Below are 54,597 nucleotides of genomic sequence, written 5' to 3'. Positions count from 1 at the left end.
ACCTCACTCTTGAGGATGACGGTTAAGTGTAGGGCTTAAATGGTGTCATTCCCAATAGTGCAATCGGGAATCTCTCGAATCTCGCAGCGAAGCGTTCTTGAGAGCGCAGCTCGTTCTCGATTCTCTGTTCTCTAACCTCAAAGAAGAAAGGGTTGACGCTTTCACGCCAACCCTCACAATTATTCGCTTCTCGCTTCTCGCTTCTCGCTTCTCGCTTCTCGCTTCTCGCTTCTCGCTTCTCGCTTCTCGCTTCTCGCTTCTCGCTTCTCGCTTCTCGCTTCTCGCTTCTCGCTATTCGCGCTCGTGAATTGGTGCAAACTCGCGTTGTGTTTGACCAGTGTAAAGCTGACGAGGGCGACCGATGCGGTTAGCAGGATCACTGTGCATTTCATTCCAGTGTGCGATCCAACCGATGGTACGAGACATCGCGAAGATAACCGTAAACATAGAAACAGGAATACCAATCGCTTTAAGAATGATGCCTGAGTAGAAATCTACGTTCGGGTAAAGTTTCTTCGATACAAAGTATTCATCAGACAGTGCAATTCGCTCAAGCTCCATCGCAACATCGAGCAGTGGATCTTGGATGTTTAGCTCTGTCAGTACTTCATGACACGCTTCACGCATTACTGTTGCACGAGGATCGTAGTTCTTGTAAACACGGTGACCAAAGCCCATCAGACGGAATGGGTCATCTTTGTCTTTCGCGCGTTCCACAAACTCAGGAATGTTATCGACACTGCCGATCTCTTCCAACATCTTCAAGCAAGCTTCGTTTGCGCCACCGTGAGCAGGGCCCCAGAGTGATGCGATACCCGCGGCAATACATGCAAATGGGTTAGCACCAGAAGAACCCGCTAGACGAACGGTCGAGGTGGATGCATTTTGCTCGTGGTCTGCGTGTAGGGTGAAAATTTTATCCATCGCACGTGCAACCACAGGGTTCACTTCGTACTCTTCACATGGGTTAGCAAACATCATGTGTAGGAAGTTTTCTGCGTAGTTAAGGTCATTACGCGGATAGATGAATGGCTGGCCGATTGAGTACTTGTAACACATCGCCGCCAATGTTGGCATTTTAGACAGTAGACGATATGCCGCAATTTCACGGTGAACGTCATTATTGATATCGAGTGAATCGTGGTAGAAGGCCGCAAGTGCACCAACCACACCACACATAACCGCCATTGGGTGTGCATCGCGTCGGAAACCATGGAAGAAGCTAGCGATCTGCTCATGTACCATAGTGTGACGAGTAACGGTTGTTTTGAATTGTTCGTATTGCTCACGAGTAGGGGCTTCACCGTAAAGAAGAATGTAACAAACTTCTAAGTAGTCAGCATTGTTTGCTAACTGATCGATAGGGAAACCGCGGTGCAGTAGGACACCCTTGCCGCCATCGATGTAGGTGATTTGGGATTCACAAGATGCAGTGGCAAGAAAACCTGGGTCAAAGGTAAAGTAGCCATTTGCTCCAAGTTTACGAACATCGATTACTTGAGGACCGATAGTCCCATCCATAATCGGCAGTTCGATTGGCGCAATGCCTTCGACATGAAGGGTCGCTTTCTTATCCGCCATAACAATCTCCTTTGTTTATTATTTAATCCATCCAGGATGTTTATGTGCCATTTTTGTACGTCTCTTCACGTACAAAGTCAATTTTTCTCCTCTGATGTGTGCACTTGTTATTATTTTTTACGCGCATTAAGTTAAAAATCTGGTCTGTGTAGCAAAAATTGTTACATCAATTGTATTAGAATGTTGCCAATCGTATAGTAACGATGTGAAATTTGAGAGAAACCTAATAAATTCAAGGTTCGAAAGTAATTATAGTTTGAAACTTGAGCGCTGTTGTTAACATTGTATTTACAATTAAAGGGTGCTATTTGGCGTTTGCTTGTTAATTTAATGTTAAGTTTTGTTCGGTTCAGCTCTTAATTTCTTTAATAACTATAAATGCTCTAGTGAGCTGAGTGAGCAAGCCCGTGAAAGAAAGAAAGTCAAGACCAGTAAACCTAGACTTGCAAACCATGCACTTTCCGATCACTGCTATCGCATCCATCGTCCATCGTGTGGCGGGTGTGATTACATTTGTAGCAGTCGGTATCCTGCTGTGGTTGCTGTCTCTATCTCTATCCTCTCCTGTAGGATTTATGCAAGCGGCTGACCTGATTGATGGTTGGTTCGTTACATTTATTCTGTGGGGAATCCTAACCGCTTTAGCTTACCACATCGTGGGTGGTGTTCGTCATTTGCTGATGGACATGGGCTATTTTGAAGAACTCGACACTGGCGCGTTAAGCGCGAAAGTCTCTTTTGCTGTGACTGGTGTGTTGTCGTTACTTGCGGGGATTTTGGTATGGTAAAACACGTTTCATCCTTCGGTCGTAATGGTGTACACGATTTCCTATTGATTCGTGTGACGGCCATTCTTATGACCTTATACACGATCTATTTGGTGAGCTTTTGTGCGTTCACCGATATCTCTTACGCTTCTTGGACCCAGTTTTTCGCGGGAACCTTCACCAAAGCCTTTACCATGGTGACGCTTACTTGCGTATTAATCCATGCGTGGATAGGCCTCTGGCAAGTTCTGACTGACTATATCAAATGCACCAAATTGCGTGGTGGATTGCAAGTTGGTGTTGTTGCGTTGCTATTAGGTTACTTCTTCTCTGGTCTGTTTATTTTGTGGGGTGCGTAAGTGTCTATTCCAGTTCGTGAATTCGATGCCGTAGTAATCGGCGCAGGTGGTGCGGGCATGCGTGCTGCACTGCAAATCTCTGAGCAGGGCCTTTCATGTGCGCTGCTGTCTAAAGTTTTCCCAACCCGTTCTCATACGGTATCTGCTCAAGGTGGTATTACGGTTGCGTTAGGTAATGCGCACGAAGACCATTGGGAACAGCATATGTACGATACCGTAAAAGGTTCTGATTATATCGGTGACCAAGACGCGATCGAATACATGTGTAAAAACGGTCCTGAATCGGTGATTGAACTTGAGAAGATGGGCCTACCTTTTTCTCGTTTTGATAACGGTACAATCTATCAACGTCCGTTTGGTGGTCAGTCGAAGAACTTTGGTGGTGAACAAGCCGCTCGAACCGCTGCGGCGGCTGACCGTACAGGTCATGCGTTATTGCATACTTTGTACCAACAAAATATCAAACATAAAACGACCGTATTTTCAGAATGGTATGCGCTCGATTTAGTCAAAAATGAAGACGGCGCCATTCTCGGTTGTACCGCACTTTGCATGGAAACGGGTGAAGTGTGCTATTTCAAATCTAAAGCAACGATTCTGGCCACAGGTGGTGCTGGGCGTATTTACGCATCAACCACTAATGCGCACATCAACACTGGTGATGGTGTTGGTATGGCAATTCGTGCTGGCGTACCGATGCAAGATATTGAAATGTGGCAGTTCCACCCAACCGGTATCGCTGGCGCAGGTGTACTAGTAACGGAAGGTTGTCGTGGTGAAGGTGGTTACCTTCTTAATAAAGACGGCGAACGTTTCATGGAGCGTTATGCACCTAATGCTAAAGACTTAGCTGGTCGTGACGTGGTTGCTCGTTCAATGATGATTGAAATTCGTGAAGGTCGTGGTTGTGATGGCCCATGGGGTCCACACATTAAACTGAAGCTGGATCACTTGGGTAAAGAAACATTGGAATCGCGTCTGCCTGGCGTATGTGAGTTGTCACGTACCTTCGCCCACGTTGATCCGGTGAAAGAACCAATTCCTGTGATACCAACTTGTCACTACATGATGGGCGGCGTGCCAACACAGGTGTCTGGTCAAGCGATTAAGCAAGACGATGCCGGTAATGACGTTGAAATCCCAGGTCTATTTGCTTGTGGTGAAATTGCTTCTGTATCGGTACACGGCGCTAACCGTTTAGGCGGCAACTCATTGCTTGACCTTGTGGTATTTGGTCGCGCGACGGGTCTACACCTTGGTGAAGTGCTGGATAAGCAAGCAGAGGCGAAACCTGCAACGGATGCGGATATTGAGCGTTCACTTGAGCGTTACAATCGTTGGGAAAACAGTACCGACGGTGAAGACCCTGCTCAAATTCGTAAAGACCTACAGCAGTGCATGCAAAACAACTTCTCGGTATTCCGTGAAGGCGATGCAATGGCCAAAGGTCTTGAAGAGCTAAAAGTGATCCGTGAGCGTCTGAAAAATGCACACCTTGCCGATAAGTCGACAGAATTTAACACTCAACGTATCGAGTGCCTTGAGTTGGAAAACTTAATGGAAACGGCTTACGCGACTGCGGTGGCTGCAAATTTCCGTACGGAAAGTCGTGGCGCTCATGCTCGCTTTGATTTCCCTGATAGGGATGATGAGCAATGGCTATGTCATTCGATTTACAACCCTGAGACAGAAGCAATGTCGAAGCGTGGTGTGAATATGGAGCCTGTTCATCGTGAAGCTTTCCCGCCGAAAGCTCGTACATACTAAGGGAGGATAGATGATGAAAATGAACTTCTCTTTGTATCGTTACAATCCAGATGTTGACGATAAGCCGTACATGAAAGACTACATTCTTGAGGTAGAAGAAGGCTCAGACATGATGCTTTTGGATGCGCTGATTCTACTCAAAGAACAAGATCCAACCATTTCGTTCCGTCGCTCATGTCGTGAAGGTGTGTGTGGTTCCGATGGTTTGAATATGAACGGAAAAAATGGTCTTGCTTGTATTACGCCATTATCTGCGCTTGCCGGAGATAAGATAGTGATTCGTCCGCTTCCTGGCCTACCTGTGGTTCGTGACCTGATTGTTGATATGACTCAGTTCTACGATAACTACGCGAAAGTTAAGCCATTCTTGCAGACCGAAGGGGCCCTACCACCATCGCGTGAGAATTTACAAACACCCGATGAGCGTGCCCATCTTGATGGTTTATATGAGTGCATCATGTGTGCATGTTGTACCACTTCGTGCCCATCTTTCTGGTGGAATCCGGATAAATTTATTGGCCCAGCTGGCTTATTAGCGGCGTACCGTTGGCTAATTGATAGTCGTGATACTGCAACAGATGAGAGATTGTCCGATCTCGACGACGCTTTTAGTGTTTTTCGTTGCCATGGCATAATGAATTGTGTAAGTGTTTGTCCTAAGGGATTAAATCCGACCAAAGCAATTGGCCATATCAAGACGATGCTGGTCAATCGCTCAGTGTAAATAGAGATAAGATTGCCGCTGTTCATTGTTGAACAGCGGCTTATTACAAGCTCGGGATAGACCGCAGCAAACGTGAAAACTACTGGTTAAGGGAAAATATGCACAACGGCGTGATGAAGGCATGGCTCGAGTCTTCACACTTGGCTGGCGCCAATGCAACGTATGTAGAGGATCTCTACGAACTGTATCTAAGTGATCCCGATCTGGTAAGTGAGGAGTGGATTCGTGTATTTGATGGGCTGCCTAAGCCTGATCAGGATGTAGTTGAACAACCGCATTCACGTGTCCGTGATTACTTCCGTCGACTCGCTCAAGAAACAAAGCATTACAATGTCCAAGTTAGTGACCCCGATGTCGATGCTAAACAAGTTAAAGTACTCCAGCTGATCAATGCGTACCGTTTCCGCGGCCATGAAGCAGCTGAACTCGATCCCCTCGGTCTATGGAACCGCCCTCCGGTGGTTGAACTAGATCCTTCGTTCCACAATCTCACCGAAGACGACTTAGAAGAAAGTTTCAACGTAGGTTCGTTCGCCATTGGTCAAGAGACCATGCGATTGAAAGATATTCTTGCTGCGTTGAAAAAAATCTACTGTGGTTCTATCGGTGCAGAATACATGCACATCATCGACACCGAACAGAAACGTTGGATCCAACAACGTCTTGAGCCGGTGGTTGGTGAGCCTCAATTTACCTCTGAGGAAATGCGAGACTTCTTGGACGAGCTAACTGCCGCTGAAGGTCTTGAGCGTTACTTAGGTGCCAAATTCCCAGGCGCGAAGCGTTTCTCATTGGAAGGTGGCGATGCCATGATCCCAATGATGAAAGAGCTGATCCGTCATGCGGGTAAAAGTGGCATGCGTGAGGTTGTGATTGGCATGGCTCACCGTGGTCGCCTTAATATGCTGGTCAACGTTTTGGGTAAAAAGCCTCAAGATTTGTTTGATGAGTTCGCGGGCAAGCATGGTGAATCGTGGGGTACTGGTGATGTGAAATATCACCAAGGTTTCTCGGCAGATTTTGCTACGCCGGGCGGCGATGTCCACTTAGCACTGGCATTTAACCCTTCTCACCTTGAGATCGTGAACCCAGTTGTTATGGGCTCGGTGCGCGCGCGTCAAGATCGTCTTGGCGATAAAGATGGCAGCACAGTATTACCGATTACCATTCACGGTGACTCAGCGATTGCGGGCCAAGGTGTTGTGGCAGAAACCTTCAATATGTCGCAAGCGCGCGGCTATCGAGTTGGTGGCACGGTACGAGTCGTGGTCAACAACCAAGTTGGTTTTACCACCTCTAACCCACGCGATATGCGTTCAACCATGTACTGTACTGACATTGCGAAAATGGTACAGGCACCGATCTTCCACGTTAATGCTGATGATCCTGAAGCGGTGGCGTTCGTGACTCGAATTGCGCTTGATTACCGTAATGAGTTTAAGCGTGACGTAGTGATTGATTTGGTTTGTTACCGTCGCCATGGTCACAACGAAGCGGATGAGCCAAATGCGACTCAGCCGTTGATGTACCAAAAAATTAAGAAGCACCCAACCCCACGTAAACTATACGCTGACGTGTTGATCGAACGCGGTGATTATGACATTGAAACGGCAACGCAAATGGTCAACGAGTACCGTGATGCGCTAGACCGCGGTGAAGTTGTAGTTAAAGAGTGGCGTCCGATGGCGTTGCACTCTGTCGATTGGTCTCCGTACCTTGGTCATGAGTGGGATACGCAGTGGGATAGTCAATATGGCAGAGAGCGTCTAGTTGAGCTTGGCCATCGCCTATGTCAGGTGCCAGAAAGTCATAAGTTACAGAGCCGCGTAAATAAGCTCTATAACGATCGTATTGCCATGATGAGTGGTGAGAAAGCAGTTGACTGGGGCATGGCTGAAACATTGGCTTACGCAACCCTTGTTGATGATGGCAAGCGTATTCGAATTTCGGGGCAAGATGCCGGCCGTGGCACCTTCTTCCACCGTCACTCGGTACTGCATAATCAAACCGATGCGAGCACCTATATCCCATTGGCTAACGTGCATGATAAACAAGGTCCATTCCAAGTAATCGACTCGGTGTTGTCAGAAGAAGCGGTATTGGCTTTTGAATATGGCTATGCGACAGCCGAACCAGGTGGTTTAACCATTTGGGAAGCGCAGTTTGGTGATTTCGCCAATGGTGCTCAGGTGGTGATTGACCAGTTTATCTCATCAGGTGAACAGAAATGGGCACGTTTATGTGGCCTTACTATGTTGTTACCACACGGCTATGAAGGTCAAGGTCCTGAACACTCATCGGCACGTTTAGAGCGCTATCTACAACTGTGTGCTGAACAAAATATGCAGGTGGTCGTTCCTTCGACTCCGGCTCAGGTTTATCACATGATTCGCCGCCAGGTTGTACGCCCAATGCGTCGTCCTCTGATTGTGATGTCGCCTAAGTCCTTGTTGCGTCACCCATTGTGTACCTCAAGCTTAGATGATTTATCGGAAGGTACCTTCTTGCCAGCCATCCCTGAAATTGATCAGATGGATGCGAGCAAAGTAAAACGCGTGGTGTTCTGTTCTGGTAAGGTTTATTTCGATCTACTTGAACAGCGTCGTAAGGATGAACAGCAAGATGTTGCGATTGTCCGTATTGAGCAGCTTTATCCATTCCCACTGGAAGAAGTGAAAGCGGCGATAGAAGCGTATACCAACGTAGAAGATTTTGTTTGGTGTCAGGAAGAGCCACAAAACCAAGGTGCTTGGTATTGTAGCCAACATAACTTCCGTGCGGCGATCCCGGCAGGAACTGACCTAAAATACGCAGGTCGTCCGGCTTCAGCATCACCAGCGGTCGGCTATATGTCGGTTCACTTGAAACAACAAAAAGCGTTGGTTGAAGATGCTCTGACTATTGGTGCAAACACCTCAGATTCTAAAACCTCGAATAAAGAACTAGAAGTATAAGGAAGATAGAAATGACAATTGAAATTCTGGTTCCAGATTTACCTGAATCAGTCGCTGACGCAACCGTTGCTACTTGGCACAAACAACCGGGCGATATCATTGCTCGTGATGACGTCTTAGTTGATATCGAAACGGATAAGGTTGTGCTTGAAGTCCCTGCACCAGAAGCGGGCATACTTGAAGCCATTATTGAAGTTGAAGGTGCAACGGTGCTGTCGAAGCAGTTAATTGCCAAGATCAAACCGGGTGCGGTAGCGGGAGAGCCAACAACCGATACCACTGAAGAATCGCAAGCGTCACCAGATAAGCGCCACAAAGCCTCTCTAACTGAAGAGAACAATGACGCACTAAGCCCTGCAGTTCGTCGCTTGTTAGCAGAACATGGTCTTGAAGCGAGCCAAGTAAAAGGCACGGGTGTGGGTGGTCGTATCACTCGTGAAGATGTTGATGCTCACCTTGCTAATGCAAAAGCGGCGCCTGCAACTCAAGCCGAGATTGCACCCGCTCCAGCGACGGCGCGTAGTCAAAAACGAGTGCCAATGACTCGTCTACGTAAGACGGTTGCAAACCGTCTGCTTGAAGCGAAAAACAGCACGGCAATGCTTACCACGTTTAACGAAGTGAACATGAAACCAATCATGGACTTGCGTGCACAATATAAAGATCAGTTCGAAAAACGTCATGGTATTCGATTGGGCTTTATGTCGTTCTATGTAAAAGCGGTAACGGAAGCGCTAAAACGCTACCCAGAAGTGAATGCATCGATCGATGGTGAAGATATCGTTTACCACAACTACTTCGATATCAGCATGGCAGTATCTACACCACGCGGCCTAGTGACACCAGTCCTTAAAGATTGTGACACATTAGGCTTTGCTGATGTTGAAAAAGGCATTAAAGAGCTCGCAATCAAAGGCCGTGACGGTAAGTTAACGGTTGATGAATTGATGGGTGGTAACTTCACCATCACCAATGGTGGTGTGTTTGGTTCACTGATGTCGACGCCAATCATCAACCCGCCACAATCGGCTATTTTGGGTATGCATAAGATCCAAGATCGTCCAATGGCCGTGGATGGTAAAGTTGAAATCTTGCCAATGATGTATTTGGCATTGTCTTATGACCACCGTTTAATCGATGGCCGTGAGTCAGTGGGTTTCCTTGTGACAATAAAAGAGTTACTTGAAGATCCAGCACGTCTCTTATTAGACGTTTAATATCGCTGAAACGTCGAGTTATCGCCGATAGCTCGACGCATAAAGTGGCAGAGGCTAGACTCGCTCAACGGTCCGGCCTTCATTTGAATCGTATTGCGATTGATTTGAGAAGACCCTACAGACGTAAAAGCAGTACTCAAACTGTGACGTTATGGAAATTATAAATCCCTTAAGGGAATAATAAACGGAATATCAAAATGAATTTGCATGAATACCAAGCCAAACAGCTGTTTGCAGAATTCGGTTTGCCTGTGCCAGAAGGCTATGCTTGTGATACCCCGCAAGAAGCATTCGAAGCGGCAGGCCGTATTAGTACTGAGAAGAAAGTCGTTAAATGTCAGGTTCACGCTGGTGGCCGCGGTAAAGCGGGTGGTGTTGAATTACATGATACGAAAGATGGCGTAAAAGAATTTGCGCAAAAGTGGCTAGGCAAAAACCTAGTAACTTACCAGACTGACGCCAATGGTCAGCCGGTATCGAAAATCCTAGTAGAAGAAGCCTCAAGCATTGCTAATGAGCTTTATCTAGGCGCGGTTGTTGACCGTTCGACTCAACGTATTGTATTCATGGCTTCAACTGAAGGTGGCGTGGAAATTGAAAAAGTAGCGGAAGAAACGCCGGAACTGATTCACAAAGCGGCTATCGATCCACTGGTTGGCCCTCAGGCATATCAAGGCCGTGAGCTGGCATTTAAACTGGGCCTTAAAGGCGACCAAATTAAGCAATTCGTGAAGATCTTCATTGGTCTTGGCGAGATGTTCGCGCAATACGATCTTGCGCTACTTGAGATTAACCCTCTGGTGATTACTGGCGACGACAACTTGTTGTGTCTCGATGGTAAAATCAATATTGATTCAAATGCACTCTACCGTCAGCCAAAACTGCGTGAAATGCACGATCCTTCGCAAGAAGATGAGCGTGAAGCACATGCGGCTCAATGGGAGCTAAACTACGTCGCACTGGATGGCAATATCGGCTGTATGGTGAATGGTGCAGGTCTTGCGATGGGAACGATGGACATCGTTAACTTGCACGGTGGTCAGCCAGCGAACTTCCTTGATGTTGGTGGCGGCGCAACAAAAGAGCGCGTAACAGAAGCTTTTAAGATCATCCTTTCTGACAGCAATGTGAAAGCGGTGTTCGTTAATATCTTTGGCGGTATTGTTCGTTGTGACCTAATTGCCGAAGGCATTATTGGCGCAGTTGAAGAAGTTGGTGTTGAAGTGCCAGTGGTTGTGCGCCTAGAAGGTAACAATGCACCACTTGGTTCGCAAAAATTGGCTGAAAGTGGCCTAAACATCATTGCTGCAAATTCTCTATCAGAAGCTGCAGAAAAAGTCGTAGCGGCAGCGGAGGGCAAATAATGTCAGTACTAATTAACAAAGATACCAAGGTTATTTGTCAAGGTTTCACGGGTGGTCAGGGGACTTTCCACTCTGAGCAAGCAATTGCTTACGGCACAAAAATGGTTGGCGGTGTGTCACCAGGTAAAGGTGGTCAAATGCACCTTGGCCTACCGGTATTCAATACTGTGCGTGATGCGGTTGAAGTAACGGGTGCAACCGCATCGGTTATCTATGTGCCAGCGCCATTTTGTAAAGATGCCATTCTTGAAGCTATCGATGCTGGTATTAAGCTGATTGTCACGATCACAGAAGGTATTCCAACGCTTGATCTGCTGGATGTAAAAGTACGTCTTGATGAAGCAGGTGTAGTGATGATCGGTCCAAACTGTCCGGGTGTGATCACGCCAGACGAATGTAAGATCGGCATTATGCCAGGTCACATTCATAAGAAAGGTAAAGTCGGTATCGTATCTCGTTCGGGTACCTTGACTTACGAAGCGGTTAAGCAAACCACAGACGAAGGCTTTGGCCAATCGACGTGTGTGGGTATTGGTGGTGACCCAATTCCAGGTTCAAACTTTATCGATATCTTGAAACTGTTCCAAGCAGACCCTGAAACTGAAGCGATCGTGATGATCGGTGAAATCGGTGGTACAGCGGAAGAAGAAGCGGCGGCATTTATCAAAGATAACGTCACTAAACCCGTTGTGTCATACATCGCAGGCGTGACAGCGCCTCCGGGTAAACGTATGGGCCATGCTGGAGCCATCATCTCTGGTGGTAAAGGTACGGCAGAAGATAAGTTTGCTGCGCTTGAAGAAGCGGGTGTTAAAACGGTGAAGTCGTTGGCTGATATCGGCAAAGCACTACGCGAGATTACCGGTTGGTAATAGGTGACGGTTAACCAAACGACAAAGGCTCAGCATTGCTGAGCCTTTCTTTTTTAAGACGGTAGAGAATTGAGAATTGAGAATTGAGAATTGAGAATTGAGAATTGAGAATTGAGAGGGAGGCCTTTCTTAACCTAACTTCGCTTCTAACTGGGCAAGCCGTTGCTGCAATTCGAGTACTTGTGCTTCTAATTGAGTGATGCGGTCCGATTCCGGTTTTTTCTCTGCGGCAACCTCAATTTTTGGCACGCGATTGCTGCTCTTCCAACTTTTTATTGTGCTGATGAGTGCAGGCATCGGCACTGATGTTTTAAGGCGTGCTTTAACCAATGCGACGGTCGGCTCTTTGCCTTCCGCAATTAAGGTCGTAATAATTTGCTCAAGTTCTAAGCTGACATCTTTGGTAAGCATGGCGTTTCCTTTTTAGCGCTCTAACATCATTGTTGGATTTATTGGCATCATACTAACTTGCGTTGAAATTGGCGAATGGAAAAATAGGAAATCGCCTGTGCGAGATCTCTCACAAGCATTGTAGGAAAAAGAACTGACTGCATGAAGATGTTAGGATATTAAAATAGTTAACCCTATGACTTATAAGGCTTTGCGTGTTTGTTGTTCAGTGTCGAATTCTGTAAGTGTGATTGGGTGCAATTGTTTCTGCTTAGGATTCGCGTAAATTAACCCTTGTCGAATGGAGTTTGGCAAGAAATAGAACCACTAAGGATGTGGTGATCTTCAGGATGAAGGTTTTAAGTTCGCACGGAGTGATGAACTTAGCATGGAGCAAGGACTGTAGAAGGATCTCACTGCGCTAAAGGTATAGCGTAGGCACGGAATGCATAGGACATCTCTAGGATAGAGAAAGGACAGCATTAGGATGATGCAAGGGACACCGCTCAGGGATCAAGTGAAGTGCGCTAACGGGGATTGGTTAGCTAATAGGAATTAAAGGACACCGCTAGGACAGCGATGAACGGATATTACTGAAGGATTCAGTAGCTATTAAGGATGATGCATGGAGCATCTATAGTGGCTGGATTGCTGCGAGTGAGACTATAGCCCCGATACTCACGTGTCGGGGCTTTTCTTATTACCAAAAATAAATCTAACAACGTCAATTCTAATCATAATAAGAACCCAACCTAGCTTCATGAAAGTGTACGGTATAGAGGTTCGGCTAAATAAATTCGGCTTAGGCTCTTTCTTTACGGATAGGGTATTTATTACAAAGATTGTTTATTAAGCAAGGAAGTGTTGTGACTATAGTAACTCGCCGAGTGTTATTAGTGCCTTATAACGAGTCGTTACAGTCGGATTTTCTGGTCCTAAATTGTTGTGCAAAAAATCGTGCACAAATGAATGGGCCACATACCGTTGCTACCGCTAAACTGCTATTCCAAAATATCCTCAATGATGAAACCTTATATGCCCGAGCGGTACTTGATGGTCGTACACGTGATTACGTGGGGCATATTTTTATCAGCCATCTCGATAGTAAGCCAGAGCTTGGGTATATTTTCGATAAAGCGTATTGGGGGCAAGGTATTGCCTATGAAGCGCTTAGAGCATTTTTTACCAAAGCGGTAAGAGATTTACGCTTACAGCAAATTAACGCGACCTCAAAGGTTGGTCACGTAGCCTCAATTCGCTTATTAGAAAAGTTAGGTTTTGAATTAATAGGCCAAAAATGCGATGACTTTGGCCCGTATAATCAGTACCGATTTATCTCGGATGACTTTCGTTCTGATGATTATCTAGCTGATGACGCTACATTCGGTGAGGGGGCAGATAAAATTTTGCGACCCGAAACCCTTGCATAATGAGTTCGCCTTGGTAGCAGTCATCACCCAGTGCTGAAAACTCAAATTGATAGATACTATGCCAACGCCAGACTCCGTCTGGCGTTTTGACTTTATGCGTTTTTAATGCAGTGCTGATTAGTTGTAATTCTAGCTGTTCACATTTACGTTGAATCGCGATTTTGGCTAATTCAGATTGGCGACGTTGCTGCCAGAAAAGCATACAGAGGAAGCATAACGCTAAAATGGCCAATAGATCAGAAATCATAGGTCTTCTCTTGCTTAAGCTTTGGTAGCTTGTTGCAGTTTTAACAGCGCATTAGCCAATTCTGGTGAAGGCGAAGAATGCAACAATGGCAAGAGCACCATACGCAGCTCAGGCAACATGACTAAATCTGCAAAAAGCTGATTGAAGAGTGCTTGGTTACCCGTTTGCGCTAAGCGGAGAAGAAATTGTTCGGCAGTCGTTGCATTGGCGAGTAAATGCCAGCAGCGGCCTGCAATGCCGATCAGAACTTCTTGGTGACTTAAACGTGGATGAGCCAGGATTGCGTCAATCAGTGGTGCAGAAATGGTGATGTCTGCTCCGGCAAGTGCGCGCGCATAAGCAGATAGCAAAAACAGATCGGGATTCTGACCGTCGATCTCAATGCGTGCAAGCTCAGCGATACGCGTAGCCAGTTTCTCTTTGATATCGACATGCTCAAGCGCCCCCAAGGTGGCATAGAGCGGTTCGTTGGGTAAGTGTTTGAGTGCCTTACGGAGCGATACGCCATTCTCTTCTTGGCCTAAACGGGCACACATATCTGTGATGCCTTGCAAACCGACAGTCTGCCATTTTTCCCAGCCGAGGCCGCCAGAGAAATAGTGTTGAGCATGTTCGTAGTATTGGCTGCATGGAAGATTTAATTCAGCACGAATCTGGCTGTGAAACACCGCCATTTTTTCTTCAGCAGGCTTAAACGTATAAGGATTATTCGCCAATTTTTGCTGTTGGTCTTCATTCATCTCTTGGTTTAAGCGTGTCCCCATTGCTTCTAATACATACTTAATGAAGTTGCCGACTTCTGTCTGCTTTAGCAAGCCGCGTTCATCGAGTTCAAACTTGAGAAACCAAATCCAAGGTTGCTTCGCTTCGTTCCAATAGGCAATCGCAAGGTGCGCTTTACGCTGTAAAGGATAAGGGTAGGGTTGCTGACCCTGTTCAATATCGGCAAAGGTTTGGTTTGAGATGGTTTTAATTCGACGTCCCAAATCAAAGATTTGGTAATTACAGCCGCTGTTTTTTAACAGTTCACTTAGAGTATGAATCGTATCCATGGAAGACTTTTCCTAACTTTCTTTCCCTTATAGATGGTACTCTATGCGCTATTTTCAAGGTTCTCGACAAAGATAAATGAAACAAGATATTCCTTTGCTCGCATTATTAGATGAGCTAGAGCTGCAAATGCGCACTCTAGGGTGTTGGCAACATGAAATGCCCTCCTCACAAGCATTGGCGAGTATAGAGCCTTTTGCGATTGATACTCTTGAGCCGCAGCAATGGTTGCAGTGGGTGTTTTTGCCGAAAATTCGCGCCATGATTAATGCTCAACAACCGCTGCCATCAGGATTCTCTATGGCCGCTTATTTTGAACAGAGCTGGCAGCAGCAGGCGCAATTCTCAGCGTTAATTGCGGTCATTCGCCGTATCGATCAAGAGGTCGCTTAGATGTTAGAAATCGTTTATCAGGACGAATATTTTATTGCGATTAATAAGCCAGCAGGCATGTTGGTGCATCGCAGTTGGCTCGATAAGCACGAAACGCAATTTGCTATGCAAACCTTGCGCGATCAAATTGGGCAGCATGTTTTTCCTTTACATCGACTAGATCGACCAACATCTGGTGTCTTAGTGTTTGGTTTATCGAGCGAGATTGCTGCGAAAATGATGCCCATCTTTGCCAACCATGAAATGAAGAAAACCTATCATGCGGTGGTACGCGGTTGGATAGAAGAGGGCGGGCGTCTTGATTACGCCTTGAAAGTCGATCTGGATAAAATTGCCGATAAATTCGCTAAGCAAGATCAAGAAGCGCAAGAAGCGATCACCGATTACCTTCCTTTGGCGAAAGTAGAAGTACCTCATTCCACGGGCAAGTTCCCAACGACGCGTTATAGCATGGTGGAATTGAGCCCTCTAACCGGACGTAAACACCAGCTACGTCGCCATATGGCTCATCTGCGTCACCCGATCGTCGGAGACACGACCCATGGTGAAGGTCGCCATAATCGCTTGTTCAATAATGTTTATGATTCGCATCGTTTGCTTTTGCATGCCTCATCGCTTGAATTTATTCATCCGTTTACGCAAGAGAAACTCACTATATCCGCCGGATTTGATCACACGTGGCACTCTTTGAGTGAGCAATTTAACTGGCCACTCCCACAGTAGTTTTGACTAGCCCAGCTTTGCTGGGTTTTTTTTGTTTATTTACCCCTTAGTGTTGCTCAATAGGTTGCAGTGCAAGCTATACACTGAAAAGTAATGACTAAGAAATATTTTGTTTCATTTTTGAGATGTTAATTCCTAATGCCATAAACAGTATGTATGAACGGTAAAAAACAATACTTCCAGTGAATAATTTCAACATAGAATTCGCACGCTATGAGATTTTGGCTATTTATCCTCGCCAAAATGAGTCGCGTATCTTCGGCCGAGATGCAGAAAATTCGATTTCTATTTGTTATCAATGATCCGTTGTGGAAGTTCTAATGATGAAAAAAACATTACTCTCTTGCTTGATTGGCGCCAGCATTGTCGGCTCTGTACCGAGTTTCGCTAATCAAGAAAATACATATTTTCAAAGCGTCTACCAAGATACCTACGAGCAAATTAATCAACGTATTGAAGCATTGCGACAACTGGCGATGAACGATGAAAATGTTATTGTTGAAGATGGTGTTCGCTACCTTGTCGTTAACGACTCTCGTTACAAGTTGAACAAAGACAACTATCTGCGATTTGAGGCAACATTCCCTAATTTTTATGATGAAACGACCTTCCGTAATGTATTTGATTTTCTAGATTCATCTTGGGAGTTAACTTGGTACGAAGGCGGTATGATCGCCGTTAATAAAACCTTCGGCAATTACGATTGGGATCAAGGCTGTCTTTTAGAATATGTCCCGAATGGATTTATTGGGAACTCTGGTGTCGAGCGAGTATTGATGGAAACCGATACTTGCTCATTAAACGATTTTAATAAAGAAGTCGCTTTCATTACGAAGCCTGAAAAGATCGAATTAACAGATTTTGAGCAAAATGGCTTTGAAGTGACGGCAGTGGATACTTATCAAAATCGCCTTTACGTGACACATTCAAAAGGTGGTGAAGGTACCGTTAGTATTTATGACCTTGCAAGCCAAGCGCTGCTAGGCACTATTGATGGTTATGAAAAAGACGGGGTACATCATGCTTATAACGTTATTACCGAGCTGAATGTCCATGATGATAAGCTGTATGTATCTTCACTCTCTGCAAACCGCGTCGATATCTTCGATTTAACCAATGACCATGCCCATGTAATGTCTTTGGGTACTGGTGAATGGAATGGCGAAAATGCGATTGTTCATGCGCAAGCTTCGGCGGCAAACCAAGACTACGTATTTGTTTCTGATGCGATGGGCATCAATGTCTACCGTCAGCAAGATGCGACACCTGAAAATCATGGTCAATTAGGACGCTATGCTTCACTGCGCTTTGGGAATGGCCAAGATACCTACCGCAAAGTGCAAATGCATGTGATTGGCGATTATTTGATTGCCAATGTGATGGGGCGAGAATATTACATCTATGATATTACGCAAATTGAAAACAGTGTTGCTACACCACTGGAGCCAGTTAAGGTAGTCAGTAGCGCGATTCAAAAAATGGCTCTACTTAACGATAGCTTAATGGTGAGTGAGCACTCGAAGTTACGCTTCCAAGCGGTCGATGATTTCATTGCTAATGATTTCCAGTTCAGCGAAACGGCGCAAACCATCGAGCAAATCAGCGGCACTTCGGTGGGCAACCATCGTGATATCGCCCTTACTGATCAGTACATGGTATTGGCAAATGATGAGGCTTTAAGTATTGCTCGTCATCAGAATAAGGCGATTCAATTTGTCGCGGACAAGAGTGTTGAAACCAGTAAAATTAGCTTCGACTCTATACCAGCAATGTCGGTCAGTAAAATTTTACAGAATGATGAAAGCTACGACACGTTAATCAATGAAGACCTTCGTTCAGTTCGCGTGAATTCATTGGTAAAAACAGAGCTGCTTGATCACGATATGATTAAGATCACCAGCTATGTGGCACAAGACCTCACTGACATTAATATTGAAATGCGTTTCAACGGATTAAATAAGTGGTTTACGTTAGGTAATTTCGATCGTATTCCAGCATTTACTCAGATCATTTTACCTTTGTCGGCGTTTGGCGATCAGTATCAATTCAATAGCGCTAATCGTGATGGCGTGTTCGATTTAAGTGAGTTTGTTGATAGTGGATTGGATATCAAAGCTGCGCTAACCACTCGTTTTTCGTCTGATACCGATAAGTTTGCTCAGGTATTGACCAGTTTAAAACCAAGTTGGAACCTTGTGTTCGCGCCGGACTGGGGGGGGAACTGGCGCTCGATTAACGGTCTGTATGCGCGTGAGTGGATTGTTATTATGACTAACTTCGCTTACATGATGTCGCAGGAAGAGTTCAAGCATTTGTGGTTTAACTTCAATACGGTGTTTGGCCACGATATGTCGGGCCCGAACAGCCAAGAAGATGTGTTTACCGCCGAAGAGTACCAACACTACTACGATGGTATGCTTGCACGTGACAAGATCCAGTTGGGCGTTGTGAACTATGGTGGTTTGGGGGGCTTATCGGGGTATGGCGTCTTTACTCCGACATTCTATTCACACTATTACGGTGAATGGGAAATCGTGCCGCACGAATTTGGCCATGGTTCAGACGGTAAAACCTTTTTCCCAGATGGTTCAAGTTTTGCTGCAAGTTGGTTTGGTTGGCAGCCGTTTATGCATGCGTTAGGTAACTACCATATTCGTAAAGGTGACTTACCGTATATGGACGACAAAATCAGCGGTTTCTTTAAAGAGGAAAATGCCGCTTATCGCTATGATCCGATTCAAGATTGGCGTCGTACCTACCGCGCAGATACGCACATGAACACTGTTGATACTTACTTCATGAGTTTCTCGACGATGCCGCAAGGATGGTTTGAAAATAATAGCACCTTTGATTTGAATCAATTGAGTAAGCAAGAACGTTTAATCTTGGCGCGCTTCAATGTGGAGGGCAACAGTGAGTATGCTTGTCGTTTCAATTTTGTTGATGGTGATGACAGTGTCGTACTTTATGGCCATGTGAAACAAGACGAGAATGGTGACCGTACCTGTATCGGTGGTGATGCGCTTTATTTCCAAAAATCAGATGGTAGTAAAGCTGAGATTGTCTCGCCTCTCAACCAATTTGATTGGTTATCCCTGCATAAGCCTGAGTCTCACGGCGAGCCTGTTGTGGATAGTCAAGGAGCGACATTGTGCAGCACTTATCATGCTGAATTTTACGGCATGGGCTATCAAACCGAATTGGGCCAATGTGTACAAGATGAACGCGTTCGTGTTCAAAATGGAAACCACTGGCTGCTAGGTTCTCACGTAAGTAGCTATTTCTATAACTAATTCTATAGAGTATAAAAAAGCCCTCGAGAGAGGGCTTTTTGAATTTGGCAGCTTAACGAAGGAATCGAGTCACTTGGCTTGGTTATTTCGCCAAATAGTCACGGATGGCTTGTTCAATACCTTGAGCATCTAAGCCAAGTTCTGCGTACAGTTCTTCTTGAGTACCTTGCGGCACAAAGTAGTCCGGCAAACCAAGGTTCAATACTGGTTTGAGGATCTTCTCGTGCATCATGTATTCAATCACACCTGCGCCAGCACCGCCAGCAATGGCATTTTCTTCGATCGTTACTAGTACGTCGTGATCGGCGGCAAGCTGTTTAATCAAATCATGATCGAGAGGCTTTGCAAAGCGCATATCTGCGACCGTAGCATTCAGTGCTTTGGCTGCTTCAAGTGCGTTTGGCATGAAAGTACCGAAGTTTAGAATCGCTACTTTTTCACCTTGACGAACCAAACGACCTTTACCTATTTCAAGTGCGGTAAACTCAGTTTCAATGTCGGTACCCATACCGCTACCACGTGGGTAACGTACCGCACTTGGACCAGTGTGAATATGACCGGTGTAGAGCATTTGACGACACTCATTTTCGTCACTTGGTGTCATGATCACCATATTAGGAATGCAGCGCATAAAGCTAATATCAAACGCACCTTGGTGAGTTTGACCATCAGCGCCAACCAAGCCCGCACGGTCAATGGCGAACATCACAGGCAAGTCCATGATCGCTACGTCGTGGATCAATTGATCATAACCGCGTTGTAAGAACGTTGAGTAAATAGCCACAATCGGGCGGTTGCCTGCAATCGCCATACCTGTTGCTAGTGTTACGGCATGTTGCTCAGCAATCGCTACGTCAAAATATTGCTCAGGGAACTCTTTAGAGAAGCGCACCATGCCTGAACCTTCACGCATTGCTGGCGTAATCGCCATCAACTTAGGATCTTGCGCGGCCATATCACACAGGAAATCGCCGAAAATCTTAGAGAAAGTCGGTTTGCTGCTGGTGCTCTTTGGCAAGCTCGAATGGCTTGGATCGAATTTTGGTACGCCATGATAACCAATCGGATCTTTCTCCGCTGGCTCATAGCCTTTACCTTTTTTGGTCATAATGTGCAGAAATTGCGGGCCTTTAAGTTCACGCATATTCTTGAGCGTTTTCACTAACTCAATCACATCATGGCCATCCACTGGGCCGATATAGTTAAAACCAAGCTCTTCAAATAAAGTGCCCGGGATCATCATGCCTTTTAGGTGTTCTTCTGTACGTCGTACCAACTCTTTGATTGGTGGTACTCCTGAAAGTACGCGTTTGCCACCTTCTCGAATTGAGGTATAAAAGTTACCCGATAGCAGTTGTGCAAGGTGGTTATTCAATGCACCGACGTTCTCAGAAATCGACATCTCGTTGTCGTTGAGGATCACCAACATATCTGGATGAATGTCACCGGCATGGTTCATCGCTTCAAAGGCCATACCTGCGGTAATTGCACCATCACCAATGACACTAACAACTTTACGATTCTGCGCTTCTTTGTGAGCACTGATCGCCATGCCAAGTGCTGCGCTAATCGATGTTGATGAGTGGCCGACAGAAAGCGTGTCGTATTCGCTTTCACCACGCCATGGGAACGGGTGCAGCCCGCCTTTTTGGCGAATGGTTGGCATCTGCTCACGGCGACCGGTCAGAATTTTGTGTGGGTATGCTTGGTGGCCTACGTCCCAAATAAGTTGATCAAACGGGGTTTTATAGACGTAGTGAAGCGCCACGGTTAATTCAACCGTGCCTAACCCTGATGCCAAGTGACCACTCGACTGGCTCACAGAGTTCAAAAGATAGGTGCGTAGCTCATCACATAGCTTGGGCAGCACATCTTTCGGTAGGCTGCGCAGCTCATCAGGCGTATTTGCCAGTGCCAGTGTTGGGTACTTTGATATATCAAGAGTCATAGTATTGCGCGCTTATAGTGTTAATTTTTGCGCTCGATGACGTATCGGGCGAACTCTTCTAGTAATCGGGTATTGTAGGGGATCGCTTGCAAAGCTTGAAGCGCTTCCTCTAATAGATTGTTAGCTTTATTTACAGCACCCTCTAATCCTAGCAAAGCCGGGTAGGTACTTTTATTTAATTCTTGGTCCGAGCCTTGTGGTTTACCAAGGGTTTCTGTGTCGCCGATGATATCTAAAATATCGTCTTGTACTTGGAATGCTAAACCGATGGCATCGGCGTATTTATCCAGTAAAGGCAATACTTCAACGCCTTTTTCACCAGCGGCGAGTGCGCCTAAACGAATCGCACATTTCATCAATGCGCCAGTCTTATTACGGTGAATTTCTTCCAACTCACTCAAGCTGACCAAACGATTTTCCGCTTGCAGGTCAAGCGACTGACCCATACACATGCCGGCTGCGCCAGAGGCTTGTGCCAGCACTTGTACCATTTTAATACGTTGTGCTTCGGCGATCGGATTAAGTTGACCTTCAGCCAAAATGGTAAAAGCCATCGTTTGCAGTGCATCGCCAGTTAAAATCGCGGTCGCTTCGTCAAATTTGATATGGCAAGTCATTTGGCCACGACGCAGTTCGTCGTCGTCCATCGCGGGCAAGTCATCGTGAATCAGCGAGTAAGCATGAATGCATTCAACGGCGGAGGCTGGCGTATCGAGATGCTCGACGTCACAACCTAGCATTTGCCCTGTGATATAGACTAAAAATGGACGTGCACGTTTTCCGCCTAGTAAAAGGCCGTAACGCATCGCTTCAATCAGCGTTTGATTTTGATGTGGATATTGCTCTAGCCACCATTCGAGTTGCTGGCTATTTCGTTGTTGAAACGATGTTAATGCTTCAAGCATACAGTAATCTTCTAACGGTATTATTCAGGCTGAGAGGAAAAATCAGATAACGGTGCGTCATCGTCATTTTGCAATAAGATGCTAACGCGCTGCTCGGCGTCATTCAGTTTGCTTTGGCCTGCACGAGCTAAAGAGATGCCACGCTCAAATTTCTTCAGCGCATCATCCAGCGCTAAATCTCCATTTTCTAAGTCTTCAACGATGGTATCTAACTCGTCAATGGTCGCCTCAAAGGTCATATTTTCAGGTTTCTTGCTCGCCATAATATTTCTAGATTAGGAAAGATGCACGAAAGTTACCTTAGCCGCTAATGATGGTCAAATTTAACCGCGGAAAATTGTGGTAAAAATCGAGCTTAAACAGGGTTAATGTCGCATTAAAAACGGCTTATGACTGTTGGTGTTGAGTATCAATTTGGTTACAGAACGCTACTCGCGCAACAAAAGTAACCATTCATTTGGGGAGAATGTGAGTGTGATACCAATAAAAAGCTAAAGATTCACAACCGCAGCCGATATAATTCCAGAGAAAGTTTAAAAGGTTAGCATGAGGAGTGCTTTGTGGATTTAGCAACGCTAATTGGACTCATTGGCGGTTTCGCATTCGTTATTATGGCGATGCTACTAGGCGGAAGCCTAGGGATGTTCGTCGATACTACGTCTATCTTAATCGTAATTGGCGGTTCTTCTTTTATTGTGTTGATGAAGTTCACCGCGGGGCAATTCTTTGGCGCAGCAAAAATTGCTGGCAAAGCATTCATGTTTAAAACCGATGAGCCAGAAGATCTGATTGCTAAGATTGTCGAAATGGCGGATGCCGCGCGTAAAGGTGGTTTCTTAGCACTTGAAGAGATGGAAATTACCAACAGCTTCATGCAAAAAGGCATCGACTTACTGGTTGATGGCCATGATGCTGACGTGGTGCGTTCGGCACTGCAAAAAGATATCGCGTTAACGGACGAGCGTCATGAGAAAGGCACTAGCGTATTTAAAGCCTATGGTGATGTTGCCCCCGCGATGGGGATGATCGGTACTTTGGTGGGTCTTGTTGCGATGCTTTCCAACATGGACGACCCGAAGTCGATTGGTCCAGCAATGGCGGTGGCACTTTTAACCACACTCTACGGTGCGGTATTGTCTAACATGGTGTTCTTCCCGATTGCCGATAAATTGTCACTGCGTCGTGAACAAGAAAAACTCAATCGTCGTTTGATCATGGATGGCGTGCTGGCAATTCAAGATGGCCAAAACCCACGCGTGATTGATAGCTACCTGAAAAATTACCTCAATGAAGGCAAACGAGCCATCGACGTGGACGGTTAGTAAGGAATCGCTATGGATGATGAGAACGACTGTAAATGTCCCCCACCGGGTGCCCCGTTATGGATGACGACATTTTCAGACTTAATGACGCTGCTAATGTGTTTCTTCGTACTGCTGTTGTCATTTTCAGAGATGGACGTACTGAAGTTTAAACAAATCGCGGGTTCGATGAAGTTCGCTTTCGGTGTACAGAATCGACTAGAAGTGAAAGATATTCCTAAAGGCACCAGCATTATCGCTCAGGAATTCCGCCCTGGTCGCCCAGAGCCGACGCCGATCGATGTGATTATGCAGCAGACCATCGACATTACTCAGCAGACGCTAGAGTTTCATGAAGGTGAGTCAGATCGTGCTGGTGGCACCCAACGTGAGAAAGGTAAATTGACCGGTGGCCAATCACCAGAAACGTCAACCAAAGACAATCAGAATACCGAATCAGATAAAGAACAATCGCAAGAATCTGAGATGTCGCAAGAGATGGAGACCTTGTCTGAAGCGCTGAAAAAAGCGTTAGAACGCGAGATCAAAGATGGTGCAATTGAAGTCGAAAACCTCGGTCAACAGATTGTGATTCGAATTCGTGAGAAAGGGGCATTCCCAGCCGGTTCTGCGTTCTTGCAACCTAAGTTCCGTCCGTTGGTGCGTCAAGTGGCTGAGTTGGTCAAGGATGTTCCGGGGATCGTTCGCGTTTCAGGTCATACCGACAATCAACGTTTGGATTCGGAACTGTATCGTTCAAATTGGGATCTCTCCGCGCAGCGTGCGGTGTCTGTCGCACAAGAGATGGAGAAGGTCCGTGGTTTTTCTCATCAGCGCTTACGCGTTCGTGGCATGGCCGATACGGAACCGTTAGGGCCTAATGATACTGAACTACAACGTTCGAAAAACCGTCGGGTTGAGATCAGTATTATGCAAGGTGAACCGCTCTATAGCGACGAAGTTCCCGCTATCGGTCACTAATAAATGACTAAACTAAAAAGACGAGCATCACGCTCGTCTTTTTTATGCTCTTTTCATCATGTATAATCCGCGCCCTTAGGATCTCTATACTGTGATGCTCGTGAATAAACGGCCGGTATATTGATGATGATTGCGAACAACTGTTAACCAGTGAAGTGAAGTATGAAATTTATTGTAAAACCTCATCCAGAAATTTTTGTAAAAAGTGAATCGGTGCGAAAACGCTTCACAAAGATTCTTGAAGGGAACATTCGCAACATTATCAGAAACCGTACTTCGGCTGTTGCGGTATTTAACCGTCGCGACCACATTGAAGTCACGTCAGAGAGCGATCAGTACTACAAAGAAGTACTAGAAATCCTGACACACACACCAGGCATTCATCATGTACTGGAAGTGAAGCAGTCAGAATTTACCGATTTACACAATATCTATGAGCAAGTGCTAGAACTTAGCGGCCCATTGGTAGAAAACAAAACGTTTGTGGTACGTGCTAAACGTCGTGGTCAACATGACTTTACCTCTATCGAACTAGAGCGTTATGTTGGTGGCGGTCTAAACCAAGCCGTTGCAACTGCAAAAGTGAAACTGAAATCGCCAGATGTGACGATTAAAGTAGAAGTAGACCACGATAAACTGAACCAGATCCTTGCGCGTCATAAAGGCCTAGGTGGTTTCCCTCTAGGGACACAAGAAGATCTATTGAGCCTGATTTCAGGTGGTTTCGACTCAGGCGTTTCGAGCTACCTGCACATTAAACGTGGTTCAAAAGTGCACTACTGTTTCTTCAATCTTGGTGGCCCTGCACACGAGATTGGTGTTAAACAAGTCGCGCATTACCTATGGAACAAATATGGCTCATCAGCCAAAGTGCGTTTCATCTCAGTGGACTTTGATCCTGTTGTTGCTGAAATCCTTGAAAAAGTCGATGACGGCCAAATGGGCGTTATCCTGAAGCGCATGTTTATGCGTGCGGCAGGTATGATTGCTGAGAAGTATGATATTCAAGCGCTTGTGACAGGTGAAGCTCTAGGCCAAGTATCAAGCCAAACGCTAACCAACCTCCGTCATATTGATAACGTGACAGATACCTTGATTCTACGTCCTCTTATCAACTGGGATAAAGAAGACATCATCAACGTTGCGCGTGATATTGGTACCGAAGATTTTGCAAAAACGATGCCTGAATACTGTGGTGTTATTTCTAAAAAGCCAACAGTGAAAGCGGTGAAATCGAAGCTAGAAGCTGAAGAAGCGAAATTTGACTTTGATATCCTAGAGCGTGTTGTTCTTGAAGCGCGCAGCATGGATATCCGTGAAATTGCGAAACAAACGGAAGAAGCGGTTCCTGAAGTTGAGCAAGTTCAAGCGGTTGAAGAGAATGCTGTTGTGCTTGATATTCGTAGCCCAGATGAAGAAGACGAGAGCCCACTTGAGATTGATGGTGTTGAAGTAAAACACCTACCGTTCTACAAGCTAGGCACTCAGTTTGGTGATCTTGACCAGAGTAAGACCTACCTTCTTTACTGTGAGCGCGGTGTAATGAGCCGTCTGCAAGCGCTTTACTTGCAAGAGCAAGGCTTTGCTAACGTGAAAGTTTACCGTCCATAGCCAGAGGCGAACGACGTTAGTGTTGGTGCATTGTTAGTGCATCCATGACTGAGAATAAAGGCGCAAATCGTTGATTCGGTTTGCGCTTTTTTGTTTTTGTGGGAATTGAGAAGAGAGAAAAGCGAGAGGTGAGAAAGCAAGAGGCGAGAGACGAGAAAAGAAAAGCGAGATTCCCTATCACGCTCGTGCCTCGCTGTAGGGAATGACGAGGCAAGGTTTTGTTAGGTTGTTAGCCAATAATATACGAATGTCGTCATTCCCTAGACTGACGAAGGAAGGAGTAGGGAATCTTTATGCTGAGAGGTATTGAGGAAAGTGGCGCGGGAGTCAAGGTTCAAGAAGCGAGAAAAGCGAGATCCCCTATCACGCTCGTGCCTCGCGGTAGGGAATGACGAGGTGGGGTTTTGTTTGGTTGTTAGCCAATAATATACGAACGTCGTCATTCCCTAGACTGACAAGGAAGGAGTAGGGAATCTTTATGCTGAATGAGAGATATAGAAGCGAGAATAAAGAGGCGAGAAGCGAGAATAGAGAGCCGAGAGTGAATTTTAGGCATAAAAAAACACCGCCTATAGGCGGTGCGAAAAAATTTGACAGACAGGTCAAAATAAATACAGGAAGTATACGTTTCGTCTCTGGGATTGATGAGACAAAACCATGGTAGAAATTCTACCCAACTCGAAATACGAGTTTGCAAACACAACATCGCAACAACAAAGCCAATTGATTTCAAAGAAACCAAGCCGTTCAGGCTTGTATTGCGAGACGAAATATAGAATTTCTCTGGTCGTCAGGCAATGGACATTTTATAATGTTTCAGATTAAAAAAACTAATCCAATTTATTGAAGGCGCCTATGTCCAGAAGATTACCCCCTTTGAACTCGTTGAAGGTATTTGAAGCCGCGGCTCGCCACTTGAGCTTTACTCGTGCGGCAGAGGAATTATTTGTGACGCAGGCAGCAGTTAGCCATCAAATCAAGGCGTTAGAAGAGTTTCTTAGCTTGAAGTTATTCCGCCGTCGTAACCGTTCATTGTTGTTGACGGAGGAAGGGCAAAGTTACTTTCTCGACATCAAAGACATTTTTACTTCATTAGCTGAAGCGACAGATAAAGTGCTTGAGCGCAGTGAAAAAGGCGCACTAACCATTAGTTTGCCGCCGAGTTTTGCGATTCAATGGTTGGTTCCTCGCTTAGCGGATTTTAATCAGCAAGAACCAGATATTGATGTACGCATTAAAGCCGTTGATATGGATGAAGGTTCATTAACTGATGATGTGGATGTGGCGATTTATTATGGACGAGGTAATTGGCCGGGATTACGAGCCGATAAACTTTACCAAGAGTTTCTTATCCCACTGTGTTCGCCGTCACTATTATTAGGCGCTAAGCCATTAGAAGAATTAGGTGATCTGAAAAACCATACCTTATTGCACGATACGTCACGTAAAGATTGGAAGCATTTTGCTAAATTTCATGGTGTTGAGGGCGTGAATTTAAATCATGGACCAATTTTTAGCCACTCAACCATGGTGCTACAGGCGGCGGCGCATGGCCAAGGTGTTGCGTTAGGCAATAACGTATTAGCGCAGCCTGAATTGGAAGCGGGTCGTTTGATTGCACCGTTTGATGAAGTATTGGTGTCAAAAAATGCATTTTATGTGGTCTGCAATGAGAAACAGGCTGATATGGGCCGAATTGCGACCTTCCGCGATTGGATGCTAGCGAAAGCACACAGCGAGCAAGAGGAATTATTGGAAGATGACGAATAAGGTAATTATTGATGGCGCTGAGAATGCGCCGCTGTTCATTTTTGCCCATGGCGCCGGAGCGGGAATGGATCATGCCTTCATGCAGCAAGTCGCTACGGGGCTGGTTGAAAAAGGCATTCGCGTAGTACGCTTTAATTTTCCTTATATGGTGCAACGCGCTGAACTCGGTACCAAACGCCCACCCGATCGTGCGCCTAAATTACTCGAAACCTTTGAGCAGATCATCGCACAATACACCGATAAACCGGTAGTGATTGGCGGTAAGTCGATGGGCGGGCGCATGGCGAGCTTATTGAGCGAGCATCCTTTGGTTGCGGGTATTGCTTGTTTAGGTTTCCCTTTCCACCCTCCGGGCAAACCTGAAAAATTTAAAGGTGAACACTTAGCGACGTTGAACAAGCCGTGTCTGATTCTCCAAGGTGAACGTGACACTTTTGGAACTCGTGATGAGCTTGAACAGTTTGATTTAGCCCCGAGTGTACGCAGTAGCTTTATTCCTGATGGCGATCATGGCTTCAAGCCGCGTAAACGATCGGGGTTTACTGAGCAGGGTAATATTGATTTAGCGGTTGAAAGATTGAGTCAGTATATTTTTGAACTCTACGATACGGCCGAGGAGTAGTATGAAAGCGAATAATGTGCTGGCGGCTGGGGGACTTTTAGCAGGCATTGGTGTTGCGTTAGGGGCATTTGCTTCGCACGGCTTAAAAGCAATGTTGTCACCCTATCTACTTGAAGTCTTTAATATTGGTGTCCAATATCAATTTATCCATGCATTGGCGATCATTGCTTGTGGCATCCTAATGACGAACAAAGTCAGTGCAAAAGCGCAAAAGTATTTTTTCATCGCCGCGATTTGCTTTATTATCGGCATCTTTTGTTTTAGCGGCAGCCTTTATGCCTTAGCGCTAAGTGGAATTAAATGGTTTGGACCAATTACTCCGCTAGGTGGCATGACCTTTATGTTAGGTTGGGCTTTGTTCGTCTATGCAGCACTACAGAACAACAGAGGTGAGTAAGTGAAACAACTAATGCTCTATTGCCGTCCTGGCTTTGAGAAAGAGTGTGCGGGTGAAATTCAAGATCGAGCGAGTTCGCTGGAAGTGTTCGGTTTTCCGCGCGTTCAAAAAAACTCTGGATTCGTGTTGTTTGAGTGTTACCAACAAGGTGATGCAGCTAAGCTAGTGAAGTCGTTAGATTTCAAATCGCTGATCTTTGCTCGCCAAATGTTTGCCGTTGCTGTTGAACTGACCGACTTGCCACGTGAAGACCGTATTTCGCCAATTCTGCAAGAACTGAGCGAAGCGGATGGCATGCCAATGTGTGGTGACCTACGCATTGAAACACCGGATACTAATGAAGCGAAAGAGCTGCTCAAGTTCTGCCGTAAGTTTACCGTGCCAATGCGCCAAGCATTGCGTGGTAAAGGTATCTTGTTTAATAAAGATAACCCGAAGAAACCGGTATTGCATATCTGTTTCGTTGAGCCGGGTCATTGCTATATTGGTTACTCACTGCCGATTAATAACTCACAGTTCTTCATGGGTATTCCTCGTCTGAAATTCCCAGCAGATGCGCCGAGTCGCTCAACGTTGAAACTGGAAGAAGCGTTTCACGTATTTATTCCTCGCGAAGAGTGGGATGAGCGTTTGGCTTCTGGTATGTGGGGTGTCGATCTGGGTGCATGCCCAGGCGGTTGGACTTACCAACTTGTGAAACGTTCAATGTTCGTTCACTCAGTGGACAATGGTCTGATGGCGCAAAGCCTGATGGATACTGGTCAAGTAAAACATCACCAAGAAGATGGCTTTAAGTTTGAGCCACCACGTAAGAACGTGACTTGGCTGGTATGTGACATGATTGAAAAACCATCACGCGTGGCGCAACTGATGGGTGAGTGGATCATTAGTGGCTGGGCAAAAGAGGCGATTTTTAACCTTAAACTGCCAATGAAAGGTCGTTACGACGAAGTACTGCAAGATATCGAAAACCTTAAAGTATTCCTAATTAAAAACGACGTGAAGTTTAAGCTGCAAGCGAAACATCTTTACCATGATCGTGAAGAAATCACCGTTCATGTACAGAGCTTGTCGAACATCTCGCCTTACTAAACCAAGCGCTATCGCAACGATGCGTTGACTATGTATGGTCAATTAAAAAGCTCCCAATGGGAGCTTTTTTGTTTTTCTGCTGGGTTTTGCGTTCGTGTTGTCGACGGCCTGCAGCAATCAGAGCAACAATCACAGTAACATCAAGTTATGCTTGATTCGGCCCTTCGTAGCGTAAATCTTGCAGGTTAAAACCTAACTCAATATCGGTTTTTAGCTGCGCAACTTGGCGGCAAGTTCGCGCCATTTCGATATGTTCATCAAACTTTTTACGGTACTTTTTCACCAGTTCGTCAGCGCTATAAGCCTGCTCAATGGTCTCAAATTGCGTTAAGATCTCTTTGGCTGCTTTTGGTCCGATACCAGGGATCCCCGGAACTTGGCTAGAACTGACGCCTGTTAATCCCCAATAATCGGCCAATTGACTTGGCTTCACGCCAAACTCTTTTTCTATAAAAGGTGCATCTAACCAGCGATGCTGGAAGTAGTCACGAATTTGCAGCGTTGGAGAAAGCAACTGACAGTAGCCTTTATCGGTGGATATGATGGTGACTTTCTCGTTGTGGCTTGCGACCTTAATCGCTAAGGTTGCCACTAAATCGTCAGCTTCATCACCATCAGAGAGCAGCGAATCAATGCCCATTTTCCACCATGCGTCTTGAATCGCGTCAAGCCCTTTGAGTAGCGGCTCTGGCATGGGTTTACGGTTTTGTTTGTATTCAGGCAGAATTTCCGCACGCCAACCGCGTTCTTGCAGGTGATGATCGAACACCGCGACGATGTGTGTCGGTTGCGCTTCATTGATAATACGGGTGAGGGTTCGCCCTGTGGTTTCTATCGTTCTTGCAATGTCGGTGGGATCGGGCTGTACAGAGTGTACGCGGCGAATCAGGTTTAGAGCATCGATAATGACAAGATGAATAGACATAAGCGTTTAAAAAGTAAGGGCCTCAAGGCCCTTATTGTAAATGAAGTGGGGGATAAAGCCAGCCAGAGACGGCGATATCCCAATGTATCAATGACTATTTTGAATCGGTTGAGATTCGATAGCATGGCTCGTAAGCGGTATTGCCAGGGAGTTTCATGCGGTGCTGGGTGACGAAGTCTTTTAGTAATAAGTCCATTTTCTTCATCAGTTCTCTATCGCCGTCTAAGATGAATGGCCCGTGACGTTCTATTTCACGGATACCTTCTGCTTTTACGTTACCGGCAACAATACCAGAGAAGGCTTGGCGCAGTGCCGCAGCCAAGTTTTCTGGGCGTTGATTGAGATGTAAATCAAGACTGGCCATGTTTTCATGGGTCGGATCGAACGGTAACTGGAATTCCGGTTCAATTTTTAGTGACCAGTTAAAGCTATAAGCATCGCCGGTATCTTTACGATGTTGACGGACTTGATCCATACTTTGCTTCATGATTTTGGCCACTTTAGCCGGATCATCAATTACGATTTGGTAATGTTTTTGCGCCGCTTCACCTAAAGTGTCACCAATAAATTGGTCGATTGAGCGGAAGTAAGCTTCGCTCTCTTTAGGGCCAGTGAGTACGATTGGCAGCGGTTGTTCTGCGTTCTCTGGGTGCATCATGATACCCAAGATATACAACAGTTCTTCTGCTGTGCCTGGGCCGCCAGGGAAGATCACAATACCATGTGCCATACGTACAAACGCTTCAAGGCGTTTTTCAATATCGGGCATGATCACCAATTCATTCACGATTGGGTTTGGCGGCTCTGCAGCAATAATTGAAGGTTCTGTTAAACCAAGATAGCGTTGCGAGGTATAACGTTGTTTGGCATGACCAATCGCGGCGCCTTTCATCGGCCCTTCCATCGCCCCCGGTCCACAACCGGTACAGATATTCAGTTCACGCAACCCCATTTCGTTACCCACTTCACGGGTGTACTGATATTCGGTAGGGTTAATGGAGTGGCCCCCCCAGCACACCACCATATTTGGCTCAAGGCCTGGGGTCAGGGTGCCTGCATTACGTAAAATACCAAACACCAAGTTGGTGATATGGGTGGCATTGGTTAAGTTTAAGCGTTGGTTGTCAGCCAAATGCATGTTGACGTAGACAATGTCACGTAGCACCGAGAACAGGTGTTCTTGGATGCCTTTGATAATTTGTCCATCGACGAAAGCATGCTCAGGTGGATTGGTTAATTCGAGCTTGATGCCACGCTCACGACGCATCACGTTAACATCAAACGATTTGTGCTTTTCGAGCAGCTCTTTTGAGTTGTCGGTGTGGCTGCCTGAGTTAAGCACGGCTAGCGTACAGTTGCGATAGAGTTGGTAAAGATCACTGGATGCCGTTTTTTTAAGGCGCTCAACTTCAAGTTGAGAAAGTAAATCCATACTACCCGCTGGGCTGATGTGGGTGATCATAGTGACCTCCTTGAAATAATGATCGATCGCTGCTTTGTGGCGAGCGAGTCCTTAGCAAGCCTGAGTGGCAAAATACGGTGGTGTATGCAGAGACTCGATAACATGACCGTATTTTTGAGCTTAGCACTGTTAGCGTAAGAATAAAGACTAACCAATTGATATCAATACATCTATCACGCTTAGCGTACGATAATTGACTTGGGAGAGAGTGTGAGAAATAAAAAAGCCGCTTGGTGATAACTCAAAGCGGCTTTATTGATTAACGGTTTTATTTGTCGCGGCTATTTCCACACCAATTGATTGGCGCCCACCTTTTTGCTTTCTTGCAACTGTACTCGCAGTCGTTCCAGAACTTCTTCCGGTGTGTCGGATTCTTTAAAGACGGTACTGACGGCTGTAAGCGTAATGCTTAAGCTTTGTTCGCGGAATTTGAAAGGCAAACGCGCCACTTGAGCTTGAATGGCTTTGACCAGTTCGAGATTCTCAGGATCGGCACGTTCTGGCATGATCACCAAGAACTCTTCACCAGAATAGCGCGCGATAATATCGGCATCGGTTAACTCGGCTTTGATACATCGGGCAATGATCTTCAGTGCTTTATCACCGGCGGTATAGCCAAAACTGTCGTTAACTGATTTGAAGCCATCAATATCGAAGTGCACTAAACGCAGATTATGTTGATTGCGGATCCAGCGACGATATTCAATTTCCATTTTCTCATTGAACGCAGAGCGATTCAGCACGCGAGTCAGTGGGTCTTGTTGGATACGTTCCGCTTGATCTTCCAAGCGACGACGGTGGTCTTGGGCGGTTTCTGATAACGACTCCAATTGACCATGACCAAACTTCATACGCTCAAGCAGTGCTTTTTCGCGACTTTCAGCATGCTTCAAACGCTCAGAAAGTGAAGATAGCTGATCCAACAATGGGGATAAATTTTGCTGCGCGGCCTCAAGTGATTGAGCCCCTTGTAAAACGGAGTAGCTGTTTGTAATCAAGGATTGCAATTCTTTACCATGCTCAACACGCTGATCAAAATAACTGATGCTTTGGTCGGTAATTTGCGCGGAGCTTTTTAAAGAACTGGAGATGGATTCGTTAACTTGATTGAGAAACTGCTGCGAGGTTTTACGTTCAAAATCGGTGCCTTGAATGACCAACTTTAGTATGTGTAAGGTTTCTTCAAGTAGTACTTGAGTGTTGACACCCAGTAGTAATTTGGCACGAATATCATTCAGTAACTCACCTGACTCCCCAGTAAAATCTAGCTCCGTAATCAGATTTTGTAGCTCTTCGTTGAGTTTGTTGAGTAACTCTTTTTCGCCATCACTACTCGGTAAAGAGGCTGTGCTATCAGGGTTCGAGGTGAGGATTTTGAGCGAGCGTTCATAGATAGTAAGCAACTTGATTGCTTGCTCTGAACGAGAGGTTGGGTTACTGGCACAGAAGCTCAATAAATCACGCAGATCTCGTTTGATTTTCGATGGGATACCAGCGACCCGTAATAGGGTTTCACCAGCATGTTTCACTTGTGAATCAAGCTGTTTTTTCTGTTTATCCATAACCACTGTGTGTTGTTTTATTAAACGTTCTAATATCACCAATTTAGGAATTAGCGAGCTAATATCTTTCTGTTTTTCAATCGCCACTTTTAGCTCGAGCAAGCTCGTGAGTAATCGTGGATCGTTGGTGCAACAGGCGTCACTCAAAGAGGTGACGACACGCTGTAAAACCTGCTGCTCTCGTTTAAACTTGAACGAGCTATCTCTTTGTGTCAATCGAACTTGTTCCAATTGAGACTTCAGATTGTGTAACTGCGACTGAATATCTTGTTCGAGTGCACCCATGTAGATCTAAACTTTATGATTACGTGATCTAAAAAGATCTTATTAATTAATTTATTGATAATAACAAATTAATTTCGTTCGTCACGGCTTGTCACCGCGGAACGGCACGGTTTTACTCATCTTTTAATATTTTTTTGAGGCTCTCCTCATTATTGTAAGAAGAGTGTACCTTTATTAACCCTTGGTTAATTGCGTGCTTACAGGCTTTGCGTACGTTACCGGTTGCTAGACTGGCTGCAGGGGCATTTTCAATCGCTTTCAAATAAACCCATTGGCTCGTCTGTTCTTGCATGCTGATCGTGCGTGCAGCTCCAGTTGCCATTAACAAGATATCTAGCAACTCTTTGTCGTTCAGTGCGGTATAGGCGCGAGGAAGAAATGGGTAATCCACCATTCCGACACGGACCACTCGGTTAAGAGATCGCTCTGGTTGGAACTGATCGACCCATTGTTGAATCTTATCAACTAATTCTGTTGGGTCACTGTTGCGATTAGTGTTGGGCTCGATATAAAGCAAATTAGCATCTGAAAAATGGTAGATGCGTGCTGGAGACGTGATCTCTTTACGCAGGTAACGGCCAAACTCTTTTTCCAATTTTAAGCCTTCACTGTAGCCGTGTTGCATGTGTAGATTACGTAGAAAGGGAACGTCGATCATCACAAAACGTAGACGGTCATTAAGTGGCTCGTGGATCAGTTCGCCGATATGCCATTTTTCAAATTGACCGCTGCTGGCTTCCAAAGAAGCGGCTAACTTAGCATTTAGCATACGTAAGTTGCGTAACCCTGAGCGGGAGTGGGTGAATAGGTTTTGATTTAACTTGTCGATCTCCGCTTTTTGCAGCTTGAGGATATGGCCTCTACGCAAAAGGAAGGTAAATAGAATTGAGCTGATAATAAACAACCCAAAAGCGATTTTCTGGAATTTTCGATACTCAGTTTCAGCGTGATCGAGCTCTTGCTGTTGACCACTCATGTGAATCGAACGTTCAACAAAATCCTTTTGCTGACGGAAAGCATCCTCACTGATGATGTCGAGCTCTCTTTGTTCAATAGTGGCAAACTTATTGTATTGTTTGAAGTATTTCAACGCCGTTTGATATTGTTTGTTGAGCTCGTAGCCATGATAAATCAAGCTGTAGGCGTTTTTCTGTAGTGCAACATTATTGAGCTGAGTACCAATTTCTAACGCTTTTTTGGCATTGTCGATGGTTTGTTGACCTAGTCCTTGGTGCGAGGCTAAGCCCGATTTTAGTAAGTAAGCGTAAGCTTGCAGCTTAGGTGCATGGGTGCCAATCAATAACTCTTCCGCACGCTCTAAATATTGTTCTGCTAGGGTGAAGTTAACCAACTTTAGGTAGGTCGCAGCTAATGAAATACGAATATCGATCTCATTGATAACGTTGTTCTGCGTACGTTCATGATCCATCGCATTGAAGAGTTGGACCAGTGCGAGGTTGTACTTACCTTGCTGGTAATAGATGTCACCCATCATTTTCAATACTGATGGCAGTACCGGCGAGTTTTGGTAGTTATCGTAAAAATCGGCGGCTTGTGATAGATGGACAATGGCTTTATCCAATACACGGCGATCATAAAACAGCGCACCTAAGCGATAGTTTACTTTGCCCAGTTGTGCGCTTGAATCTTCTTCAATCGCTTTCCAGTAGGCAATTAAAAACTCTGATAGCGCTTTATTGTATTGCTTGTGGGCAAGGTAATGCTCGCCGACAGTAATGTGGTAGTTAATCAGCGTATAGGTCGATTTTATCTGATTGACATACGGTGTTAGCTGAGCAAAAAGTTGATTCGCTAACTCGACTTCCCCTTCTTTAGAGGCGATCTCTGCCTTGAGCATGACGTGCTGATATTTTAGCCCTTTTGCTAATTGCTCCGGGCTTTTGATCGACTTATAGATGTCGCTGATTTGATGCAGTTGTTCACGTGCTTTAATGCCATCACCGGAATATAACCAAGCTAAACGGATCTGTTGCAGTTCGACATCAAGGCCAAGATAGGGCAGGTGATAGAGTTTGGCTAACGCTTTGGCTTCATCAAGATGAGCCAATGCGAGTTTTGGGTTGCCAAGATTGAATTCGGCGTCAGCTAAAATTTTCAGGGCGTCGATGGAAGCCCCTGGGCTGCGGACGCGGTTATCGGCTTCATCACGTGAAATAGCGGAAGGGCTTTTTTCTGCGTTATTAGTCAGTGTGCGCTGGGTGAGAAAGTCCAAAGCGAGTTGCCGAGCTTGCTTTGGAACAATATCAATCAGGCTATTGGCTTCATTTAATATCGGCGAAGTGTACACCGGTGTCGCAAAGCTCATCGGTGACAATAATAAAAGCAATAAGCAGAGCCAACGCTCCCAGCGCAAAGTATGCATCCTAAAAACTATCCTTATTGACGAGCCATACGCTGATTATGGTTAGGCTGTGCTTGCTCTGTCGAACGGTAAGGGTTGATATCTAAACCACCTCGACGAGTGTAACGCGCGTAAACAGTCAACTTTTCTGGCTGACAATAGGTCATGATGTCAGTAAAGATGCGTTCAACACACTGCTCGTGAAACTCGTTATGCTCACGAAACGAAACGATGTATCGTAACAGAGCTTCACGGTTAATTTTTTGACCGTGATATTGAATTTCGACACTGCCCCAGTCCGGTTGGTTGGTAATTAGGCAATTTGATTTCAATAAATGGCTATGCAGTGATTCGGTGACGACTTCTTCTTCCGCAGCACCTTCAAGTAAGCTTGCGTCAAACTCATAATGCGTGATTTCTATATCTTGATGATCAATGCACTCACCTGCCATCGTGACGATAACCGTGTCGGTGTAATCTTCGACTGAGCGCAATGTTACGCTGACGGTTTCACCAGCGCAGTGAGAGAGATCTTTGATCAATGTCGCTTCGACATCATCCCAGCAAGTAAAGCGCGTTTGGTTCAAGCTATTAAGGTAAAGTTTAAAGGACTTTGATTCGATCAAGTTTGCGCTAGTGGCGGGAATGCTCACATCACCCACCGCAACTTGAGGTAATCCTTTGTCGTTCAACCAAGAGAGTTCATACAAGGTCCAAATGTCGCAACCATGAAAAGGGAGCGTGTCACCCAGTTCAAGATCATCACGGTTTAGGCTACGTGGTACAGGCTGAAGTAGCGATGGGTTGTAGAGACTTGCGTACTCAGTCTTTTGGCCTAGTGTTAACCCGGCGAGCTCTTTAGCGTTGGAATATTTACTCATACTTTGGATCGATTTGGATTAGAATGACGGGAATTTTACGCAATCTCGCACCCAGTGTCATTAAATTGGAGAACCGAATGGCTGACAACGTTTTGCAAGCCTTACGCACATTCAGTGAAAAATACCGCTCAGCCTTCCAAGAGCAACACGGCTCATTGCCAATCAGTGAAGAATTGGCCGACCTCGTTTCCCCTTGTGTTGAACAAAAACGCGCGGATAGCGTTGAGTGGCAAGCGTTTTCTCGTGATGAGTTTGCTGATTTCACTAACGTGGAACAAGGCATTGAATTGACATTGCATGACGATATTAAACATTTTTATGGCAGCCAATACAGTGCCGACATGGATGCAAGCTGGAATGGTAACGGTTTGTCACTGCTGCAAGTTTGGAATGATGAAGATTTTGTTCGCCTACAAGAGAACATTCTTGGCCACTTGGTGACGCAGCGTCGTTTAAAACTTAAGCCAACGGTATTTATTGCGGCGACAGACGCGGAGCTTGATGTGATCTCCATTTGTAACCTCACCGGCAATGTCGTGCTTGAGCGCCTAGGCACCGATAAGCGTGATGTCTTGGCCGAGAATGTGGCTGAATTCTTAAATCACTTAGAGCCTGCGGTGTAACCATGTACGTTGTTGAACTTCAATTTGAGTGTTTTGATAACACCACCATTAGTGCCGTAGACAAAGCCATCAATGGTTTGATGGATGCGTTGCGTTACAACGGCCAAGTGCTCGGTCGCGAATTCCCGATTGTGATGGGGGATGGCGAGTTTTATGTGCGTGTGGTCTGTCCTGAAAAACAGAGCTTACATCCTAATAACCATTCTGACTTTGTTAAAGTGTGCATCAACCGTTTAGCGGAGGCGAGCTTACTGGCACCAAAAATGCGTATGCTGGGGCGTGACTTAAATTCAGAAGAAGCAGCAGAAGAAGAGACGCCAAGTTGGCAAGTGCTCTACACCACTTACGTTCATACGTGCTCACCACTGCGCAGCGGTGAAACCTTGTTGCCAATCCCTCTGTACCGTAATGGACCAACTTTAAATGGCGATCATAAAGCGGTAGTGAAATGGCAAACAGAGTGGCAAGCGTGTGATGAATTGCAAATGGCGGGCGGTTGCCGTGCTGAACATGCCGCGCTGCATGAGATTTGCGACACCGACAGCGTATTATTCCGCCGTGGTTGGGATTTGCGTGGTCGGATTGAGTTTTTGACCACCATTCCGACGTATTACTATCAATACCGCGTTGGTGGTGCGAGCTTGGCGGAAGAAAAGAGCCGTAAGTGTCCGAAATGTGGTGGGGAGTGGCTGTTGGACGCGCCGTTACACGATATTTTCTACTTCAAGTGCGATGATTGCCGAATCGTTTCTAATATCTCGTGGGATCACATTAAGTAGCGCATATTAAGTTGCGAGTGAGCAACGATAAGCAAGTTATCGTTTAGATGAAATAAAAGACCCGCCGGACGAGCCCATAGTTGGAGTATTAGTCTTTAGGCGGGTTTTTGCTTTCAGGCTGTTCTTCTTGATGTGACGACGTTTTGTGATCGGCGGGGTCGCGCTTTTTCATCTGGCCCATCTTCATATTGGCGGTATATTTTAAGGCGGCGATATTACCAATGATGACGCATAAAACGATGGTAATGATGACCCACGGATTAGTTAGTAAATCCATCATACTTCTCCACAAATATTGGTAATAAACTGAGTGTAGATGTAATCAAGCTGGCTTAACACCTCTTCCATCGCCAAGATGGGATCAAGACGCAATTGTTGCTCAAGTATCGCTGGAGAGAATTGCGCTAAACAATCGTGCGCGGTGTGCTTATGGCTAATATGCCAAGGCTCTGGGGCCACGCCACCAAGATCGTCGGCATAGGGAAAGAAAAAACCAAATTGAGCGAGATTGTCTTTTAACCATTGATAAAATGGCGTTTGATGACCTTGTAAATACTCCCATGGCTCCAGCTTTAACTGTACGCCTTGTGGTAACAAATCGCGGTCAAACAGATCAAATTCACACCCCCAATGATGACGACTTCCGCCGGGCAGTGCCGACCAGCGTAAAATTGCCATCACTTTCTCTAACTCGCTCAGTGTTGTGTCATCAATGGGTTGGCTATCACTATCGAGAATAGCGCTGTGACCTAAAATCTTATTGTTCCAAATGGTTTTCTGTCGTTCAAAGTCGCGAAAGCCACTGGCGATATTGAGATTAAACCCCGCCTGAGTCGCCGCTTGCTTGAGGCGTAGCAAATCATTGCCAACCTCAAGATGAACTAAGAAGGCTTTCTGACCAATCACCACCTCAGAGAGGTGGCTTTGGCTTTGGCCTGTGAGCTGCTCAGGCGTCATGATCACGCGAGGATATTCTCCAGTACTTTTTGATACATATCGGTCAGTTTTTCTAGGTCGGCAATACTGACACACTCATTCACTTTGTGAATGGTGGCATTCACAGGACCGAGCTCAACCACTTGTGTCCCCATTTGTGCAATAAAGCGCCCATCAGAGGTGCCACCGGTGGTCAGTAGCTGTGGCTCTTTATGGTTTACGTCGGCGACGCCTTTCACCACCGCACTGAGTAATGTCCCTGTATCGGTTAAAAATGGCTGGCCGCTTAGCGTCCACTTTAGATCGTAGTCTAAACCATGGGCATCGAGGGTTGAGTGTACACGGCGTTTGATTTCACTATCCGTTAGCTCGGTACTAAAACGGAAGTTGAACTGCACGTCGAACTCGCCAGGAATAACATTTGAGGCACCAGTGCCTGCGGCTAGATTCGGGATCTGGAAGCTGGTGGGTGGGAAGTAGTCGTTGCCATTATCCCATTGCGTTGCAGCAAGTTCAGCTAAGGCCGGCAGTGCTTGATGAATCGGGTTGTTGGCTAGGTGAGGATAGGCGACATGGCCTTGGGTTCCCTTCACTCGTAGATCACCGGTAATTGAACCGCGACGGCCATTTTTAACCACATCACCGACGGCATGCGTACTTGATGGCTCGCCAACAATACACATATCGATGATTTCATCACGCGCCATTAAGGTATCAACGACGCGAGTCGTGCCATTAATAAACGGGCCTTCTTCATCGGAAGTGATCAAAAAGGCAATCGAACCTGTATGGGCGGGATTCTCTTCGATGAAACGTTCGACAGCCACAACCATACAGGCGAGTGAGCCTTTCATGTCTGCTGCGCCGCGGCCATGTAAGTAGCCGTCAATCACTGTTGGCTCAAAGGGCGGGGTACGCCATTGTTCTACTGGGCCAGCAGGCACAACATCAGTATGACCGGCAAACGCAAATAGGGGCGCTTCCGCACCACGGCGAGCCCAGAAGTTGGTGGTGTCTTCAAACACCATCACTTCAATCTCAAATCCGAGTGATTTGAGACGATCTATCATCACTTGTTGGCAACCCGCATCTTCAGGGGTTACTGATTGTCGGCCAATTAAATCTTTTGCCAGAGCCAATACAGGGCTATCGCTCATCCTTGAAATCCTTTTAATAAAATATTGCTATGCAAAAACTGCTGCGTATTGATCGGCTTTAAAACCAAGGTGATATTGCCCATCAACCAGTAAAATTGGTCGCTTGATCATTGCTGGCTGCTCAACCAACAGTGAAATTGCGCTTTGCTCGTTTAAGCCGTCTTTTTGTTCCTGGCTTAGCTGACGAAAAGTGGTGCCACGCTTATTGACGACATTTTCCCAACCGAGTGCTTGGCAAAACTGAGTAATCATTTCGGAATCAACACCTTGCTTACGGTAATCGTGAAAGTCAAATTCCACGTTTTGCTCGCTGAGCCATTTCTTCGCTTTTTTTATCGTATCGCAGTTTGGAATACCATACATGGTGACTTTCATTTTTCTCTCCTAAGAGGCATTTATTGTTATTTATGAATCCTATCAGGAAGTTGGTAATGAGACAAAAGTGTGACGGATATATTTTGATGAGTAAAAAATACCCCCTAAAGGGGTAGGGGAATGGCGAGTTATTGATCAAACGCAACAAACGGATTGGATAAAAGGAAATAATGTCCTTTGAAGTTTATAGGAGGTATCAATGGAACTGAGTCCTGTGTTTGCAAGGCGTTTGTATTTAGCTCTGCTAGTTGAAAGTCTAGAGAGACCAAATGTTCCTAAATTAATTGAGCAGACTGGCTGGCCACGTCGCACAATTCAAGATGTAATTAAAGCTTTGCCGGGTATCGGTATTGAACTTGCTTTTGTTCAAGATGGTCGACGTCATAATGATGGCTATTATCAGCTATCGGATTGGGGCCCTTTTGATAGTCAGTGGGTGACAGACCGTGAACCGGATATTGCTGCGAGCTTAGGTTTCCGAGCTTAATCTTTGCAATAGCGTTTTACAGCATCGTGTTTGGAACTTATGTTTTTGCAATAGAGATTTTTGAAACATAGAGTTTGAGCTGAAATCACAAGTAAATGAATAACTCCCGTATTCTGGCCGTCGTTTCTATTTCGTTATGATCCCATGACATTGATATGCATTGCCAACGACGGTGAACGAGGTTGCAAAATCTTGTGGGGTGATCATGTACACCGTGTCCGCGCCAAGTTGATTGGCGCGGTTTTTTATGTCGTGCAATGCGCCCTGAATCAGCACATCATTGGCAAAGAATAAGTAAGAGTACCAGTGACCTTCACTGCCCGTAACTTCCCCTAACCACAAACAATCGCCCGCATTAAAACCACTGTCCATTCTTAAATGAACCGTTTCGGCATGCTTGTCCATTATCGTTGTGGGTGTCGTGCAGCCCAATATGCTGATTGAGAATAGTGCAACGACAACCGATTTACATAGCCTGTGAAACATAAACAAAAAATCCTATCCAGCTGACGGCAAGTAGCATCCAAGGCAGTATAGATCTTTTTGTGTTTGTTGAAGTTGATGTTGTTTCAGGCTGTTGAGTCTCATCACTCTTTTCGTTGTCAATGCGTTTACTTCGCTGAATTTTTTTCTTCGCTTTGTCTGCTTGGCGTGCTTTTTCTTTTTGCTGTTTTTTATATTGTGCGATGCCTTTCTCAATCCCTTGCGCGATCAGTTTGGTCTGCTCTTTCGTTTGCCCTTGTTTTTGCGTCGCCTTGGCGATGCTGGTGGCTTCTTGTTGTGTTTGTTGCGATGGGATTATTTTGTTTTTCATCTGAGGTATTTACTACTGGATCAAAGATAAGCTCATCCTAGCACGATATAATCTGTAATTAATCGCACAATCTAGCAAGAGGCACATTTGATGAAGAAAATGATTCTCGCCAGTATTCTGGTTTCGGTGCCTCTGTTTGTTTGGCTGAGAGGTTCGCCTCCGCCTAATGCGTTGTTAGAGCAAAGTGCGTTTAGCCATCAACAGCAAATGAGCGATTTGCAAACCCAGTTAAAGGCAGATCCTAATCAAGCTGATTTATGGTTTCAGCTAGGTCATGGTTACTTAAATCAACAAGAGTTTACGGCTGCGCTTACTTGCTTTGACTATGCGATGCGGCTCAGTGATACACCTAGCGCCAGCCAATTATCGGCTAAGGCGAGCGCCCTGTACTATCAAAATAAGCAGCAAATGAGTGCTGAAGTGAAAGGGTTACTTAACCAGTCATTGGCATTAGAGGCGGATAATTTAACCGCATTGACTTTGCTCGCGAGTGATCACTTCATTAGTTTTCGCTATCAGCCCGCCATAGAGATCTGGACACAGATTTTAGACTCGCAGCATCCAGATGTGGATCGCATCACGATCATTCAACTGCTCAATCAAGCCAAGCAAATGCAAGCGGGGCAGTAAACCTATTTCCGTTGACTTACCCTGACGATTATTACCTCTAGTGAGCAATTCGCAATGAGAGCAAGTGATTAAAACAAGCGAGACAAAAAAGCCGGCAATCAGTGCCGGCTTTGTGTTTAGAGGGATTGTTTAATCAGGCATTAATATTGCGCTTCGCGTTTTTCTGCCTTTTCTTCCCATTGTGGAACCACGGTGTCTAAGAAGTGCTTCTTCTCGCTGTTCATCTTGTCCATATCCATACCAAGGGCCTGTTGTGCTTTGGCTTTGGTTGAAATGTCAGGCATTTCAATTGGATCGGTGATGCCTTTTTTCGCCAGCAAACGAACCAACTTGGTACGTGCATCAGCGGCTTTATCTACCGCAGTGCCGAGTACTTCTAGCGCGACTTCCGGTGCGTGCATGTGCACCCCGTGAGAAGCAATCGCGTAATCCCAGCGCCACTGAGCATGGCGAATGTCTTGGAGGATCTCGGCCATTTCGGCGTCGGTCGCGCCTGCTTCCCATGCTGCGCCCGCTTCAAAGTGTGCGGCAACAATTTGTTTTTCAGCGGTCAACTTCATATTGAGGACTTGTGCTTTACGAGTGTTTACAATCTCCAGCATTTGATCTTTTGATTGAGTATGGCAGTTGGCACAGGTGTCTTCGAAGCGGTCAAATGGATTACCGACTTTATGATCGGTATAAACAGTGCCATCTTCTTTGGTGACCTTTGGCATATGACAATCGACACAAGCCACTTTGTTTTTGCCGTGAATCCCATCTCGCCATGTTTCATAACCCGGGTGCTGCGCTTTTAGCATTGGTGCTTTTGATACTTTGTGCGTCCAATCCTTGAAGCCGATTTCATCGTAGTACTCTTCCATTGCGCCAACAGTGGTGCCTTTATCCCAAGGGAATTTGACCGCTTTGGTTGGGCCGGTGAAGTAATATTCCACATGACATTGGCCACACACAGAGGCTTGCTGATCAAGTCGAGACTGCTGGTCGAATGGTTTGTCGATCGCTGTAAATGCGCGTTCTACATAAGGTTTGGCAAGTGCAAGGGCGGGTTCACCATTTTTGAAGCCTTCACTGCGGGTATCGTGACAGTCAGCACAGCCAATTGGGTTGACGATTTGCTCGCCTCCGCGCGCCCACTTACCAGAGAAGTAGCCGTCTTCACCTTGCTCGTCGATTACGCGCCCCACATCCGGGCTTTTACAACTCCAACAAGCCATTGGCATTGGCCCTGAGTTTTCATCGGTTGGTCCACCGGTGCGCAGAGTTTGACGTACATCATCTAGGGCGTAAAAGTGGCCGCGGGCTTTGTTGTAGTCTTTGGCAAAGCCATAACCTGCCCACAAAATAACCATGTTAGGGTCGTCCGCCAAAGCATCATCAATGCCATCACTTTCTGATGTTGCTCGCCATGAATGATATTGGTCGGGGTGTTGTTGCTCGTAAGCGTCGTTACGAGGATCGATTAACGCTTTGTCTTCAGACGCAGCAACGCTAGTAGCCGTCATGATTGAACTTGCCACTATCACTATTGCTGCAGCGGAACGTTTTATCCATTGCAATTTATTCACAGTGCTATCTCCATATTCTGTTTTTATTAGCAGCGTTGTGATCTGGCTATATTCCAAACTAAGAATTGGAGTTGCTAAGAGTGAGTTTAAAGAATTGTAAATATTTATGTTCTGGTCATTTATTGTTCATTGTTTGAGATCAATTTAAGTAGGTGACCGAGTTCAAAAATGGCCATTTATACCACTAAAGGGGTAGTTGCTCTTATTTGTTTGGTAATGATTTTCAATTGCATTACTTGTTTTTATTCAGTGGGTTAGCGTGAGCGTTGTGACTGGTAAAGGGTGATCAGTATCGAGTTTTTAAGCTTGTTAGGTGCGGGATAAAGTCAACAGGGGTAGTATATCCATAGAAGCGTTGTGGCTTTATCCAAAATAGGAATTGATTTCATTTGATACAAAGTGTGTATCAAAGGATTTTAATTTTTACTCATTTCTATGTCAGTTGTCTTTAGAACTGTGGAATAGAATGAGAACAAGGAAAGGATAATATGGGCAATATAAAGTTGGCCATAGTCATAATGCTGAAGTTATTCCTCTCATTATGCCTCTATGGTTATTCTCTTCATGCCGTTGCCGACACAATAGCGGTTGAGTCTCCAACCTCCTCTGCACGACATGAAGTCACTCTGATCCGTGATAAAGACTACAAATGTATTCAATGTCATAAGGATTCCAAACAAACCTTATCTGGTTCGCATGGTGAAACGGCGCATCAAGCGCTCGGACGAGATGTCAATTGCGTTGATTGCCATAGCAGTATTGGCCCAGATCACCGTGAAGGCGCACCTAAAGTCATTAAATACTCGAGTGCACAATCGCAAGCGGGCAGTGATAAAGTGTTTCTTGATCCCGACACGATTCTTAAAGCCAATAGCCAATGTGTTGACTGCCACCAACCTAGTGATTTACGTGAATCAAGTTGGACGCATGATGTACACGCCAAAAACTTAACCTGTTCAAATTGCCACGATGTTCATGCGACCAAAGCCAAAGTGTTGGAGTTTGAGCATAAGCAGCGCGTTAAGCTCTGTGTTGATTGCCACGCGGATTTCACCCAATTGAATAAGGAGAAGTAGCATGAAATGTTCTCGACGAAACTTCTTAACGAGTGCCGGTGCTGGCGCGGTGATCTTTACCACTGGCGGGTTGGGTGTGGCGGCTCTACAAAATGCTCAGGCAAGCAGTGATGAACAGAAGCCCCCTAAGCGCTATGGCATGGTGCATGACGAAACTGCTTGTATTGGCTGTACCGCTTGTATGGATGCGTGCCGCGAGGTGAATAAAGTGCCAGCTGGCGTTTCTCGCCTTGAGATCTTGCGTAGTGAGCCGCAAGGTGAATTTCCTGATGTTGATTACCGTTTTACCCGAAAATCTTGCCAACATTGTGAAAATCCACCGTGTGTTTACGTTTGCCCTACGGGCGCTGCTTATAAGGATGAAGAGACCGGTATTGTTGATGTACACAAAGAGAAGTGTGTCGGCTGTGGTTATTGTTTAGCCGCTTGTCCTTACCAAGTGCGCTTTTTTAATCCGGAAGATCACGCGGCGGATAAATGTAATTTCTGCCGAGATACTAATTTGGCACAGGGCAAGCAACCAGCCTGTGTTGAGTCTTGTCCCACTCAGGCGCTCACTTTTGGTGATCTCAATGATCCGAATAGTGACGTCAATAATATTATCGACAATAAGGTGGTTTATCGCGATAAGGCCCATTTAGGCACCAAGCCTAAATTGTATAAAGTGCCTCATCAAAAAGGGGAGATCTCATCATGATAGGATTCGACAGTGCGTTCCAATTTGATTCGTTGGTTTGGGACTGGATTATTGCGGTGTATCTCTTCTTGGCTGGTATGTCTGCGGGCGCTGTAATGATTGCGCTTTATCTTAAGCGCCGTGTTATTGAGGGCGACCCTGCTAATAATGGCATTATCAAAGCCATGGCGTGGCTGGCGCCGTTTGGCATCATCTCTGGTTTAACCATACTTATTTTCCACCTGACGAAGCCGCTTTCGTTTTGGAAGATCATGATCTTCTTCAACCCTAATTCAGTAATGTCGATGGGGGTGATTTTATTCCAAGTCTATATGGTGGTTCTGTTTATCTGGATAGGTATGCTGTTTAGAGCGCCAATCATGAATTGGTTTGATGGAAAACTGCCCGATAAACTGCTCAATTTTGCCGATGGCCTGTTGCTGAAAAGTGGCCGATGGAGCAATGGTATTGAGCTGTTCCTTGGTTTTCTGGCGATTGTGCTAGCCGCTTATACTGGCTTTTTACTATCGGCATTGAAAACCTATCCAATGCTCAATAACCCTGTTTTACCTTTGCTGTTTTTGTTCTCAAGTCTGTCATCGGGAGTCGCAGCGTGTTTGATGTTTGGTATCTTGCTGTTTAAAGAGCCTGTGAGCAGCCCAAGTGTGGCTTGGGTGCACTACATTGAAAAACCGATTGTGATGTTCGAGCTGTTTATTTTGGTCACTTTCTTTACCGGTTTGATTTTCAGCGGCGGGCAAAACGAAGTGTCTGCTTGGAATGCAATCGGTGGTGGTTTCTGGTCAAACTGGTTCTGGTTTGGTGTGGTCTTGATGGGGATGTTACTGCCATTAACACTGAATAGCGTGACGTCGAAACGTATTCAGCATCAAGGTGGTTATATCTTTGTTGTCACCATGCTGAGTTTAGTTGGGGTACTGATGCTACGTACCTTTATCCTTTATGCTGGTCAAATGACGGTGGTGTAATCGATGATTGGAGAGGTAGGACATTTTGCTTTAATTTGGCTGGCAGTCTCGAGCTTAATGAGTACGGTTTGCTATGCATGGCAAAAGTGGCAACTAAAGCGAGTACCTACTTCTTTATCGTTTATTGTCGGTCTTAATGGCGTGGTCGCAACGTTAAGTTTATTGATGTTGGCGCTACTGTTTGTTCAAGACCAATTTCAATATGATTACGTGGCTTCTCATTCCAATTCGGCTTTACCTGTCTATTTTAAGGTGGCCGCAGTTTGGGGTGGCCATCAAGGTTCGATGCTGTTTTGGGTCTTTACTTTATCACTCTGTTCGGCATTAATTTCACGTCTAAGCACGAGTAAAGAGTCTGCTTTAACCGGTTATATTGAGGATGTCTGCTGGGTGATGCAGCTGTTTGTGGCTGCCTTTGCCTGGTTTACCTTGTTGGCCTCCAATCCATTTGTTTATGCTTCCGTTCTGGTCGAACAGGGGCGCGATCTTAACCCTATGTTGCAAGATATTGGGCTGATCTTTCATCCACCGCTGCTCTATTTAGGTTACATTGGTTTTTCTACTGTATTTGCTTTTGCTTTCGCGGCGTTACTTCAAACACCTTATCATCCCGCTTGGATAAAACTCTGTTTGCCTTGGACGATTCTTGCGTGGTTCTTTCTCACCATTGGTATCGTTGTGGGGGCTTGGTGGGCGTATAACGAACTCGGTTGGGGTGGCTGGTGGTTTTGGGACCCGGTGGAAAATGCTTCACTTCTCCCTTGGCTTACTGGTAGTGCATTGTTGCATGTCATGCTCGCGGCAAGGCGCCAGCAACAATTGATGATCTGGGTGGTTATTCTGGCACTGGTTACCTTTAATTTGAGCATTCTTGGCACTTTTATTGTGCGCTCAGGTATTTTGACCTCCGTACATGCATTCGCCGTCGATCCGAGTAAAGGTATTGCGCTTCTGTTGATTTTAGCAGTGACCTTGCTGGTGGGCTTTGTGTTATTGATGCTGAGGAGTGACATGATTCAAAGCGCGCCGATTCAATCGTTGTTCGGTCGAGGCTATTTGATTCTACTCTCACTGGGCTTGTTTTTAGTGGCTACGCTCACGGTGTTACTTGGTACCTTTTATCCGATGTTGTATGAGATGATCGGCTTGGGGCAGATTTCAGTTGGGGCACCTTATTTTAACACCCTGTTTTACCCATTAAGCTTGATCGCATTATTGGTCATGGGGGCGGTTCCACTTCTGAAATGGCATCACGGCAGTCATCTAACACCAACTCAGATCATTTCCCTTGCTAGCATCAGCTTAGCGGCGGGTGCAAGCCTTTACGTACTGCAAGTTGAGGCATTTTCCTTTGCGACATTACTGGTTTGGGCTGGCGCGTGTTGGGTGATCGTGACGCACAGCTATTTCGCTATGATGCAGCGAAAAGTGACCTTTATGTTACTTGCTCATGTCGGCTTTGCGATAGGCTCGATTGGCGCGGTAATGAATGCTGAACACTCTTATGAACTGAATCAGAAAATGTCAGCCGGGACGGTGATCGAAGTGGGTGACTGGCAGGTTGAGTATCTAGAGAGTCATTGGTATATCGGAGCAAATTACACTGCACAGCAAGGCATTATTGAATTTCGTCGCGGTAACGACCACTTTATCGTTAAGCCTGAACGTCGCCATTATCCTGTACGAGTGATGAACATGAGTGAGCCATCAATCAAGAGTGTTTGGAATGGTGATTACTATCTTACGCTCGGCCCAAAAGTGAGTGCACAAGCCTACGCGGTTAAGATTCAATTCAAAGCATATGTTAATTGGATTTGGTTCGGTGCACTGCTGGCGGCTTTTGGGGCTTTAATTCCTTTATCAGCACGAGTTGTCGCTCGTTATAAAGCTCGGAGTGCGTATGGCATTATCGCGCAAGCCTAAAGTCATTATGCTGCTCGCAGGGCTTTTGATTTTTCTTCTTTTTTTATTGTTGGGTATTCGCGCGCCTCACTCGCCGTTGCAGGGAAAATCGGCTGTGGCGATGTTTCCAACTCAGGCTGTCACCACGTTGGCAGAAACAAAACCAATTACACCTCAAACTTTGTTTCAATCGGACTACCAGTTGGTGAATGTGTGGGCTTCATGGTGTGGTGTTTGTCGTGTCGAGCATCAGTTCTTAAACCAACTCGCGGCAAAAGATATTCCCCTGATTGGATTGAATTATCGTGACAGTCAGACGCAAGCTCAGCGTTACCTCGACTCACTGGGTGACCCTTACCAAACGGTGATCTATGATCCTAACGGCAACCTTGCGATTGATTTAGGAGTAATAGGCACACCGGAAACCTATTTGGTGGATCGGCATGGCGTCATTTTATATAAACACACTGGCGTGCTTGATCAGCAAGTATGGCAGAGTGCTTTTGCTGATTACTTTGACTGACAAGGAGGGGGGATGAGGACGATAGTATGGTTATCACTGTTGATGGTGAACCTTGTTTGGGCTGACTCTTCTGAGTTGTTTATCCCATCGGCACAATCGCAAATTACTCGCGTTGAATTATTCCAATTTACCTCGCCGGAAAAGCAGCGTCAGGCAATTGAGTTGGCGAAATCATTGCGTTGCCCACAATGCCAAAATCAAAACTTGGTCGAATCTAATTCACCGATAGCACTGGATCTACGCTTGTTGGTGTTTGAAAAAATCAATCAAGGTCAGAGTGAACAGCAAGTGATCGATTTTATGACCGCAAGATATGGTGATTTTGTGTTGTATAAACCGCCATTTGTCTGGGCGAATGCGTTATTGTGGGGGCTTCCGGTATTTATGCTGTTGCTGTTTTTGTTGCATAGTGCAACGCGGATTCGAAAAGGGCGTTATGCTTCGGCTGAGGTTTCCTCTGATGATTCAGGTGCACAACGTAGATAAATAGCCGCCCTATGGTATTACCCCTCTCTTCATTTTATCTAACTCGTTCAGCAGCGGTACTTTTCTAAAATGGCTGGAAAAATTGTCTTTAGTTCGTCGCCAAAGATGGGGTAGAGTGACGGTAAATTCAATTCAGAAAAGTCTTTCCCCGTGCAGTACGCAATTGAACAATACGATAAAAATGGCTTTCTTAACGCACCGAAATGGCTTTGGCTCGGCTGGATGTTACTGGCAAAAGCATGGGTGGTTTTTGTGGTTGCAGGCGCGAGCCGTGATAGTGGTAGTACGATATTAAGTTACGTCTACCCAGATCATGACATGCTATATCTCGGTTTGATGATGGGAATTCCGAGTATCGCGTTAATGTGGTTAGTCAGTTTACGCACACCAGAACGCCGCTGGGCAAGTCTATTTGTTTCTTGGGGCAAGCCGATTACGCTCGCAACTGCGGTCAGCCAATTGATCCAAAGTGTTTACCATGTTTATCTGCAGGCAGGCGCATTTAGCTGGGCTAATGGCTTAATAATGTTACTACTTTTATGGTTTTGCATTTATGTTTACAAAAGCAAAACGGTACGAGATTGTTTTCTGATCCCTGCAACAGATAACAACTGATCCCAATCAAAACACCGATTTCAATAATCATTACACTGAGCAAAAATAAAATAACGAGGAGCTCTTAAATGTCACAGCCTCAAACGGCCATCCTTCCAGAAGCGGAGCCATTTGCACAGTACATTCAGCTAAAAGTACGTCAAAATGCCGCGCAAGTTCTTACTCAACTACAAGCTTTACCAAGCTTGGTGGACGAACTTAATCAACAGCAATGCAATGCGAAGTTAAGTCTTTCTATCGCATTCACTCATCATTTTTGGGCGCAATTGAATCAAGCCATGCCAGCTGAGTTGATTGAATTTCCTCAACTAGGTGAAGGTGACATTGTTGCTCCAAGCAGCGATGTTGATGTTTTGATTCATCTGCATTCAACCCGTCCTGATTTACACTTTTATGTGGTACGCAAACTGCTTGCCGAAATTGCAGATGATGTTGTGGTTGTCGATGAAACCGCCGGTTTCCGCTACCTTGATGCGCGTGACATGACGATGTTTATCGATGGTACTGAAAACCCGAAAGAAGGCATGCGTGAAGAAGTCGCCATCGTTCCTCAAGGGGAGTTTGTTGGCGGTAGCTACGTGATGGTTCAACGTTTTATCCATAACTTACCGGCATGGAATCGTCTTAGTGTACAAGCACAAGAGAAAGTGATCGGCCGTACTAAACCTGATTCGATCGAGTTAGACGATGTGCCTGCCGCTTCGCACGTGGGTCGTGTTGACATCAAAGAAGATGGCAAGGGATTGAAGATTGTTCGTCATAGCTTGCCATATGGTAGTGCAAGTGGCGAGCATGGACTGCTGTTTATCGCTTACTGCAATACACTACATAATTTTAAAACCATGCTAGAAAGCATGTATGGCGTAACCGACGGTAAAACCGATCAGATGTTGCGTTTTACGCACGCGGTAACCGGTGCGTACTTCTTTGCTCCAAGCCAAGAAATGTTACAGAGTCTTCGCGTTAAGTAATCGTTCATTACTTAGCATGATAGATTGAGAAACCGAGCCTGCGAGCTCGGTTTTTTTATACTTGTTCCTCTCATTCGCAAAAAAGCTAAAGATCTCTGAGATTTGCCGATAAAAATACAATACCGGTAAAAGGCTATTTATCTTATGACGATCACTGTTAATACCAATGTCTCGGCAATGACCGCGCAACGCCATCTTGGCAACGCAACGCAGTTGCTGAATCAATCCTTGGAGAGACTCTCTTCAGGGAGTCGTATTAATAGCGCTAAGGATGATGCGGCGGGATTGCAGATATCCAATCGTCTTGAAAGCCAAATGAGTGGGCTTGATGTGGCGATGCGTAATGCCAATGATGGTATTTCCATCATGCAGACTGCTGAAGGGGCGATGACAGAGTCGACCAATATCCTGCAACGCATGCGTGATCTCTCTTTACAATCTTCTAATGGCTCGAATAGTGGTTCGGAGCGGCAAGCCCTTCAAGAAGAAATGACGGCTTTGAATGATGAATTGAACCGAATTGCTGAAACCACTTCTTTTGGTGGTCGAAAATTGCTCAATGGATCGTTTAAAGAGGCGGCTTTTCAGATTGGTGCCAGTTCTGGTGAAGCGGTGCAGGTATCATTGAATAATATGCGTACTGATACGTTGGCTATGGGTGGTTTTAGCTATGTCGCGGGAGCTAAGGCGAATGAAGAGTGGCAGGTCGGCGCAGATAATCGCCAATTAAATCTCTCTTTTACTAACGCGAAAGGTGTGCAAGAGCAAATTAATATCCAAGCCAAAGTAGGTGATGATATCGAAGAGTTGGCTACCTATATTAACGGTCAAACCGAAAAAGTTTCAGCATCGGTTAATGAAGATGGCCAATTGCAGATCTATATGGCTGGCAAGGAAACTTCCGGTACGATCAGTTTTTCCGGTAGCTTAGCCAACCAACTGCAGATGAACCTGACGGGATATGAGTCGGTTGATAGTCTCGATATCACTCAAGCCGGTGGAGCACAGCGCGCGGTCTCGGTGATTGATACTGCTTTGCAGTTTGTCGATAGCCATCGAGCTGAGTTGGGGGCAATGCAAAATCGTTTTGGTCACTCGATTAATAATCTCAGTAATATTAACGAGAATCTTGCTGCCTCGAACAGTCGGATTAAAGATACCGACTACGCCAAAGAAACCACGCAAATGGTTAAGCAGCAAATCTTGCAGCAAGTGAGCACCTCTATTTTGGCGCAAGCGAAACAACAACCTAACCTCGCTTTAACCCTTTTAAATTAATCTTGTATAGCCAATAGGGCGCGTGAATGCGGATAGCATAAGGCGTGGCTTATGCGCTTGTCTTAAAAAAGAGAACGCTATCGACCAGTGATAATAAACCTTTAGTAAATAAATCGACTTTTTATTGTTTTTATCCCGCTCATCACACTCTTCTGGCTAAAGCGTCTTTTTTCAAAAAAAACTTAAAAAAATTCTAAAGGTTTTCAAAACCGCGCCGTTAATAAAAGTAACTTTGAGAGAACTACTTGGTTTTCCGAGACGTCGGAAACCGGAAACATCGGAAAATCAATTGGAGATAACACCATGGCAGTGAATGTAAATACTAACGTTTCAGCAATGACAGCTCAGCGTTACCTTAACCAAGCAACTAGCGCACAACAAACTTCAATGGAGCGTCTATCGTCTGGTTCTAAAATCAACAGCGCAAAAGATGACGCTGCTGGTCTACAAATTTCAAACCGCTTGAATGTACAAAGCCGCGGTCTAGATGTTGCAGTACGTAACGCGAACGATGGTATCTCTATCGCTCAGACTGCTGAAGGCGCGATGAACGAAACAACGAACATCCTGCAACGTATGCGTGACCTATCGCTACAATCTTCAAACGGTTCTAACTCTGATTCAGAGCGCGTAGCAATCCAGGAAGAAGTAACATCTCTAAACGATGAGCTTAACCGTATTGCTGAAACAACTTCTTTCGGTGGCAACAAGCTTCTTAACGGTACGTTCAGCACTAAATCAATGCAGATTGGTGCGGACAACGGTGAAGCAGTAATGCTAACGCTAAACGACATGCGCAGCGACAACGTAGGCATGGGCGGCACGGCTTACAAAGCAGCGGCTGAAAACGCTAAAGATAAAGATTGGGGTGTAGAAGCGGGTAAAAACACGCTAGAAATCACTCTAACTGCTAAAGATGGTGCAGCGCCTGAAACTATCGCTATCAACGCGAAAGAAGGTGACGATATCGAAGAACTAGCAACTTACATCAACGGTCAAACAGATAAAGTTAAAGCATCTGTTGACGAAGATGGTCGTCTACAAGTGTTCGCTGGTAGCAACAAAGTTGACGGTGCAGTGTCTTTCGGTGGTTCACTAGCGGGTGAACTAGGTATGAGTGCAGGTAAAGCGGAAACGGTTGATACTATCGACGTAACTTCTGTTGGTGGTGCACAGCAATCTGTAGCGGTAATCGACGCAGCACTAAACTACGTAGATAGCCACCGTGCAGAACTAGGTGCATTCCAAAACCGTTTCGACCATGCAATCAGCAACTTAGATAACATCAACGAAAACGTGAACGCATCTAAGAGCCGCATCAAAGACACTGACTTCGCGAAAGAAACAACAGCGCTTACTAAGTCGCAAATTCTTTCTCAAGCATCAAGCTCAGTTCTTGCTCAAGCGAAACAAGCGCCAAACTCTGCACTAAGCCTACTAGGCTAATCGTCAGAATAAACAAAAACCCAGCCTCGGC

At 45.6% G+C, this 54,597-nt stretch carries 52 protein-coding genes; 33 read left to right on the top strand and 19 right to left on the bottom strand.

Translation table 11 applies throughout. The features are described 5' to 3' along the window. Nucleotides 1-291 precede the first annotated feature (291 nt). A complete protein-coding gene (locus RH88_RS18850; RefSeq protein WP_005599020.1) occupies nucleotides 292-1,581 on the bottom strand; it encodes a citrate synthase in 1,290 nt (429 codons plus the stop codon). Nucleotides 1,582-1,976: 395 nt separating this feature from the next. On the opposite strand from RH88_RS18850, the gene sdhC reads away from it, so the two are divergent. The 8 genes from sdhC (at nucleotide 1,977) to sucD (ending at nucleotide 11,605) form a co-directional block, all read left to right on the top strand. Beyond that, nucleotides 1,977-2,369 (top strand): succinate dehydrogenase cytochrome b556 subunit, encoded by a 393-nt coding sequence (gene sdhC / locus RH88_RS18845; protein ID WP_005599018.1) that lies wholly within the window; start codon nucleotides 1,977-1,979, stop codon nucleotides 2,367-2,369. Next, complete coding sequence (gene sdhD, locus RH88_RS18840; RefSeq protein ID WP_005599016.1) at nucleotides 2,363-2,707, top strand: succinate dehydrogenase, hydrophobic membrane anchor protein; 345 nt, start codon at nucleotides 2,363-2,365, stop codon at nucleotides 2,705-2,707. The genes sdhC and sdhD overlap by 7 nt, the downstream gene beginning before the upstream one ends. Beyond that, complete coding sequence (gene sdhA / locus RH88_RS18835) at nucleotides 2,708-4,474, top strand: succinate dehydrogenase flavoprotein subunit (protein WP_005599014.1); 1,767 nt, start codon at nucleotides 2,708-2,710, stop codon at nucleotides 4,472-4,474. A gap of 13 nt (nucleotides 4,475-4,487) precedes the next feature. Further along, nucleotides 4,488-5,198, top strand: a complete 711-nt coding sequence (locus RH88_RS18830) for a succinate dehydrogenase iron-sulfur subunit (RefSeq protein WP_005599012.1) — start codon at nucleotides 4,488-4,490, stop codon at nucleotides 5,196-5,198. Between the two features lie 98 nt (nucleotides 5,199-5,296). Next, the gene (gene sucA, locus RH88_RS18825; RefSeq protein ID WP_005599010.1) at nucleotides 5,297-8,152 is read left to right on the top strand and encodes a 2-oxoglutarate dehydrogenase E1 component; all 2,856 of its coding nucleotides are present in this window, start codon (nucleotides 5,297-5,299) and stop codon (nucleotides 8,150-8,152) included. 11 nt (nucleotides 8,153-8,163) lie between these two features. Then, entirely contained in the window at nucleotides 8,164-9,369 is a 1,206-nt protein-coding gene (gene odhB / locus RH88_RS18820) for a 2-oxoglutarate dehydrogenase complex dihydrolipoyllysine-residue succinyltransferase (RefSeq protein ID WP_005599009.1), read from the top strand. 197 nt (nucleotides 9,370-9,566) lie between these two features. Next, the gene (gene sucC, locus RH88_RS18815; protein WP_005599007.1) at nucleotides 9,567-10,733 is read left to right on the top strand and encodes an ADP-forming succinate--CoA ligase subunit beta; all 1,167 of its coding nucleotides are present in this window, start codon (nucleotides 9,567-9,569) and stop codon (nucleotides 10,731-10,733) included. Next, nucleotides 10,733-11,605 (top strand): succinate--CoA ligase subunit alpha, encoded by an 873-nt coding sequence (gene sucD / locus RH88_RS18810; RefSeq protein WP_005599004.1) that lies wholly within the window; start codon nucleotides 10,733-10,735, stop codon nucleotides 11,603-11,605. The genes sucC and sucD overlap by 1 nt, the downstream gene beginning before the upstream one ends. Before the next feature lie 129 nt (nucleotides 11,606-11,734). On the opposite strand, the gene RH88_RS18805 is transcribed toward sucD, so the two are convergent. After that, nucleotides 11,735-12,016, bottom strand: coding sequence for a hypothetical protein (locus RH88_RS18805; RefSeq protein WP_005599003.1), 282 nt, complete (start codon nucleotides 12,014-12,016; stop codon nucleotides 11,735-11,737). An 845-nt stretch (nucleotides 12,017-12,861) separates the two neighbouring features. On the opposite strand from RH88_RS18805, the gene RH88_RS18800 reads away from it, so the two are divergent. After that, nucleotides 12,862-13,425, top strand: coding sequence for a GNAT family N-acetyltransferase (locus RH88_RS18800; RefSeq protein ID WP_005599001.1), 564 nt, complete (start codon nucleotides 12,862-12,864; stop codon nucleotides 13,423-13,425). Here RH88_RS18800 and RH88_RS18795 read toward each other — a convergent pair. Then, a complete protein-coding gene (locus RH88_RS18795) occupies nucleotides 13,373-13,672 on the bottom strand; it encodes a DUF3301 domain-containing protein (protein WP_005599000.1) in 300 nt (99 codons plus the stop codon). The two genes, RH88_RS18800 and RH88_RS18795, sit on opposite strands and share 53 nt — an antisense overlap. A gap of 14 nt (nucleotides 13,673-13,686) precedes the next feature. Beyond that, nucleotides 13,687-14,724, bottom strand: a complete 1,038-nt coding sequence (locus RH88_RS18790) for a DUF3549 family protein (RefSeq protein WP_005598997.1) — start codon at nucleotides 14,722-14,724, stop codon at nucleotides 13,687-13,689. Nucleotides 14,725-14,800: 76 nt separating this feature from the next. On the opposite strand from RH88_RS18790, the gene RH88_RS18785 reads away from it, so the two are divergent. The 3 genes from RH88_RS18785 to RH88_RS18775 all read left to right on the top strand — a co-directional run bounded on the left by RH88_RS18785 (nucleotide 14,801) and on the right by RH88_RS18775 (nucleotide 19,131). After that, nucleotides 14,801-15,115, top strand: coding sequence for a YqcC family protein (locus RH88_RS18785; protein ID WP_005598995.1), 315 nt, complete (start codon nucleotides 14,801-14,803; stop codon nucleotides 15,113-15,115). Further along, complete coding sequence (gene truC, locus RH88_RS18780; protein ID WP_005598993.1) at nucleotides 15,116-15,838, top strand: tRNA pseudouridine(65) synthase TruC; 723 nt, start codon at nucleotides 15,116-15,118, stop codon at nucleotides 15,836-15,838. A 320-nt stretch (nucleotides 15,839-16,158) separates the two neighbouring features. Then, entirely contained in the window at nucleotides 16,159-19,131 is a 2,973-nt protein-coding gene (locus tag RH88_RS18775) for a YncE family protein (protein WP_005598990.1), read from the top strand. Between the two features lie 82 nt (nucleotides 19,132-19,213). Here RH88_RS18775 and dxs read toward each other — a convergent pair whose 3' ends face one another. From dxs to xseB, 3 genes are read right to left on the bottom strand one after another with little or no spacing between them, the layout of a single operon-like run. After that, nucleotides 19,214-21,079: a 1-deoxy-D-xylulose-5-phosphate synthase gene (gene dxs, locus RH88_RS18770; protein ID WP_005598988.1), complete on the bottom strand. Its 1,866-nt coding sequence runs from the start codon at nucleotides 21,077-21,079 to the stop codon at nucleotides 19,214-19,216. Nucleotides 21,080-21,099: 20 nt separating this feature from the next. Further along, on the bottom strand, nucleotides 21,100-21,984 hold the full coding sequence (gene ispA, locus RH88_RS18765) for a (2E,6E)-farnesyl diphosphate synthase (RefSeq protein ID WP_005598987.1): 885 nt from the start codon (nucleotides 21,982-21,984) through the stop codon (nucleotides 21,100-21,102). A 20-nt stretch (nucleotides 21,985-22,004) separates the two neighbouring features. Then, a complete protein-coding gene (gene xseB, locus RH88_RS18760) occupies nucleotides 22,005-22,247 on the bottom strand; it encodes an exodeoxyribonuclease VII small subunit (protein ID WP_005598985.1) in 243 nt (80 codons plus the stop codon). 297 nt (nucleotides 22,248-22,544) lie between these two features. Between xseB and pomA the strand changes: the two genes are divergently transcribed. The 7 genes from pomA to rlmM all read left to right on the top strand — a co-directional run bounded on the left by pomA (nucleotide 22,545) and on the right by rlmM (nucleotide 29,758). Continuing rightward, nucleotides 22,545-23,306 carry a flagellar motor protein PomA gene (gene pomA, locus RH88_RS18755; RefSeq protein ID WP_005598983.1) on the top strand — a complete coding sequence of 254 codons (762 nt, stop codon included), beginning with the start codon at nucleotides 22,545-22,547 and terminating at the stop codon, nucleotides 23,304-23,306. 12 nt (nucleotides 23,307-23,318) lie between these two features. Further along, complete coding sequence (locus RH88_RS18750) at nucleotides 23,319-24,266, top strand: flagellar motor protein MotB (protein ID WP_005598981.1); 948 nt, start codon at nucleotides 23,319-23,321, stop codon at nucleotides 24,264-24,266. A 162-nt stretch (nucleotides 24,267-24,428) separates the two neighbouring features. Continuing rightward, nucleotides 24,429-25,877, top strand: a complete 1,449-nt coding sequence (gene thiI / locus RH88_RS18745) for a tRNA uracil 4-sulfurtransferase ThiI (RefSeq protein ID WP_005598979.1) — start codon at nucleotides 24,429-24,431, stop codon at nucleotides 25,875-25,877. An 855-nt stretch (nucleotides 25,878-26,732) separates the two neighbouring features. After that, the gene (locus RH88_RS18735; RefSeq protein WP_005598972.1) at nucleotides 26,733-27,647 is read left to right on the top strand and encodes a transcriptional regulator GcvA; all 915 of its coding nucleotides are present in this window, start codon (nucleotides 26,733-26,735) and stop codon (nucleotides 27,645-27,647) included. Continuing rightward, nucleotides 27,637-28,269, top strand: coding sequence for an alpha/beta family hydrolase (locus RH88_RS18730; protein ID WP_005598970.1), 633 nt, complete (start codon nucleotides 27,637-27,639; stop codon nucleotides 28,267-28,269). Before RH88_RS18735 ends, RH88_RS18730 begins: the two co-directional genes overlap by 11 nt. A gap of 1 nt (nucleotide 28,270) precedes the next feature. Next, a complete protein-coding gene (locus tag RH88_RS18725; protein WP_005598968.1) occupies nucleotides 28,271-28,666 on the top strand; it encodes a DUF423 domain-containing protein in 396 nt (131 codons plus the stop codon). Then, the gene (gene rlmM, locus RH88_RS18720; protein WP_005598966.1) at nucleotides 28,667-29,758 is read left to right on the top strand and encodes a 23S rRNA (cytidine(2498)-2'-O)-methyltransferase RlmM; all 1,092 of its coding nucleotides are present in this window, start codon (nucleotides 28,667-28,669) and stop codon (nucleotides 29,756-29,758) included. Nucleotides 29,759-29,903: 145 nt separating this feature from the next. On the opposite strand, the gene xni is transcribed toward rlmM, so the two are convergent. The 5 genes from xni to queF all read right to left on the bottom strand — a co-directional run bounded on the left by xni (nucleotide 29,904) and on the right by queF (nucleotide 37,235). After that, the gene (gene xni, locus RH88_RS18715) at nucleotides 29,904-30,683 is read right to left on the bottom strand and encodes a flap endonuclease Xni (RefSeq protein ID WP_005598964.1); all 780 of its coding nucleotides are present in this window, start codon (nucleotides 30,681-30,683) and stop codon (nucleotides 29,904-29,906) included. A gap of 94 nt (nucleotides 30,684-30,777) precedes the next feature. After that, nucleotides 30,778-32,145: a nucleotide 5'-monophosphate nucleosidase PpnN gene (ppnN, locus tag RH88_RS18710; protein WP_005598962.1), complete on the bottom strand. Its 1,368-nt coding sequence runs from the start codon at nucleotides 32,143-32,145 to the stop codon at nucleotides 30,778-30,780. Nucleotides 32,146-32,426: 281 nt separating this feature from the next. Then, on the bottom strand, nucleotides 32,427-33,992 hold the full coding sequence (locus tag RH88_RS18705; RefSeq protein ID WP_005598961.1) for a diguanylate cyclase: 1,566 nt from the start codon (nucleotides 33,990-33,992) through the stop codon (nucleotides 32,427-32,429). A gap of 112 nt (nucleotides 33,993-34,104) precedes the next feature. Continuing rightward, nucleotides 34,105-36,375, bottom strand: coding sequence for a tetratricopeptide repeat protein (locus RH88_RS18700; RefSeq protein WP_005598959.1), 2,271 nt, complete (start codon nucleotides 36,373-36,375; stop codon nucleotides 34,105-34,107). 14 nt (nucleotides 36,376-36,389) lie between these two features. Then, the gene (queF, locus tag RH88_RS18695; RefSeq protein ID WP_005598957.1) at nucleotides 36,390-37,235 is read right to left on the bottom strand and encodes an NADPH-dependent 7-cyano-7-deazaguanine reductase QueF; all 846 of its coding nucleotides are present in this window, start codon (nucleotides 37,233-37,235) and stop codon (nucleotides 36,390-36,392) included. A 77-nt stretch (nucleotides 37,236-37,312) separates the two neighbouring features. Between queF and syd the strand changes: the two genes are divergently transcribed. Then, on the top strand, nucleotides 37,313-37,858 hold the full coding sequence (gene syd / locus RH88_RS18690) for a SecY-interacting protein (protein WP_005598955.1): 546 nt from the start codon (nucleotides 37,313-37,315) through the stop codon (nucleotides 37,856-37,858). 2 nt (nucleotides 37,859-37,860) lie between these two features. Continuing rightward, nucleotides 37,861-38,637, top strand: a complete 777-nt coding sequence (locus RH88_RS18685) for a Zn-ribbon-containing protein (protein ID WP_005598953.1) — start codon at nucleotides 37,861-37,863, stop codon at nucleotides 38,635-38,637. Between the two features lie 88 nt (nucleotides 38,638-38,725). Here RH88_RS18685 and RH88_RS18680 read toward each other — a convergent pair whose 3' ends face one another. The 4 genes from RH88_RS18680 to RH88_RS18665 are packed head-to-tail and all read right to left on the bottom strand — an operon-like array spanning nucleotide 38,726 to nucleotide 41,105. Then, nucleotides 38,726-38,914, bottom strand: a complete 189-nt coding sequence (locus RH88_RS18680) for a DUF2897 family protein (RefSeq protein ID WP_005598952.1) — start codon at nucleotides 38,912-38,914, stop codon at nucleotides 38,726-38,728. Continuing rightward, complete coding sequence (locus RH88_RS18675) at nucleotides 38,914-39,594, bottom strand: M15 family metallopeptidase (RefSeq protein ID WP_040758034.1); 681 nt, start codon at nucleotides 39,592-39,594, stop codon at nucleotides 38,914-38,916. The genes RH88_RS18680 and RH88_RS18675 overlap by 1 nt, the downstream gene beginning before the upstream one ends. Before the next feature lie 2 nt (nucleotides 39,595-39,596). After that, on the bottom strand, nucleotides 39,597-40,730 hold the full coding sequence (gene dapE / locus RH88_RS18670; protein WP_005598948.1) for a succinyl-diaminopimelate desuccinylase: 1,134 nt from the start codon (nucleotides 40,728-40,730) through the stop codon (nucleotides 39,597-39,599). A gap of 27 nt (nucleotides 40,731-40,757) precedes the next feature. Next, on the bottom strand, nucleotides 40,758-41,105 hold the full coding sequence (locus RH88_RS18665; protein WP_005598946.1) for an ArsC family reductase: 348 nt from the start codon (nucleotides 41,103-41,105) through the stop codon (nucleotides 40,758-40,760). Nucleotides 41,106-41,304: 199 nt separating this feature from the next. Between RH88_RS18665 and RH88_RS18660 the strand changes: the two genes are divergently transcribed. After that, on the top strand, nucleotides 41,305-41,592 hold the full coding sequence (locus RH88_RS18660; RefSeq protein WP_005598943.1) for a winged helix-turn-helix domain-containing protein: 288 nt from the start codon (nucleotides 41,305-41,307) through the stop codon (nucleotides 41,590-41,592). A 126-nt stretch (nucleotides 41,593-41,718) separates the two neighbouring features. Here RH88_RS18660 and RH88_RS18655 read toward each other — a convergent pair whose 3' ends face one another. Both RH88_RS18655 and RH88_RS18650 read right to left on the bottom strand, forming a co-directional pair. Beyond that, the gene (locus RH88_RS18655; protein WP_040758033.1) at nucleotides 41,719-42,078 is read right to left on the bottom strand and encodes a DUF4156 domain-containing protein; all 360 of its coding nucleotides are present in this window, start codon (nucleotides 42,076-42,078) and stop codon (nucleotides 41,719-41,721) included. Continuing rightward, nucleotides 42,059-42,406 (bottom strand): DUF2956 domain-containing protein, encoded by a 348-nt coding sequence (locus RH88_RS18650; protein WP_005598940.1) that lies wholly within the window; start codon nucleotides 42,404-42,406, stop codon nucleotides 42,059-42,061. Before RH88_RS18650 ends, RH88_RS18655 begins: the two co-directional genes overlap by 20 nt. A 90-nt stretch (nucleotides 42,407-42,496) precedes the next feature. Here RH88_RS18650 and RH88_RS18645 point away from each other — a divergent pair, with 90 nt between their 5' ends. Continuing rightward, on the top strand, nucleotides 42,497-43,036 hold the full coding sequence (locus tag RH88_RS18645; protein ID WP_005598938.1) for a TPR domain-containing protein: 540 nt from the start codon (nucleotides 42,497-42,499) through the stop codon (nucleotides 43,034-43,036). 140 nt (nucleotides 43,037-43,176) lie between these two features. On the opposite strand, the gene nrfA is transcribed toward RH88_RS18645, so the two are convergent. Further along, the gene (gene nrfA, locus RH88_RS18640) at nucleotides 43,177-44,604 is read right to left on the bottom strand and encodes an ammonia-forming nitrite reductase cytochrome c552 subunit (RefSeq protein ID WP_005598936.1); all 1,428 of its coding nucleotides are present in this window, start codon (nucleotides 44,602-44,604) and stop codon (nucleotides 43,177-43,179) included. A gap of 488 nt (nucleotides 44,605-45,092) precedes the next feature. Between nrfA and nrfB the strand changes: the two genes are divergently transcribed. From nrfB to RH88_RS18590, 10 genes are all read left to right on the top strand, one after another. After that, complete coding sequence (gene nrfB / locus RH88_RS18635; protein WP_005598934.1) at nucleotides 45,093-45,680, top strand: cytochrome c nitrite reductase pentaheme subunit; 588 nt, start codon at nucleotides 45,093-45,095, stop codon at nucleotides 45,678-45,680. 1 nt (nucleotide 45,681) lies between these two features. Beyond that, a complete protein-coding gene (gene nrfC, locus RH88_RS18630; protein WP_005598932.1) occupies nucleotides 45,682-46,377 on the top strand; it encodes a cytochrome c nitrite reductase Fe-S protein in 696 nt (231 codons plus the stop codon). Then, nucleotides 46,374-47,345 (top strand): cytochrome c nitrite reductase subunit NrfD, encoded by a 972-nt coding sequence (nrfD, locus tag RH88_RS18625; protein ID WP_005598931.1) that lies wholly within the window; start codon nucleotides 46,374-46,376, stop codon nucleotides 47,343-47,345. The genes nrfC and nrfD overlap by 4 nt, the downstream gene beginning before the upstream one ends. A 3-nt stretch (nucleotides 47,346-47,348) precedes the next feature. Next, nucleotides 47,349-49,268 (top strand): heme lyase CcmF/NrfE family subunit, encoded by a 1,920-nt coding sequence (locus tag RH88_RS18620; protein WP_005598929.1) that lies wholly within the window; start codon nucleotides 47,349-47,351, stop codon nucleotides 49,266-49,268. Further along, complete coding sequence (locus tag RH88_RS18615) at nucleotides 49,246-49,770, top strand: DsbE family thiol:disulfide interchange protein (protein ID WP_005598928.1); 525 nt, start codon at nucleotides 49,246-49,248, stop codon at nucleotides 49,768-49,770. The genes RH88_RS18620 and RH88_RS18615 overlap by 23 nt, the downstream gene beginning before the upstream one ends. A gap of 12 nt (nucleotides 49,771-49,782) precedes the next feature. Beyond that, nucleotides 49,783-50,256, top strand: coding sequence for a heme lyase NrfEFG subunit NrfF (gene nrfF, locus RH88_RS18610; protein WP_005598926.1), 474 nt, complete (start codon nucleotides 49,783-49,785; stop codon nucleotides 50,254-50,256). Nucleotides 50,257-50,406: 150 nt separating this feature from the next. Continuing rightward, on the top strand, nucleotides 50,407-50,871 hold the full coding sequence (locus RH88_RS18605; RefSeq protein ID WP_005598924.1) for a DUF2919 domain-containing protein: 465 nt from the start codon (nucleotides 50,407-50,409) through the stop codon (nucleotides 50,869-50,871). A gap of 68 nt (nucleotides 50,872-50,939) precedes the next feature. Then, complete coding sequence (locus RH88_RS18600) at nucleotides 50,940-51,842, top strand: Dyp-type peroxidase (protein WP_005598922.1); 903 nt, start codon at nucleotides 50,940-50,942, stop codon at nucleotides 51,840-51,842. Nucleotides 51,843-51,986: 144 nt separating this feature from the next. Beyond that, a complete protein-coding gene (locus RH88_RS18595; protein WP_005598920.1) occupies nucleotides 51,987-53,120 on the top strand; it encodes a flagellin in 1,134 nt (377 codons plus the stop codon). Between the two features lie 303 nt (nucleotides 53,121-53,423). Beyond that, nucleotides 53,424-54,566, top strand: a complete 1,143-nt coding sequence (locus RH88_RS18590) for a flagellin (RefSeq protein ID WP_005598917.1) — start codon at nucleotides 53,424-53,426, stop codon at nucleotides 54,564-54,566. Nucleotides 54,567-54,597: the final 31 nt, after the last annotated feature.

The organism is Vibrio scophthalmi LMG 19158 (assembly GCF_000222585.1).
Taxonomy (GTDB): domain Bacteria; phylum Pseudomonadota; class Gammaproteobacteria; order Enterobacterales; family Vibrionaceae; genus Vibrio; species Vibrio scophthalmi.
The sequence above is the reverse complement of the archived record's forward strand: the minus strand, read 5'-3'. Positions and strand labels throughout refer to the sequence as shown.

Bases quoted from the DNA above. Each gene is read 5' to 3' on its own strand.
- sucA (WP_005599010.1), top strand. From the start codon at position 5,297: ATGCACAACGGCGTGATGAAGGCATGGCTCGAGTCTTCACACTTGGCT.
- RH88_RS18685 (WP_005598953.1), top strand. From the start codon at position 37,861: ATGTACGTTGTTGAACTTCAATTTGAGTGTTTTGATAACACCACCATT.
- dxs (WP_005598988.1), bottom strand. From the start codon at position 21,079: ATGACTCTTGATATATCAAAGTACCCAACACTGGCACTGGCAAATACG.
- RH88_RS18805 (WP_005599003.1), bottom strand. From the start codon at position 12,016: ATGCTTACCAAAGATGTCAGCTTAGAACTTGAGCAAATTATTACGACC.
- RH88_RS18705 (WP_005598961.1), bottom strand. From the start codon at position 33,992: ATGGGTGCACTCGAACAAGATATTCAGTCGCAGTTACACAATCTGAAG.
- xseB (WP_005598985.1), bottom strand. From the start codon at position 22,247: ATGGCGAGCAAGAAACCTGAAAATATGACCTTTGAGGCGACCATTGAC.
- RH88_RS18750 (WP_005598981.1), top strand. From the start codon at position 23,319: ATGGATGATGAGAACGACTGTAAATGTCCCCCACCGGGTGCCCCGTTA.
- RH88_RS18795 (WP_005599000.1), bottom strand. From the start codon at position 13,672: ATGATTTCTGATCTATTGGCCATTTTAGCGTTATGCTTCCTCTGTATG.
- RH88_RS18785 (WP_005598995.1), top strand. From the start codon at position 14,801: ATGAAACAAGATATTCCTTTGCTCGCATTATTAGATGAGCTAGAGCTG.
- truC (WP_005598993.1), top strand. From the start codon at position 15,116: ATGTTAGAAATCGTTTATCAGGACGAATATTTTATTGCGATTAATAAG.
- RH88_RS18615 (WP_005598928.1), top strand. From the start codon at position 49,246: ATGGCATTATCGCGCAAGCCTAAAGTCATTATGCTGCTCGCAGGGCTT.
- xni (WP_005598964.1), bottom strand. From the start codon at position 30,683: ATGTCTATTCATCTTGTCATTATCGATGCTCTAAACCTGATTCGCCGC.
- RH88_RS18725 (WP_005598968.1), top strand. From the start codon at position 28,271: ATGAAAGCGAATAATGTGCTGGCGGCTGGGGGACTTTTAGCAGGCATT.
- queF (WP_005598957.1), bottom strand. From the start codon at position 37,235: ATGAGTAAATATTCCAACGCTAAAGAGCTCGCCGGGTTAACACTAGGC.
- sucD (WP_005599004.1), top strand. From the start codon at position 10,733: ATGTCAGTACTAATTAACAAAGATACCAAGGTTATTTGTCAAGGTTTC.
- sdhD (WP_005599016.1), top strand. From the start codon at position 2,363: ATGGTAAAACACGTTTCATCCTTCGGTCGTAATGGTGTACACGATTTC.
- RH88_RS18680 (WP_005598952.1), bottom strand. From the start codon at position 38,914: ATGGATTTACTAACTAATCCGTGGGTCATCATTACCATCGTTTTATGC.
- RH88_RS18830 (WP_005599012.1), top strand. From the start codon at position 4,488: ATGAAAATGAACTTCTCTTTGTATCGTTACAATCCAGATGTTGACGAT.
- RH88_RS18655 (WP_040758033.1), bottom strand. From the start codon at position 42,078: ATGTTTCACAGGCTATGTAAATCGGTTGTCGTTGCACTATTCTCAATC.
- RH88_RS18730 (WP_005598970.1), top strand. From the start codon at position 27,637: ATGACGAATAAGGTAATTATTGATGGCGCTGAGAATGCGCCGCTGTTC.
- RH88_RS18590 (WP_005598917.1), top strand. From the start codon at position 53,424: ATGGCAGTGAATGTAAATACTAACGTTTCAGCAATGACAGCTCAGCGT.
- RH88_RS18660 (WP_005598943.1), top strand. From the start codon at position 41,305: ATGGAACTGAGTCCTGTGTTTGCAAGGCGTTTGTATTTAGCTCTGCTA.
- nrfF (WP_005598926.1), top strand. From the start codon at position 49,783: ATGAGGACGATAGTATGGTTATCACTGTTGATGGTGAACCTTGTTTGG.
- RH88_RS18595 (WP_005598920.1), top strand. From the start codon at position 51,987: ATGACGATCACTGTTAATACCAATGTCTCGGCAATGACCGCGCAACGC.
- nrfB (WP_005598934.1), top strand. From the start codon at position 45,093: ATGGGCAATATAAAGTTGGCCATAGTCATAATGCTGAAGTTATTCCTC.
- ispA (WP_005598987.1), bottom strand. From the start codon at position 21,984: ATGCTTGAAGCATTAACATCGTTTCAACAACGAAATAGCCAGCAACTC.
- RH88_RS18600 (WP_005598922.1), top strand. From the start codon at position 50,940: ATGTCACAGCCTCAAACGGCCATCCTTCCAGAAGCGGAGCCATTTGCA.
- sucC (WP_005599007.1), top strand. From the start codon at position 9,567: ATGAATTTGCATGAATACCAAGCCAAACAGCTGTTTGCAGAATTCGGT.
- RH88_RS18620 (WP_005598929.1), top strand. From the start codon at position 47,349: ATGATTGGAGAGGTAGGACATTTTGCTTTAATTTGGCTGGCAGTCTCG.
- thiI (WP_005598979.1), top strand. From the start codon at position 24,429: ATGAAATTTATTGTAAAACCTCATCCAGAAATTTTTGTAAAAAGTGAA.
- odhB (WP_005599009.1), top strand. From the start codon at position 8,164: ATGACAATTGAAATTCTGGTTCCAGATTTACCTGAATCAGTCGCTGAC.
- RH88_RS18850 (WP_005599020.1), bottom strand. From the start codon at position 1,581: ATGGCGGATAAGAAAGCGACCCTTCATGTCGAAGGCATTGCGCCAATC.
- syd (WP_005598955.1), top strand. From the start codon at position 37,313: ATGGCTGACAACGTTTTGCAAGCCTTACGCACATTCAGTGAAAAATAC.
- RH88_RS18775 (WP_005598990.1), top strand. From the start codon at position 16,159: ATGATGAAAAAAACATTACTCTCTTGCTTGATTGGCGCCAGCATTGTC.
- RH88_RS18700 (WP_005598959.1), bottom strand. From the start codon at position 36,375: ATGCATACTTTGCGCTGGGAGCGTTGGCTCTGCTTATTGCTTTTATTA.
- RH88_RS18650 (WP_005598940.1), bottom strand. From the start codon at position 42,406: ATGAAAAACAAAATAATCCCATCGCAACAAACACAACAAGAAGCCACC.
- RH88_RS18645 (WP_005598938.1), top strand. From the start codon at position 42,497: ATGAAGAAAATGATTCTCGCCAGTATTCTGGTTTCGGTGCCTCTGTTT.
- nrfD (WP_005598931.1), top strand. From the start codon at position 46,374: ATGATAGGATTCGACAGTGCGTTCCAATTTGATTCGTTGGTTTGGGAC.
- RH88_RS18790 (WP_005598997.1), bottom strand. From the start codon at position 14,724: ATGGATACGATTCATACTCTAAGTGAACTGTTAAAAAACAGCGGCTGT.
- nrfC (WP_005598932.1), top strand. From the start codon at position 45,682: ATGAAATGTTCTCGACGAAACTTCTTAACGAGTGCCGGTGCTGGCGCG.
- RH88_RS18675 (WP_040758034.1), bottom strand. From the start codon at position 39,594: ATGACGCCTGAGCAGCTCACAGGCCAAAGCCAAAGCCACCTCTCTGAG.
- RH88_RS18735 (WP_005598972.1), top strand. From the start codon at position 26,733: ATGTCCAGAAGATTACCCCCTTTGAACTCGTTGAAGGTATTTGAAGCC.
- RH88_RS18665 (WP_005598946.1), bottom strand. From the start codon at position 41,105: ATGAAAGTCACCATGTATGGTATTCCAAACTGCGATACGATAAAAAAA.
- ppnN (WP_005598962.1), bottom strand. From the start codon at position 32,145: ATGATCACCCACATCAGCCCAGCGGGTAGTATGGATTTACTTTCTCAA.
- dapE (WP_005598948.1), bottom strand. From the start codon at position 40,730: ATGAGCGATAGCCCTGTATTGGCTCTGGCAAAAGATTTAATTGGCCGA.